Annotated in this window: 44 protein-coding genes and 3 pseudogenes (2 of these 47 cut by a window edge); 28 read left to right on the forward strand and 19 right to left on the reverse strand. The window is 70.7% G+C overall.

Annotation, left to right across the window (positions count from 1 at the left end; all coding sequences use genetic code 11):
• The 3 genes from RM555_RS08795 to RM555_RS08805 form a co-directional block, all read right to left on the reverse strand.
• Positions 1 to 728 carry the 5' portion of a hypothetical protein gene (locus RM555_RS08795; protein WP_311411265.1) on the reverse strand. It extends 274 nt beyond the left edge of the window, so only the first 728 of its 1,002 coding nucleotides appear in the window; its start codon is at positions 726 to 728; its stop codon lies beyond the left edge, outside the window.
• A 54-nt stretch (positions 729 to 782) separates the two neighbouring features.
• Positions 783 to 1,574 (reverse strand): class I SAM-dependent methyltransferase, encoded by a 792-nt coding sequence (locus RM555_RS08800; protein ID WP_311411266.1) that lies wholly within the window; start codon positions 1,572 to 1,574, stop codon positions 783 to 785.
• A gap of 179 nt (positions 1,575 to 1,753) precedes the next feature.
• Positions 1,754 to 2,626, reverse strand: coding sequence for an NAD(P)H-binding protein (locus RM555_RS08805; protein WP_311411267.1), 873 nt, complete (start codon positions 2,624 to 2,626; stop codon positions 1,754 to 1,756).
• Positions 2,627 to 2,772: 146 nt separating this feature from the next.
• Between RM555_RS08805 and RM555_RS08810 the strand changes: the two genes are divergently transcribed.
• Entirely contained in the window at positions 2,773 to 3,795 is a 1,023-nt protein-coding gene (locus tag RM555_RS08810) for an AraC family transcriptional regulator (protein ID WP_311411268.1), read from the forward strand.
• Between the two features lie 325 nt (positions 3,796 to 4,120).
• Here the strand turns inward: RM555_RS08810 and RM555_RS08815 are convergent, their stop codons facing one another.
• The 3 genes from RM555_RS08815 to RM555_RS08825 form a co-directional block, all read right to left on the reverse strand.
• Positions 4,121 to 4,795 (reverse strand): pyridoxamine 5'-phosphate oxidase family protein, encoded by a 675-nt coding sequence (locus RM555_RS08815; RefSeq protein ID WP_311411269.1) that lies wholly within the window; start codon positions 4,793 to 4,795, stop codon positions 4,121 to 4,123.
• Between the two features lie 154 nt (positions 4,796 to 4,949).
• Positions 4,950 to 5,579 carry a hypothetical protein gene (locus RM555_RS08820; RefSeq protein ID WP_311411270.1) on the reverse strand — a complete coding sequence of 210 codons (630 nt, stop codon included), beginning with the start codon at positions 5,577 to 5,579 and terminating at the stop codon, positions 4,950 to 4,952.
• A 2-nt stretch (positions 5,580 to 5,581) separates the two neighbouring features.
• The gene (locus RM555_RS08825) at positions 5,582 to 5,929 is read right to left on the reverse strand and encodes a hypothetical protein (protein WP_311411271.1); all 348 of its coding nucleotides are present in this window, start codon (positions 5,927 to 5,929) and stop codon (positions 5,582 to 5,584) included.
• A gap of 155 nt (positions 5,930 to 6,084) precedes the next feature.
• On the opposite strand from RM555_RS08825, the gene RM555_RS08830 reads away from it, so the two are divergent.
• From RM555_RS08830 to RM555_RS08850, 5 genes are all read left to right on the forward strand, one after another.
• Complete coding sequence (locus tag RM555_RS08830; protein WP_311411272.1) at positions 6,085 to 6,594, forward strand: DinB family protein; 510 nt, start codon at positions 6,085 to 6,087, stop codon at positions 6,592 to 6,594.
• Between the two features lie 430 nt (positions 6,595 to 7,024).
• Positions 7,025 to 8,167, forward strand: coding sequence for an RCC1 domain-containing protein (locus RM555_RS08835; RefSeq protein WP_449560139.1), 1,143 nt, complete (start codon positions 7,025 to 7,027; stop codon positions 8,165 to 8,167).
• Positions 8,168 to 8,437: 270 nt separating this feature from the next.
• Complete coding sequence (locus tag RM555_RS08840; protein WP_311411367.1) at positions 8,438 to 9,847, forward strand: cellulase family glycosylhydrolase; 1,410 nt, start codon at positions 8,438 to 8,440, stop codon at positions 9,845 to 9,847.
• 595 nt (positions 9,848 to 10,442) lie between these two features.
• Positions 10,443 to 11,168, forward strand: coding sequence for a hypothetical protein (locus RM555_RS08845; protein WP_311411274.1), 726 nt, complete (start codon positions 10,443 to 10,445; stop codon positions 11,166 to 11,168).
• On the forward strand, positions 11,165 to 11,512 hold the full coding sequence (locus RM555_RS08850) for a transcriptional regulator (RefSeq protein ID WP_311411275.1): 348 nt from the start codon (positions 11,165 to 11,167) through the stop codon (positions 11,510 to 11,512). Before RM555_RS08845 ends, RM555_RS08850 begins: the two co-directional genes overlap by 4 nt.
• A 134-nt stretch (positions 11,513 to 11,646) precedes the next feature.
• Here the strand turns inward: RM555_RS08850 and RM555_RS08855 are convergent, their stop codons facing one another.
• Positions 11,647 to 12,045 (reverse strand): MmcQ/YjbR family DNA-binding protein, encoded by a 399-nt coding sequence (locus tag RM555_RS08855; protein ID WP_311411277.1) that lies wholly within the window; start codon positions 12,043 to 12,045, stop codon positions 11,647 to 11,649.
• A gap of 164 nt (positions 12,046 to 12,209) precedes the next feature.
• Here RM555_RS08855 and RM555_RS08860 point away from each other — a divergent pair, with 164 nt between their 5' ends.
• Positions 12,210 to 15,359, forward strand: a complete 3,150-nt coding sequence (locus tag RM555_RS08860; RefSeq protein WP_311411278.1) for a hypothetical protein — start codon at positions 12,210 to 12,212, stop codon at positions 15,357 to 15,359.
• Here the strand turns inward: RM555_RS08860 and RM555_RS08865 are convergent.
• Positions 15,347 to 18,532, reverse strand: a complete 3,186-nt coding sequence (locus RM555_RS08865) for a penicillin acylase family protein (RefSeq protein ID WP_311411279.1) — start codon at positions 18,530 to 18,532, stop codon at positions 15,347 to 15,349. The two genes, RM555_RS08860 and RM555_RS08865, sit on opposite strands and share 13 nt — an antisense overlap.
• Positions 18,533 to 18,988: 456 nt before the next feature.
• Here RM555_RS08865 and RM555_RS08870 point away from each other — a divergent pair, with 456 nt between their 5' ends.
• The 4 genes from RM555_RS08870 to RM555_RS08885 all read left to right on the forward strand — a co-directional run bounded on the left by RM555_RS08870 (position 18,989) and on the right by RM555_RS08885 (position 23,958).
• The gene (locus tag RM555_RS08870; protein WP_311411280.1) at positions 18,989 to 19,642 is read left to right on the forward strand and encodes a hypothetical protein; all 654 of its coding nucleotides are present in this window, start codon (positions 18,989 to 18,991) and stop codon (positions 19,640 to 19,642) included.
• Positions 19,643 to 19,739: 97 nt separating this feature from the next.
• Entirely contained in the window at positions 19,740 to 21,002 is a 1,263-nt protein-coding gene (locus RM555_RS08875; protein WP_311411281.1) for a DUF6357 family protein, read from the forward strand.
• Between the two features lie 519 nt (positions 21,003 to 21,521).
• Positions 21,522 to 23,531 (forward strand): hypothetical protein, encoded by a 2,010-nt coding sequence (locus tag RM555_RS08880; RefSeq protein WP_311411282.1) that lies wholly within the window; start codon positions 21,522 to 21,524, stop codon positions 23,529 to 23,531.
• A 31-nt stretch (positions 23,532 to 23,562) separates the two neighbouring features.
• A complete protein-coding gene (locus tag RM555_RS08885; RefSeq protein ID WP_311411283.1) occupies positions 23,563 to 23,958 on the forward strand; it encodes a hypothetical protein in 396 nt (131 codons plus the stop codon).
• Positions 23,959 to 24,316: 358 nt separating this feature from the next.
• Here the strand turns inward: RM555_RS08885 and RM555_RS08890 are convergent, their stop codons facing one another.
• Complete coding sequence (locus tag RM555_RS08890) at positions 24,317 to 24,886, reverse strand: hypothetical protein (protein WP_311411284.1); 570 nt, start codon at positions 24,884 to 24,886, stop codon at positions 24,317 to 24,319.
• Between the two features lie 147 nt (positions 24,887 to 25,033).
• Here RM555_RS08890 and RM555_RS08895 point away from each other — a divergent pair, with 147 nt between their 5' ends.
• Entirely contained in the window at positions 25,034 to 26,158 is a 1,125-nt protein-coding gene (locus RM555_RS08895; protein ID WP_311411285.1) for a hypothetical protein, read from the forward strand.
• A gap of 103 nt (positions 26,159 to 26,261) precedes the next feature.
• On the opposite strand, the gene RM555_RS08900 is transcribed toward RM555_RS08895, so the two are convergent.
• Positions 26,262 to 27,512: a serine hydrolase domain-containing protein gene (locus RM555_RS08900; RefSeq protein ID WP_311411286.1), complete on the reverse strand. Its 1,251-nt coding sequence runs from the start codon at positions 27,510 to 27,512 to the stop codon at positions 26,262 to 26,264.
• A gap of 271 nt (positions 27,513 to 27,783) precedes the next feature.
• On the opposite strand from RM555_RS08900, the gene RM555_RS08905 reads away from it, so the two are divergent.
• The 4 genes from RM555_RS08905 to RM555_RS08920 all read left to right on the forward strand — a co-directional run bounded on the left by RM555_RS08905 (position 27,784) and on the right by RM555_RS08920 (position 32,385).
• Positions 27,784 to 28,098, forward strand: a complete 315-nt coding sequence (locus RM555_RS08905; protein ID WP_311411287.1) for a hypothetical protein — start codon at positions 27,784 to 27,786, stop codon at positions 28,096 to 28,098.
• A gap of 360 nt (positions 28,099 to 28,458) precedes the next feature.
• On the forward strand, positions 28,459 to 28,632 hold the full coding sequence (locus RM555_RS08910) for a thiazolylpeptide-type bacteriocin (protein ID WP_311411288.1): 174 nt from the start codon (positions 28,459 to 28,461) through the stop codon (positions 28,630 to 28,632).
• Between the two features lie 128 nt (positions 28,633 to 28,760).
• Positions 28,761 to 30,449, forward strand: a complete 1,689-nt coding sequence (locus RM555_RS08915) for a hypothetical protein (protein WP_311411289.1) — start codon at positions 28,761 to 28,763, stop codon at positions 30,447 to 30,449.
• Positions 30,439 to 32,385 carry a TOMM precursor leader peptide-binding protein gene (locus RM555_RS08920; RefSeq protein ID WP_311411290.1) on the forward strand — a complete coding sequence of 649 codons (1,947 nt, stop codon included), beginning with the start codon at positions 30,439 to 30,441 and terminating at the stop codon, positions 32,383 to 32,385. The genes RM555_RS08915 and RM555_RS08920 overlap by 11 nt, the downstream gene beginning before the upstream one ends.
• A gap of 62 nt (positions 32,386 to 32,447) precedes the next feature.
• Here the strand turns inward: RM555_RS08920 and RM555_RS08925 are convergent, their stop codons facing one another.
• Together RM555_RS08925 and RM555_RS08930 are read right to left on the reverse strand one after the other, a co-directional pair.
• Positions 32,448 to 34,148: a thiopeptide-type bacteriocin biosynthesis protein gene (locus RM555_RS08925; protein ID WP_311411291.1), complete on the reverse strand. Its 1,701-nt coding sequence runs from the start codon at positions 34,146 to 34,148 to the stop codon at positions 32,448 to 32,450.
• Positions 34,149 to 34,217: 69 nt separating this feature from the next.
• On the reverse strand, positions 34,218 to 36,848 hold the full coding sequence (locus RM555_RS08930) for a lantibiotic dehydratase (protein WP_311411292.1): 2,631 nt from the start codon (positions 36,846 to 36,848) through the stop codon (positions 34,218 to 34,220).
• 522 nt (positions 36,849 to 37,370) lie between these two features.
• On the opposite strand from RM555_RS08930, the gene RM555_RS08935 reads away from it, so the two are divergent.
• On the forward strand, positions 37,371 to 40,076 hold the full coding sequence (locus RM555_RS08935) for a helix-turn-helix transcriptional regulator (protein ID WP_311411293.1): 2,706 nt from the start codon (positions 37,371 to 37,373) through the stop codon (positions 40,074 to 40,076).
• A gap of 109 nt (positions 40,077 to 40,185) precedes the next feature.
• On the opposite strand, the gene RM555_RS08940 is transcribed toward RM555_RS08935, so the two are convergent.
• From RM555_RS08940 to RM555_RS08960, 5 genes are all read right to left on the reverse strand, one after another.
• Entirely contained in the window at positions 40,186 to 40,416 is a 231-nt protein-coding gene (locus RM555_RS08940) for a ferredoxin (protein WP_311411294.1), read from the reverse strand.
• Positions 40,413 to 41,636 (reverse strand): cytochrome P450, encoded by a 1,224-nt coding sequence (locus RM555_RS08945; protein ID WP_311411295.1) that lies wholly within the window; start codon positions 41,634 to 41,636, stop codon positions 40,413 to 40,415. The genes RM555_RS08940 and RM555_RS08945 overlap by 4 nt, the downstream gene beginning before the upstream one ends.
• 81 nt (positions 41,637 to 41,717) lie before the next feature.
• Positions 41,718 to 41,873, reverse strand: coding sequence for a hypothetical protein (locus RM555_RS08950; RefSeq protein ID WP_311411296.1), 156 nt, complete (start codon positions 41,871 to 41,873; stop codon positions 41,718 to 41,720).
• Positions 41,874 to 42,312: 439 nt separating this feature from the next.
• Positions 42,313 to 43,254 carry a cation diffusion facilitator family transporter gene (locus tag RM555_RS08955; RefSeq protein ID WP_311411368.1) on the reverse strand — a complete coding sequence of 314 codons (942 nt, stop codon included), beginning with the start codon at positions 43,252 to 43,254 and terminating at the stop codon, positions 42,313 to 42,315.
• Between the two features lie 138 nt (positions 43,255 to 43,392).
• Positions 43,393 to 43,665: a GlsB/YeaQ/YmgE family stress response membrane protein gene (locus tag RM555_RS08960; RefSeq protein ID WP_311411297.1), complete on the reverse strand. Its 273-nt coding sequence runs from the start codon at positions 43,663 to 43,665 to the stop codon at positions 43,393 to 43,395.
• 163 nt (positions 43,666 to 43,828) lie between these two features.
• Here RM555_RS08960 and RM555_RS08965 point away from each other — a divergent pair, with 163 nt between their 5' ends.
• On the forward strand, positions 43,829 to 44,209 hold the full coding sequence (locus RM555_RS08965; protein ID WP_311411298.1) for a YccF domain-containing protein: 381 nt from the start codon (positions 43,829 to 43,831) through the stop codon (positions 44,207 to 44,209).
• 623 nt (positions 44,210 to 44,832) lie between these two features.
• Positions 44,833 to 45,261, forward strand: coding sequence for a hypothetical protein (locus tag RM555_RS08970; RefSeq protein WP_311411299.1), 429 nt, complete (start codon positions 44,833 to 44,835; stop codon positions 45,259 to 45,261).
• A 96-nt stretch (positions 45,262 to 45,357) separates the two neighbouring features.
• On the opposite strand, the gene RM555_RS08975 is transcribed toward RM555_RS08970, so the two are convergent.
• Positions 45,358 to 45,813 carry an endonuclease/exonuclease/phosphatase family protein gene (locus tag RM555_RS08975; RefSeq protein WP_396888718.1) on the reverse strand — a complete coding sequence of 152 codons (456 nt, stop codon included), beginning with the start codon at positions 45,811 to 45,813 and terminating at the stop codon, positions 45,358 to 45,360.
• A gap of 204 nt (positions 45,814 to 46,017) precedes the next feature.
• A complete protein-coding gene (locus RM555_RS08980; protein WP_311411301.1) occupies positions 46,018 to 46,263 on the reverse strand; it encodes a hypothetical protein in 246 nt (81 codons plus the stop codon).
• A gap of 235 nt (positions 46,264 to 46,498) precedes the next feature.
• Here RM555_RS08980 and RM555_RS08985 point away from each other — a divergent pair.
• The 9 genes and pseudogenes from RM555_RS08985 to RM555_RS09025 form a co-directional block, all read left to right on the forward strand.
• Positions 46,499 to 47,737 (forward strand): annotated as a pseudogene (locus tag RM555_RS08985) (IS701 family transposase).
• Between the two features lie 18 nt (positions 47,738 to 47,755).
• On the forward strand, positions 47,756 to 48,004 hold the full coding sequence (locus RM555_RS08990; RefSeq protein WP_311411302.1) for a hypothetical protein: 249 nt from the start codon (positions 47,756 to 47,758) through the stop codon (positions 48,002 to 48,004).
• Between the two features lie 2,141 nt (positions 48,005 to 50,145).
• Positions 50,146 to 50,784, forward strand: a pseudogene (locus RM555_RS08995) (site-specific integrase); the annotation flags it as partial.
• 241 nt (positions 50,785 to 51,025) lie between these two features.
• Complete coding sequence (locus RM555_RS09000; protein ID WP_311411303.1) at positions 51,026 to 51,694, forward strand: AraC family transcriptional regulator; 669 nt, start codon at positions 51,026 to 51,028, stop codon at positions 51,692 to 51,694.
• 82 nt (positions 51,695 to 51,776) lie between these two features.
• Complete coding sequence (locus RM555_RS09005; protein WP_311411304.1) at positions 51,777 to 52,247, forward strand: cupin domain-containing protein; 471 nt, start codon at positions 51,777 to 51,779, stop codon at positions 52,245 to 52,247.
• On the forward strand, positions 52,244 to 52,963 hold the full coding sequence (locus RM555_RS09010) for an SGNH/GDSL hydrolase family protein (RefSeq protein ID WP_311411305.1): 720 nt from the start codon (positions 52,244 to 52,246) through the stop codon (positions 52,961 to 52,963). The genes RM555_RS09005 and RM555_RS09010 overlap by 4 nt, the downstream gene beginning before the upstream one ends.
• A 687-nt stretch (positions 52,964 to 53,650) precedes the next feature.
• Positions 53,651 to 53,956: pseudogene (locus RM555_RS30970) on the forward strand (GntR family transcriptional regulator); the annotation flags it as partial.
• 366 nt (positions 53,957 to 54,322) lie between these two features.
• Positions 54,323 to 54,742, forward strand: a complete 420-nt coding sequence (locus tag RM555_RS09020) for a hypothetical protein (RefSeq protein WP_311411306.1) — start codon at positions 54,323 to 54,325, stop codon at positions 54,740 to 54,742.
• A 1,903-nt stretch (positions 54,743 to 56,645) separates the two neighbouring features.
• Positions 56,646 to 57,671, forward strand: the 5' portion of a protein-coding gene (locus tag RM555_RS09025) for a hypothetical protein (protein WP_311411307.1). It continues 66 nt past the right edge of the window; the window shows 1,026 of its 1,092 coding nt (coding positions 1–1,026); the start codon lies at positions 56,646 to 56,648; the stop codon falls past the right edge of the window.

A 57,671-nucleotide genomic window follows, 5' to 3' on the forward strand; every position in this document is an offset into this window, starting at 1 on the left:
ACGATGACGCAGCTCGAGGAGAGGTCGTAGCGGAAGGTGGTCATCTGCGCGGAGACCCGGACGTCGATGGTGAGCAGCCCGGAGCGCTGCCGGTGCCAACAGGCGGCCAGCACGGTCGCGTAGGACTCCTTGCGGGTGCGGTCGACGGTCCACCGCTCGCCTGGCTCGTCGGGGGCGAGGCTGCGCCGGAACCGCGCGTACCGCTCGCAGACCTCCTCGTCAGTCGGGTCGATGATCTCGATGGCGAAGTGCAGGGTGGCGTTACGCCGACGGGCGTGCTCCAGGCAGTCGGGCAGGGTGACCGCCCGGGTGTAGGTGCCGGTGCCGCCCTTGAAGTTCCACCGGTCGGTGTGCCGACGGGCCTCGGCCAGGGCCTGCCCGACCTCGCTGCCGTGCAGGACGCGGACCATGGAGATGCTGTCGATCGCCTCCCGGGCCCGGTTCAGCGCCCCCTCCGGACCGGTGATCTCGCCCATCTGCGGCACCAGCTCGGCGAGCCGGTCCCGGGTGTCCCGGATGACCTGCCGCACCTCGCGCTCGGCGGTCTCCCGGCGCAGCCGGTCGCGCAGCAGCGCCTGGGCGAGCAGGCCGAGTACGAGCAGGATGGCGCTGTTCACCACGTCCTGGCTGACGCCGTTGTTGAGCCCGAGGGTCGCGACGGTCAGTGCCAGGAGCAGCCCGATGAACGCGTCGAGATTCCTGACGACCCAGGTGAGAAGGCCGGCCATGACATCTCCCGGTCGACGACGGAGCCCTCATGATAGCCCTATGTCAATGCCTGATCACGCACCGCTCCCGAGTCCCGCGCCCTGCGGCGAAGGTGGCTCGTCCAGCCGCCGGGCGGCGCAGATCAGCGAGCCGCCGAGCCCCGGCGCGAGCCGGGCGAGCAGCCGGGAGGTGACCCAGCGTCCGCCGGGCAGCCGCCACCCGACGTGGTTGGACCGCAGCGCCAGCGGTGCGAACCCGGCCCGCCGCAGCACCCGCCGCAGCAGCGACGCGGTGAACGGACGAATGTGCAACCAGAGGTAGGGGTGCAGCGGGTCCACCTGGCGGGGTGCGCGGCCGACGAGGAACGCCAGCCGGTCCTGGACGGTCGCCAGGTTCGGCGTGGTGAGCACCAGCAGCCCGCCCGGGGCGAGGACCCGGTGACACTCCCGCAGCAACGCCACCGGGTCGTAGACGTGCTCGATCAACTCACCGGTCAGCAGCCCGGAGAAGCTGCCGGTGCGGAACGGCAGAGCGCAGGTGGCGTCCAGGCAGACCGGCAGCGCCCGACCGGCGGCGGCCCGGCGGGCCGCGCCCAGCGCGGCCTCGGCCATGTCCGCCACCACGAGCGGCACGGGCAGCTCCGCCGGGTCGACCGTGCTGCACGGGCCACAGCCCAACTCGAGCACCGGCTCGCCCCCACGGATGCCGTCGACCATCAACCGGGCCGCGACCGCCCGGCGGACCCGGTGGTACGGGTCGTCGACGTACCCGTTGACCTGCACACCGTCGTGGTAGCTTCGCCGGTTGGCGCGCCGCCCGTGCGCCTGCGCGCTGCCCGACGGGGCCCCGGTCGGTGGCTCGGCCATCGCACCCTCCGCTGCGGCGCCACCTTCGGCGACGGCGACCACCTCAAGCCTCGCACCACCCGGCGTCGCGTGGCGTGACCGCCGCGACAGCGACCCGCGCCCCGCCGGCGCGGCGGCGGGGAGCGCGGGGCGGCCGAGGGCGCCGGCAGCGGCGGCGGCACGCCGTTCAGCCGCCACCGCTACCGCAGCGTGGCGGCGAACTCCTCGAACCGGGTCGCAGTCGTGTTGCCCTCATTGCGGCCTTCGACCGGGCGCAGTCGACCGGCGCTGAGCGCCTGGTTGAACTCGACGAACAGGGCGGCGAAGTCGGGCGAGAACCCGGCGGTCCCGGTGAGGATCGCCGCCATCTCCTCGTCGGGCAGCTGGACGTACCGGAGGTCCGGGCGGCCGATCGCCGTACCGATCGCGGTCGCCACCTCTGCGTACGTCAGGTCGCGGGGGCCGATCAGCTCGCGGACCACCACGCCGCTCCAGTTCCGTTCGCGCAGCGCCCCGGCGGCGGCCACCGCGACGTCGGCCGTGGCGACCATCGGCACCTTCGCGTCGGGTGCGACGGAGTCGGCGACGACTCCCTCATGGCGGATCGTCTCCAGCGCCGAGTGGAAGCCCTCGAAGAAGGCACCGGGACGCAGGAGCAGGACGTCGACACCGTCCAGCGTCCGCAGTCGCTGCTCCTGCCGGTGCAGACTGGCGATGAATCCGTTACCGCCCGTCAGCTCCGCGCCGATCGAGCTGAGCGCGACCACGCGGCGTACCCCGCTCTTCCGGATCGCCGAGACGATGGCCTCCCCGCGTCGGTCCTGGTCGGCGTGGTAGTCAGGCAGGGTCGGGTCGAAAGCGGTGAGCGTGTAGACCGCGTCGGCGCCGGCGAAGGCGCTCGCCAGGTGGTCGGCATCGCGGGCGTCACCGACGGCCGTCGCGGCCCCCAGCGCGGCCAACTCGGCGAGCCTCTCCGGCGAGCGGCCGAGCGCCCGGACCTCCTCGCCGGCTTCGAGCAGCAGTTCGGTGACCTTACGACCGGTGTTCCCGGTCGCCCCCATCACGGCGATCATGTCAGTCCCTCTCGGTCGGCGTGTCTTGCTACGCGTCCAGCATCGGCTGGGGTTCAGGGACTGGCTATGACTTCCTGTCCGTAGTACATGCTCTTTCGTCCAGATGGTCTGGATCGTCGGTGCGTTGCTCCTGGCACACTTGCGGCATGCCCGACGAACGTGCCCCCTGGCCCTCGGCCGCCGACCCGCTCGGCGAGGCGCTGCACTTCCTCGAGCTGCGGGGTGCGTTCTACTGCCGTTCGGAGTTCACCGCCCCGTTCGGGCTCGAGCTTCCGCCGCTCAAGGACCACCTCTGGTTCCACGTCATCACGCGTGGGAGCTGCTGGCTCGACGCGCCAGGGGCGCAGCCGCGACGCCTCACCGGGAGCGAACTGGCCCTCGTCCCCCATGGGCAGGGCCACCGGCTGCGCAGCGAACCCGGCGCGCCGACGCCGAGCATCTTCGAGCTGGAGCGCGAACGGCTCGGCGAGCGCTACGAGATCCTCCGGCACGGCGGCGGCGGCGAGCGCATCGACATGGTCTGCGGAGCCGTACGCTCCGACCACCCGGCGGCAGGAAGACTGCTGGCCCTGCTGCCACAGATCCTCGTCCTCGACCCGGCGACGGATCCTGCCCGACTCGACTGGATCCAGTCCACCCTGCGACTGATGGCGATCGAGGCCGAGGGCCTGCGCCCCGGCGGCGAAACGGTGATCACCCGCCTCTCCGACGTACTCGTCGTGCAGGCGCTACGCGCGTGGCTGGAGAACGACCCAGCCGCCCGGTCCGGCTGGCTCGGGGCCCTGCGGGACCCACTGATCGGCCGCGCGATCTCCCTCATCCACCGCGAACCCGGCCGGCACTGGACCGTCGCCTCGCTCGCCGACCAGATCCCGATGTCGCGCTCAGCCTTCGCCGCACGCTTCACCGAACTGGTCGGCGAAGCCGCGATCAGCTACGTGACCCGCTGGCGGATGCACCTGGCCGCGACGGCGCTACGCGACGAGGGCGCCACCGTGGCCGAACTCGCCAGCCGCTTCGGCTACCGCTCGGAGGCCGCGTTCGCCCGGGCGTTCAAGCGTGTGGTGGGCTCTCCACCCGGAGCGGCACGACGGACACTTCCCGCCCCCAGCCAGCAGACGGGAAGTATCTCGACCACCTACTCGTCGACGAGTACGGCGACTGGTTGACGTCAGCAGTCTCGACTTCCGCCCATCTGAGCACAGTTCCCCGAGGAATTTCCGCCGCCCGATGGCATCGACGCTGCCGAGCACGCAACCGAGGTCTGAATAAATCAAGGCGTACGCCGCAAGCGTCGAGGTTTAACTTCCACTCACACTCGTCGGACGGCATTGCCAGAATCGATCTTCGGAAGTGTGGGATTCCCGTCACCCGCCGATCCACAGATATGCGGCCTGCGGACTCAACGGTGGCGTGACCGAATTGCGGTTGCGGCAGATTCAGATCCGCGCGGCCACGCCGACATTGCCGCCGACAGTCGCCGCGGACCGATCCCTACCGCCGGCCAGAGGCGCGATCGAACCGCCACCGGGTCGCGGTCATCCCGTCCGCGCCGTAGCCGAAGGCCTGGACCGGGCAGATCCGGTAGAAGGCGTACTCGGGCGATCCGGGCAGGCTCCCGTCGTAGGCCCGGCCGTCCCGGATGTCGAACGACCAGCGGCACTTCGCCTCGAAGGCGGCAGCCACCCGGCGCAGCATGGCGTCGCCGGAAACCCGGTGAGCTTCGCCCTTCACCACCAGGTCGAGGTCCTCGTCGCCGACCATGAGGACACTGTGCGGGTTCCGGGCCAGGTTGCGGCCCTTGCGGGTGTTCGGACGGCTCGCGACGCACGGCACCCCGTCCACCAGCACCAGCATCACCGGCGCGGCGTGCGGATGGCCGTCGGGTCGCACCGTCGACAGCCAGCATTTGGGGGCCGACCGCAGGCACGCCAGCGCCTGACTCCAGGGCTTCAAGGTCGCCGCGTCAGTGCTGAACGGTGTCGCATCCTCCGGCTGGAAGAGCAGCTCAGCGACCGGCGCGTCGACTGTGACGACGGTCTTCCGGGTATGTCGTACTCGTCGTGCAGGCGCCAGCCCTCTGGCGAGTTCTTCCAGGTCTCCTGCCACGCGCAAGGTTTTCAGCGCGGCACGCCAGTCCTCGGTCGGCACGATCAGTGGATGGTTCACGCGGTCCTCCTTTTCGGCTTTGCGGCTGAAGTGGGGAGGGAAACAACAGCCACGTCACTTAATGACATTGACTAATGCGAAGCTAACACGCACACCTGCCTCGCGCATGGCGACCGGAACCTTCAACCGCGTCTCGACGCAGGAATTCACGGCGCTATTCGCTGCGACCCAACCCGGGCCCCGAACGAACAGCACCTGCCGCGCCGCCGGCTCGACATTGTCGTCGGGGATGTGCCGGGTCGGCACTCTTGGGGAGTGCGTCGGGCCACCGCTGGCGGTCGACGCCGGTCTCCCACGCGGCCACCGGGTCCGACCTCCCGGCACGGGCTGCGGCCCGGTCAACGGCCGGGAAGTCCGCCCCGCCCACCAGCTGATGCGTCCCACACCCCTGCTCCGTCTTCGCCGCCAGCACGTAGGTCGTGCCGGGCCGCAACGGGGGCTCACCCTCCACCCGCCAGGTGTCCTTACCGAGGGTTCCACCCAGCTGGACCACCCGCAGCGTCTTGACCGGATCGCCCTTGAGGGTCCTGTCCACGGTCACCTCGAAGACGGTGTAGGGCGTGCCGTCGCGCTCCTGCACCTCGGCGACACGGTCCACCGTCGCGACGACGACGTAGTCGGCGAATCCCGCCACCTTCGTCTCATCCTTCACGTCGAACGCGTAGGACGCGTGCACCGAGTGCGTTTCACCCGCGCGCAGCGAGTCATAGGCCAACCACCCGCCAGAGGCCACCGCGACAGCGGCGGCGCCTGCGACCAGCGGTCGAACAAGGCGGCGGCTCATGATCAGTACCCCCGTACGCTGCGATACGAGCTGATGTCCCACGACTGCAGGTCGTTGCTCATGTTCGGGTTGCAACAGGCCGGGCACGAGTCCATCACCGCGATCTCCGGCCCGTGGCCGGGCTTGAGGGAATGCCCGAACTCGTGGGTCATGACGGCGTGCTTCTGCGGCTCGTTGCAGCCGTCCATGTGGTACGCGTTCAGTGTGATGTCGTCCGCGCCCGCGCTGCAGTCGAACCAGCCCGCCCGACTGTCGCTCGAAGGGATGTAGTCGGACACGTCGACGTCCGCGTAGGTCGAAGCCGTATCCGCTTTGACGTTGATCGGGTTCAGCGGGTTCCACTGATCCACCGCGTGCGACCGGACCGACCGCCCGACCGGGTGAGCCCGGACTGTGGCGGCTGTCGGCGGCGCTGCCCGCCACGTTTTCGGGCGGTTCCTCCCCGACCGCCGCCTGGCGCCCGTGGGGGCGTGACGGCGGAAGGCAACGCCGCTAGCCTCGGCCTGTGGACCGGTGCGACGAGTGCGGCTTCGACTATGCCGGCGTCTCCGCCGACGAACTGCCGCCGATCCTGCGCACGCTCGGCGGGCGATACTCTGCCGCCCTCGCCGAGGTGCGGCAGGTGCGCCGGCGACCGGCCGAGGGGGTGTGGTCGCCACTGGAGTACGCCTGTCACGTCCGCGACGTGCTCGGCGTGCAGGTCGAACGCCTCGCGCTGGCGCTACGCGTCGAGGAGCCGGAGTTCGCCCCGATGGGACGCGACGAGCGCGCCGTGGCGGAGGCGTACAACGAGCAGGATCCCGCCACCGTGCTGGCGGCGCTGGGCGCGGCCGCCGACGACCTGGCCGCCCGGTTCGGCGTGCTCGGTCCTGCGGAACTCGCCCGCACCGGGGTCTACCCGTGGCCGCGACCGCAGGCCCGCACGCTGCTGTGGCTCGGCCGACACACCGTCCACGAGGGCGAACACCACCTGCTCGACATCCGCCGCGCCGCGCGGTCGGAGGCATCCCGCTAGGTCATCGGGACTGGAGGGCGGCCTGGCGAGCGCCGTCGAACACCGAGCAGGTGGTGGGACGACGTGCTCCCGCCGGCTCGCGGTTGCCGGCCCGACGCCAGACAGCCAGGGGGACCGATGATCCGCTCGCCCGGCTCCGGCACCCACGCGACGTCCCCGGCCGCCACCCCACCAGGGCGCCGGGCCTCCAGGAAGCGGCCGGTCAGCAGAGGCCCGAGGGAGCGACACTGACGCATGTCAATGTATGGTTTCATCGATGTGAAGTGACGGGTCTTGGCGACCTGTCGGGGCAACGCCGCCTCCACCGCACGGAACCGACGATCTCCAGGGAGCGCAGATCATGAACGAGAATCGGGTGGGGCGGCTACGGACTCGATGGCGGCGGGCAGCCCGAGCCGCCGTCGCGACAGCGGCCTCAGTCGGGATCACCGTGCTGGCCATCGGACTCACGGCGGGTGCGGCCACGGCGGGCGTCAGCGCTGCCGACCGGGGCACGCCGGACGCCTCGGTCGCCGCCGGCCCGGTCTCCCGGGTCGCCGCGGGCAATCTGCACACGTGCGTGATCCGCAATGACGGCGCACTCTGGTGCTGGGGCAACAACTTCTACGGGCAGCTCGGCGACGGGACCTCCACGGACCGGACCGCTCCGGTCCGGATCGGCGACGCCACCACCTGGGCGCGTATCGACGCCAGCATCAGCACCACCTGTGCGGTACGCACGGAGGGAACGCTGTGGTGCTGGGGCAGCAACAACAACGGGCAGCTCGGCGACGGGACGACCACGAAACGGAGCAGCCCCGTACGGATCGGCGACGCCACCACCTGGGCCAGCGTCAGCACCGCCACCAATCACACCTGCGCCGTCCAGACCACCGGCACCCTGTGGTGCTGGGGCCAGAACCGCCACGGGCAGCTCGGCACCGGCGCGACCCCCTATCAGGCGACCGCCCCGGTGCAGGTCGGCACGGCGACCACCTGGGCGAGCGTCACGACCGGGTACGCGCACACCTGCGCCACCCGTACCGACGGGACCCTGTGGTGCTGGGGCAGCAGTTCGGACGGGCAGCTCGGTCTCGGCATCCGGGACTACCGGGCGACGCCGACGCAGGTGGGCACCGCCACCACGTGGACCGGCGTGACGGCCGGCTACGTGCACACCTGCGCGGTCCGCGCCGACGGGACGCTGTGGTGCTGGGGCGAGAACGGGTACGGCCAGGTGGGCGGGGGCGTCGGCTTCCAGACCACCCCGCTCCAGGTCGGTACCGGCACCACCTGGGCGAGGGTCGAGACGAGCATCGACTCGTCGTGCGCGACGCGCACCGACGGCAGCCTGTGGTGCTGGGGCAACAACGCGTCCGGGCAGCTCGGCGACGGCACCACCACCCACCGGTCGACCCCGACCCGGGTCGGTGCCGCCACGACCTGGACGGACAGCCTCGCCACGTCCTACCACGCCTGCACGATGCGCGCCGACGGCAGCCTGTGGTGCTGGGGCGACAACTCGTTCGGGCAGCTCGGCGACGGCACCACCACCCACCGGTCGACCCCGGCGCAGGTGGCCCTGCCGGGCTGACCGCCGCTGGACGAGCGGTGCCGTCGGTCCGCGCCGCCGCGGACCGACGGCACCGCACCATCGGCCGGCCCCGGAGTCGGTCGCGGCGGCCTCGTCACCGCGCTTCAGACCCCCCGATCGGCTTACTGCTGAGCCCCGCGACCGGGACCGGGACCGCGACCAGCCGGGGTCGGCTCTCATTGCACTAATACTTAAGTATCTTTATATTTCGATGGCACCAGATTCCCTCCCCGACCACCGGAGGTGCCCGTGCGACTTCGCGGCAGAACGATCCTGGCCGCCGGCCTGCTGGCGGCGGTGGCGCTGGCACCGCTGGCCCTGACCGGCACCGCCGGCGCGGCAGCGGCACCGACCGCGAGCTTCACCAAGGTGAACGACTGGGGCTCCGGCTGGGAGGGCAGCTACCGGATCACGAACTCCGGCAGCAGCACGATCACCTCGTGGCGGCTGGAGTTCGACCTGCCCGCCGGCACCACCGTCGGAACGTACTGGGACGCGCTGCTGACCAGCAGCGGCCAGCGCCACACCTTCACCAACCGGTCCTGGAACGGCACGGTCGCCCCGGGCGCCTCCGTCACCTTCGGCTTCGTCGCCACCGGCACCGGCACCCCGACCGGCTGCACGCTCAACGGCCAGCCCTGCGCCGGCGGCACGACGCCACCCACCACCCCGCCGCCGTCCACTCCCCCGCCGCCCACCACTCCCCCGCCGACGACCGCGCCGCCCACGACCCCGCCGCCGACCGGCGTCTCGCCGGTCGCGGCCAACGGCCAGCTCCGGGTCTGCGGTCGCCAGCTCTGCAACCGCGACGGCCGGGCGATCCAGTTGCGCGGCATGAGCACGCACGGCATCCAGTGGTACGCGAACTGCGCCACCCCCGCCTCCCTGGACGTGCTCGCCAGGGAGTGGAACGCCGACGTGCTGCGCATCTCGATGTACATCCAGGAGGGCGGGTACGAGACCGACCCGCGCCGCTTCACCGACATGGTGCACCAGTACATCGAGCTGGCCACCGCCCGGGGCATGTACGCCGTCGTCGACTGGCACATGCTCAGCCCCGGCGACCCGAACCACAACCTGACCCGGGCGCGCACCTTCTTCGCCGAGATCGCCGACCGGCACAAGGACAAGGTCAACGTGCTCTACGAGATCGCCAACGAGCCCAACGGCGTGCCGTGGAGCGCCATCAAGAGCTACGCCGACCAGGTCATTCCGGTCATCCGCAGCCGAGACCCGGAGGCCGTGGTGCTGGTCGGCACCCCCGACTGGTCCTCCCTCGGCGTCTCCGGCAGCGGCGGCGGGGTGGACACGATCGCGGCGAACCCGGTCGCCGGCGGCAACCTGATGTACGTCTTCCACTTCTACGCCGCGTCGCACGGCAACGCGTACTACGACACCTTCGCCCGGGCCGCCGACCGGCTGCCGCTGTTCGTCACCGAGTTCGGCACCCAGGACTACTCCGGTGACGGCCCGAACGACTTCGCCATGGCCCAGCGCTACCTCGACCTGATGGCCAGCAAGAAGATCAGCTGGACCAACTGGAACTTCTCCGACGACTTCCGTTCCGGCGCGGTCTTCACCACCGGCACCTGCGGCAGCGGCCAGTTCGGCGGCACCAGCCGCCTCAAGCCGGCCGGCGCCTGGATCCGCGACCGCATCCGCACCCCCGACACCTTCTAGTAGTACCTGGTCAGGTCTTCGGGCGTGTCGCTTGTACGGACATCGTGGCGGTGCCTGGCTGCGGTGATTGGATGAGCGGGAACTCGCCGTGGTGCGGGCGCGGTCGAAGGACTTCGCGGCAGAGGTCTTCGCGGGGCTGCGACGGTCGGGCCAGCGGACGACCGGCCTGCGGTCTCTGCGTGGGCTGAGTGTTCCGGTTCGCCGGTTCGGCTCGGCGAGCACGTGCACGAGGATGTGGTGCAGCGTCACCGGTGTGTGGCGCCACCACCGCACCGAGCCGGGCGCCTCGACCGGGAGCGCCTCGATCGTCGCGTCCGCGCGTGCCCAGGCCCGATGCCACAGGCCGATCCTGCGGTCACCAAGGACGCCTGCCTGACCAGCCCGAGCAGCTTCGTGCCGGTCGGCACGAGCGGGCGTCGAGGTCTGTCATGGCGCCCAGGCTCTCGCCGCCACGTCCACCGCGATGCCCCCGTACGCCCGGATTCAGAGACACGGCTCTGCGACGGTGACCGATCGCGGTGGGTGATCACGCCAAGTCCTGTGCATCGCCAAGGAGGGTCTATCGCAAACAGGTTTGCTGTGGAAACATATTGCTATGACCACTGACTCGTTGTCCGCCGGCGATGACCCTCACCGCCTCCTCTCCGACGTGCGCGACCTGGCCGACCGCGTACGCCGCGACCAGCGCCTGACCTGGGTCGCACTGCTGGTGCTGGCCGCGGTGACCTTCGTGGCCGTCCCGTTCGACTGGCTCTTCATGAAGGTGCAGTGCGACGGCGACGGCTGCTCGTTCGCGCGCCGGGGCATGCTCTACTACTGGCCACCCGCGCTACTGCTCGCCTATACGGCGATCGCGGTCAGCTACGTACGGGCCGCCCGGGCACGAGGGCTGGGTGCCCGCGTGCTGCCGTACGCGATCACCGGTGCCGCGACAGCCGTCGTGCTCACGGCCGCGTACACGGCGGCGGCCGCCTATTTCCCGAGCCACCCGCCTTTCGGGGGCGGCCCGATGCCGTTCTGGTGGATCGCGCTGGACCGGCTGATCGCACCGTGGGGTCTGATCGGGATTGCGCTGCTGGTGCTGGCCCGCCTGGAACGCAACGTCGCGCTACTGCTGTTCACCCTGGGCTACCTGGCGCTGGTGCTGCTGGTGTTGCCGACGACCGAGGGCATGGGACTGCCCGATTGGATGATCCCATCGTTCCTGTCGGGGGCGGACAGCCAGCTCCGGCTGTCGATGACGTCACCCCAGCTCGTCACCGGCACCGTGCTCCTGGCGGGCGGGATCGGCTTTTCACAGGCCCGCCGGAGGCAGCGGTGACTGCCGAGGCCGACACCCCGGACCCGTCCGACCACCCGGTCACCGGCCTCAACGAGGTCGTGCACCAGCGGGTGCGGCTGGGCATCCTCGCCATCGCGCACGAGGCGCGGCGCGTCGAGTTCGGCTACCTGCGCAGCCAGCTCGACCTGACCGCCGGCAACCTTTCCAAGCACCTCACCGTGTTGGAGACGGCCGGCCTGATCGACATCGAGAAGGGTTACGAGGGCAAGCGTGGCCGCACCTGGATCACCCTCACCCCCAAAGGCAGGACCGCCCTCGCCGAGGAGATCGGCCGCCTGAAGGTGCTGATCGCCCGTGTCGAAACCACCACAGAGGGCAAATGAGCCTGACCCGCCGTAGCCGGCTCGCCGCCGGCCCGGCCGTCCCGCTCGCCACAGCTGCCGGTGCCGGCCGGGTGACGGCCGCCCCGGCCCGGCCCGGCTGCCCGCACCCACCCGGCCCGCACCCGCTCGGGTGCTCAGGGCCGTCGGGAGTCGAGCAGCGCGATCCTGCGTGCCCCGGCCGTACGTCGGTAGCTGGCGTCGAGTAGCTCGCCGACCTCATCCCAGCCGGTGTCATCGGTCAGGTCCACCCCGACCCACCCGTAGGCACCCAGGTAGGCCGGCACGAAGCAACGGTCTTCCGCCAGCAGCGCCGCGCGCTCGTCGGGGTCAACCAGCACGATCACCGACTGTTCGTGCTGTTGATGGACGCCGTCGACCTTCACCGCTCCCCCGTAGTAGGCGAAGACCTTGGTGGTGTAGAAGGCGGGACGGCCATGGGAAATCTTCTCGGCCGCGTCGGGAAAGGCCAGGGCGAGCGTCCGCAGCCGGTCCAGAAGCGGATCTGCCTCGTCGAACATGATGGGATGCGGCATGTCAGCAGGTAAGCACATCCCGGGCGGCCACGGCGCCCCCGCCGTTGCCCATCTGCCGGACGTCTCGCTTCGTGACGATCGCGCTGGCCCCACAGGTCGCCGACCACTGAGGGAGCGCTTTCCGTACGTCGAGGACGGGGCCGGTGGGCCACTACCATGCGCGCATGGCTCACGTTGCTCGGGCCCGCAGGCCGTACCCGCTGCTCGTCGCCGCGGCGGTCCTGCTGGCGCTCGGCGCGGCCACGGCCTGGGGGGTCGGCGACACGCTGGGGCTGAGCCACACCCCCGCCGCCGTGCCGCGCGAGGACGCCGTCGCCGCCCCGGTGCGGACGCCCGCACCGGTTCCGCCGTTGGCGTCCCTCGTCGTGCCCGACGAGCCGCGCGTCAGGAAGGCCGCGGCCGCCGTGGCCGACGCGGTCGTCTCCCGCGGCCTGCCCCGGCCGGTGCTCACCCCGGCCGCGCCGCGCCCGGCCAGGTCCGCGACGGCCACGCCGGGCAGCGGCGCGGCGCGGGTCGCGGCCCCGGACCTGTCGGCGGTGACCACGCTGCGGGCGGCCGTGCTGGCCGCCCTCGGCGGGGCGCCCGAGTCGTACCGGCTCGACGTGCACGGCGCCGAGCTGGCCGTCCAGGGCGGCGACGTCGCGGGCCTGGCAGCCGGGATGTACCGGCTGGCCGACCGGATCCGCTCCGGTGCCGAGGCGCTCCCCGCGGCGGACGAGGGTCGGGTGGTCGTCCCCCGGCTCGGCCTGCGGCTGACCGACGCGGGCTCGGTGGGGCGCGAGCCCGACCCGGCCGCCTTCGCCGCCGGCGACGACTACGGCCTGAACACCGACGTGGTCCGGTCGGCGGTGCTGCCCGGCGCGCCGTGGGTGGACGCCGGCGCGGTGGCCCGCATCGACGCGCAGTTCCGGCAGTTCGTCGACCACTCGGTGGCGCAGGGATTCAACGGGATCGTCGTGCCCGGCTTCCTGGAGTACGTCACGTTCGCGAAGGTCGGCGACGGGCGCGCGGTCTACCCGCCCGGCGACCCGCACGTCGACCGCGCGCGGGCGATGGTCGCGGCGTTCGGCCCCGTCTTCCGGTACGCCGAGGACATGGGCGTGCGGGTCTTCCTGCTGACCGACATGCTCGCGGTGTCGCCCCCGCTGGAGGCGTACCTGACGCGGACCGTCGGCGGCCTCGACGTGGCCGACCCTCGACTGTGGGCGGTCTACCAGGCCGGGCTGGCCGAGCTGTTCGAGAGCATGCCGTTCGTCGACGGCCTGATGGTCCGCGTCGGCGAGGGCGGCGAGGTGTACGCCGGGACCGGCTGGGACTACTCGTCGAGGCTCGCGGTCACCACGGAAACGTCCGTGCGCGCGATGCTGCGGGCGCTCCTGGACACCGCGGGCGCGGCCGGCAAGGAGATCATCTTCCGCACCTGGACGGTGGGCGTCGGCGCCGTCGGCGACCTGCACACCAACCCGGAGTCGTACGAGCGGGTGCTCGGCGGGCTCGACGACCCGCACCTGATCGTGTCCACCAAGTACACCCTGGGCGACTTCTACAGCCACCTGCCGCTGAACACCACCCTGCTGGGCGGCGGGCACCGCCGCATCGTGGAGTTCCAGGCCCGGCGCGAGTTCGAGGCGTTCGGCTCGCTGCCCAACGACCTCGGCCCGCTGCACCGCCAGGCGCTGCGCGCGTTCCTCGCCGCCAACCCGCACGTCGAGGGCGTCTGGAACTGGACCCAGGACGGCGGACCGCTGCGCGCCGGGCCCATGTCGCTGCACCTGCGCGCCGGCTTCTGGCAGCTCTACGACCTCAACACGTACGCCGTCGGCCGCCTGGCCTGGGACCCGCACGCCGACCCGGCGCAGGTCACGGCGGACTGGGCGTACCGCACGTTCTCCGGCGACCCGGCCACCGTCGCCGCGATCGGGCAGGCCATGGCGCTGTCCCGACAGGCGGTCACCAGGGGCCTCTACATCAGCCCGTACGCCGACCGGTCGGTGCGGGCGCTCGGGCTGGAACCGCCGCCCATGATGTGGATCTTCGAGTGGGACATCCCGACCGGCGACTCTGCCGCGCTCAACAGCATCTACGCGGTGACCGGCGGCCGCGTCGACGAGGCGATCGAGGAGGGCACGCAGGCCGTCGCGCTGGCCCGGCGCATGCGCGACCTGGTCGCCGCTACCGACCCGGCGACCTGGCGCGACGCCGAACTGCGCGGGCGCTTCACCGCGACGCTCGACTACCAGGTCGACCTGTTCGAGACGCTGGGCGCGTACCGGACCATGGTGCTGCGGCACGCGCAGTGGCTGGACACCGGCTCCCCCGCCGCCCGCCACGACTGGCGGCTGGCCGCAGCGGCGTACCACGACGCCCGCGACGCGCACCGGCAGCGCTACGGCGCCGACCTGGACCTGCCCGCGTACAACTTCACCGCCGCCGACCTCGGGGCGCGGCGCGCCGACCGGGACCCGGCGATGGCCTGGGCGGCCCGGGCGTTGCTCGGGTCGATCCTGCTCGTGGTGCTGCTCGGCCTGCGCGGGCGCGGGTTCGGCGGGGCCGCCGCGCGCGGGTTGCTGCTCGGCGCACTCCGGCCGTGGCGGGTCGCCGCGCTGCCGACGCCCGCGGCGCGGGCGGACCGGGTGCTGGTGTGGCTGGTCCCGGCCGTGGTGCTGGTGGCGAGCCGGCTCGTGCTGACCTGGTTCGCCGCACCGGCGCACCTGCTGGTCACCCTCGGTGGGTGGGCGCTGTTCGCCCTCGTCGTACGCCTCGTCGTCGGCCGGCGGGACCCGTTCCACCTGTGGGCCGTGGTCGGCGGCGTCGCGCTGCTGCGCAGCGTGCTGCTACTGGCCGCGCTCGCCGGGCGCGGGCCGGGCGGGTACTGGTTCGCCTTCTGGACCGCGCCGGGCCTGCGCGCGGCGTACGTCACCGTCGCGTTCGCGGCGTTCTGCTGGCTGTTCGTGGCCGCCGCCGTGATCCTGCGGGACCGGTACGGCCTGCGCCGCCGAAGCGCCGTCGGGCTGACCCTCACCGCCGCGGGCGTGCCCCTCGGCGTGTTGTCCGCCCTGGTCTCGGTGGTGGGCCTGGAACGCGCGCTGACGGTGTGGAACGACCAGCTCGCGCTGCTGCCCTGGGGCCTGTCCCGCATCCTCGGCATCACCGTCCACCTGGGCATCCCCGCCCAACTTCCCGCGTACACCGCCGCCGCCGGAGCCGCCCTCGCCGTCGCCGGTCTGCTGCTGGCACTCGGCCGGCCCGCTACTGGCACTCGGCCGGCCGGCGGGGGGCTCCCGCCGGCCGGCCGTCGGCGTCACCGGCCGTAGACCTCGAACTCGTGCAGCGAGAACCCGTACGAGGTGGCCCGCTTGAGCCCGTACACCCGCACGTAGCGGGCGGCGACCGGGGCGAACGTGGCGTTGTCGACGCCGCCGTTGCCGGTGGTGGTGGCGAACACCGGCGTCCAGGAGCTGCCGTCGCCGGAGACCTCGATCCGGTACGACGTGCCGTACGCGGACTCCCAGCGCAGCACCGCCCGGCTGACGGTGCGGGCCGCGCCGAGGTCGACCCGGAGCCACTGGTTGTCGTTGTAGCTGCTGGCCCAGCGGCTGCTCAGGCTGCCGTCGACCGCCTTGTCCGGCGTGTGGCTGGTCAGGAACTGGGTGCTCGACGCGGTGGCGGGGCGGCCCTGGGCCAGGTTGGTGACGTCGTCGCCCCGGCGCGCCGGGAACGAGACGACCTGCTGGTAGGTGGGGCGGTTCTGCCAGGCGATCACCGGGTGGGTGATGCCGCCGAGCCCGGAGTGGGCGATCGAGTCGGCGCACCACTGGTCGCCGGCGGAGCAGGACTTGTCGCCCGGGTAGACGGTGGTGGCCGGCACGGCCGCCGCCTGCCCGAGCGCGCCGAGCAGCGCCGTCCGGCACGCGGCCAGGTTGCCGCCGCCGCAGTACGCCCGCCCGAGGCCGCCGGCCACCGGGTCGCCGAGCACGGTGCGCACGTCCTTGTCGACGTAGCCCCACCAGCCGTACTGGAACGCCGAGCCCTTGTGCGCCTGACCCTGCAACGCCCAGCTCACGGCGCCGTCGCGCCCGCCGTTCTGGCCGCCCGACGGCGCCTCGTTGACCTCGATGGCGTCCACCAGCGCGGCGTAGAGGTCCGGCCCGAGGCCGGGGCGGAACTGCGCCGAGGCGAGCAGCGGCCACCACGCGTCGAAGATCCGGATGGCGTCGGCGTGCTGGTAGACCTTGGAGCCGGGCGTGGTCTCCACCCGCCGGGCGCCGGCCTGCTGCCAGGCCCGCAGCCTGCCGATCGCGTCGGCCAGCGCCGGGTCGGTGACCGGCGCGCTGTCGAGCACCCGCAGCAGGTCACCGAGGACCTGCTGGCCGCGCAGGTCGGTCACCGCCGCGTCCGCCATGATCTTGAGGACGTCGGCGCGGCCGAGCTTGCGCTGGGCGATCGCCGCGCGCACCGGACCGTCGAGCAGCTGACCCCGGTGTACGGAGCCGAAGCTGAAGTTGCCGTCCGCCGCCCCGAAGTCCCGCGCCTGCTTGTTGTTCCAGCTCACGTAGTAGTCCTGGTTGACCGACTGCGGGTGGGCCGAGAGCGGAATGTAGGTGGCGTCGTTGGTGTCCGGGTTCCAGCCGACCCACTCGTACGCCGGTTCGGCCTTCGCCGGCAGGTTCGGGTCGACGGTGGCCGGGCGGACCGGGTTCGAGCCGGAGTTGAAGTACGCCGCCTCGGTGGAGTTGACGTAGAACCAGTTGAACGCGTACCCGACGCTCGCGGCGGACGCCTGGAACGCCGCCGCGTTGCCCATCGCCGACGGGTCGTTGAAGGCCTGGAAGCCGATCGCCGAGTCGGCCTCGTGCCGGTAGGTGGAGCGCAGCTTGGTGAACGCGGTCGGCTGCCCGTTCACCAGCCCCCGGTAGGCGACCAGCCCGTACTTCGTGCGCAGCGCGCGCAGCGTGTACGACCCGGCCGGAGTGGAGTCGGCCAGCGTCGGCGACCAGGAGTTGCGCTGCTCCAGCGTCTCCATGGCGAGGCACTGCCCGTGGTAGAGGTAGCGGTTGGTGCGCAGCGTCGGCGCGCTGCCGTCGGTGGTGCACAGCGGCACCGCGTAGGTGTCGGTGAGGTCCTGCGAGGCGGAGGTGGCGCTCCACGCGTAGTCCTGGCCGCGGCCGAGCAGCACGTAGAGGTTCAGCCCGGCGAACGCGGCGCCGCGCGCGCTGATGCCCGGCCCCTGCAACTCCTGGAGCATCAGCAGTTGCGGGGCGAAGTAGCCGGTCTGCGGGCCGAACACGGCGACCGGGTTCCCGGTGGTGGTGTGCCGTCCGGAGACCACGACCGCGTTGGACATGCCGTGCGCGCGCAGGTTGGCCAGGCCGCCGACCAACTCCTGGGTGGCGGTGCTGGCGCCGGTGCGCGCGGCGGCCCCGCCGGTCTGGTCGTAGGCGAGCGGCTCGGCGACCACCGTGCCGGCGTCGGGGAGCACCGCGCTGGTCGCGCCCGGCGGCGTCGCGCCGTACGGGAAGCTCTGCCCGTCGTGCAGGGTGAGCACGGTCTCCGGGTCGTTCTGCGACCGGAACGCCGCCCACACCCGGTCGCCCTCGGTGGCGCCGTACTTGGCCCGGGCGGCCACCCGGACCAGCGCGGACTGGATCTCGCTGCCGCCGCCCCCGCCGAAGAGGCCGCCGATCACGCCGGCGGTGGCGATCAGGTCGGTCATGGTGAAGTGCTTCGGTTTGCCGGCGCCGGCGAGCACGTACTCGCCGGGGTAGTTGTCGTCGGCGATCGACTTGTCGATGTAGGCGTTGATGCCGGCGATGTAGTCGACCACGTCGGTGTAGAGCTGCTGACCCCGGGCGCCCTTGGTGCGCAGCGCGTTTACCTGGGCCTGGAGGTCCGCCTCGGTGTAGGGCGAGTTGGCCCAGACGCTCTGCTCCAGCTCCCGGTTGCCGGGGGCGCCGCCGGCGAACGAGGTGACCTTGCCGCGGCCGACGTGCCGCAGCAGGTCCATCACCCAGAGCCGGTCCTGGGCCCCGGCGTAGCCGGCGCCGAACATGGTGCCGGCGCGGGTGGTGCCGGTGATGTGCGGGACGCCGGTGGCCTTGTCCCGCACGATGGTGACGTCGGCGCGTGGCGAGACGGTGCTCTCGACCTGCGCGGCGGGGACGCCGAAGGAGGCGTCGTTGAAGAAGTGGGCGATCTGCTCGTCGGTCAGCCCGGCGTAGTTGTAGACCAGGTTCGCGTACTCGTCGAGCTGGTCGCTGGAGTGCGCGGGGCGGGTGCCGAGCGCCTGGTGGGCCAGGATGGCGGCCAGCGTGGCGTTGCCGTTCTGCCCGGGCGGCAGGATGTCGGCGCACTGGCCGAGGCAGTAGTCGTTGGCGGCGAACGTGGCGGCGGCCAGCGCCGGTGACGGCGGGGTGACGGTCAGGACGCTCGCGGTCAGGGCGGCGGCGGTGAGCGCCGCGAGCCGGGCGCGGAGTGGGAAACGGGGCATGAGTCTTCCTCCGGGGACGCGGAGTCGGGCCTTCGGTACGCCCGGCTGCCGTGCCGACGTCTCGTCCTCCGCGCCCGGGCGTTCCACCCGGAGGTGAGATTGGCTCATATCTATCTCCGGGCAATGATCGCGGCCGACCGCCGCCCGGGATAGCAGTCGTTCACCAACCGCCAATGCCGACGTTTCGCCCCGCGGCGCCGCTCCCCGGGACGTGACAGTGGAGGCGGCGCCGTCGCCACCCCCACCGCGCCTCCTCGCCGGTGCGCCGTCAGTGCCTGCGGAACGACCGGCGCACCACACCAAGGGCGCACCAGGAGGTGGCGCCGACCTTGCCGGTCGACGGCTGGTCGCTCGCGCAGGGCCAGCGCGCACCGCACGCCTGTGACCAGGGCCGCAGGCAGTTCCGCACTGATCCACTACGGTGGTGGAGCTGTCGCACGTGACCGGAGGACGCACATGGCCCGCCCCTACAAGCCCGGACCGAAGCAGTTCGTCTTCTCCGTGGGTGATGGCGACGATCAACACGTTTCGGTGGGTGACCCCCAGGAGGCCTACGTAGCGTTCTCTGCGTTCTTCCGGGGTCGCGAGTCCGACACCTACACCATCAGGGATGAACCGGCGGGGCAGAGTTTGGTACTCATGCCCCGGCTGGGGGTGATCTCCCGGACCAGGGACGCGGACCCACCTCGGTCGGAACACCTCCAGGTCGACCGGCCCAACCGCTACCTGCCGAGCGCGATGCTGTTCTTCGAGAACGGATACGCCGGTCTCGACCGCTTCGGCCAGTGGTTCTCCGACCTCTCGGACCTCGACGCGTCACCCGAGACCCGCGGTGCCGCCCGCGCCGCCACGATCACGACGGAAGCAGCGGCGATCGAAGAAGTCGCCCGGATCTGGGCAGATTCGGGCAGCGTCGACCCGAGCGACCAGTACTACGTCTTCTTCGAGTCGCATGGTGTCGACGATGACCGAGCCGAACGAGCCGAACTGCTCCAGTTGATCGATTTCCTCGGTCTCGAACGAGTCGACGCCCCGGCCGGGACCGCTGGGGGTGAAGTCTGGGTACGCACCGACCCACGCCTCGACGTCGAAGCTGCACGATGGTCGTGAACAGGCGGTGCGGGGTGGGCCGCACCATCGCCGTGACACTCGCCCTGGGCCCGAAGCGACCATGTCCAGCCGGTGCCGTTGCGGGAAGGCCTGAGCTGTGAGAGACGTCGTTTTCACGCGTAGCAGCGGCTGGATCCCGAACGTGATCCGCGAGGACGGCGAGCTGAAGCTGATGCTCGCCGCCGGGGCCGACGCCAACCATGAGCCCCGCACGTTCACGTTCCCGATCGGGGAAGCCCATCTCGCGGTGATCCGGGAGGACCTGGCCCGACACCTGCTGCTGTGGAGTGCGCTCCTTCCGCTGTGCGACGCCGCCGGGACCCGGGGCCGGCTCGACGAGGAGGCCGCCGTCGCGCTCCTCGACCCGGTCCTGCTCTCCTCGCCCGCGGACGCCGACGCGCTCTTCCGACGCATCCGGTGGGACAGGAGCCGGCTCGTCGCCCACGGCGCCGACATCGCTCTACTTGAGCGCGGTCAGGTCTGCGAGGCGATGCGCGCGGCGACGGAGGGGTCGAATGAGAAACGTGCACAGGAGTATCACGCCGACCGCCGTCGCGCCGAGCGCGGAGTAGTCCTCGGGCCACTCGACGCCGCGATCCTGCGGTACACGGGCCAGTACCTGCATGGCGCGACGATTCCAAGGCGGATACCCGATGCCGTCGACCCCGCGCTGCTCCCCCAGGTCATGCGTGTGATCGCCACCGCCGAGCAGGCATGCGCCGGGATGCGGATCGGCCTCGATTCGCGGCGGGGACACCGGGCCACGGACAAGCGCGACTGGGACCGGATGGCGGCGACGGTCGACGCGGCCGTGCGCCGCGCGTACCCCGAACTCGTCGAGGACGCCGTGCGTACGGTGAGCTTCCTGATGTGCTCGGAGGCTGCGGACCGCTCCAGGAGCACCCCGGCGGAAGACGACGAGGAGGCTACCGACGACCACGCCGGCCTCGGTGCGAGTGCGAGAAAGACGGCCCTGTCGTTCACCGATGACAAGGGCGGCGAGAAGAAGTGGCTACGGGACGGTCCCCGCACTGCCTCCGCCGAGTTCTGGGAGTTCGTCGCCGATCGCTCTGCCGCGGACAACGAGGTGTTCACCATCGAGGACGAGGAGATGGGCGAGGGGATCCAGCTGCACTTCTACGCGGACTCCACCGCCCGGATCACGACGGTGCGACACGGGGAAGCCGGATCGGATCCGCAGTACCAGGTCGAGTACAGCCTGGTCGACGGGATCGGCGGGTACCGGAACCTGGTGAACGCCTTCGTCCGCGGCGGCTGCGCCGCACTCGAACAGCACGGTCCCTGGATGTCGGATGTCGCCGAGTTCGAGCGCGCGCGTCGTCGCCGCGACGCCCGGTAGCCCCGGAGGGAACCCGTGACGACCTCAGCGTCAAGGTGCAGCGGTTCGGCCTAACCCGCCAAGAGCGGATCGCCTCGATCGTGCGTGCAATGGCGAAGTACCTACGCGACCACCAGGCCACGCTGGCTCAGCTTCGCTCGGAGCCCACCTCGAGTGCGAGGTCGTCCTCATCCCGAACGCGGGTCACCATCCCTGGCTGGAAGCACCGGACCAGTTCACCGCGGCGTTCCGCACAGCAGTCGCGACGCAAACCCGCAAGCGTTCCTGACGAACACCGAAATATCAGCGATGGCTCGGATAGTCGTTCATCCGTGCCGCTGCGGGAGCGTGTCGGGCGAGGATCTTCGCCACGGCCACGGACGCACCGTGCGGAATGTCGCCGCTCGCGCATCGGTGCACGTACGCGTTCGGGGCCGCCGCTAGCTGGCGCCCGTCTGTGACCGTGCGGACAGCCGGAAACGCGTTTCTCCGATTGGCGTTGGCTGCGTAGGATCTCCGGCGATCGAGGGGGATGAAACGGTGGGCGATTTCCAGCAGTTCGTGACGGATGTGACTTCGCGCCTGTCCACGATGTCCAGAGGTGAGTTGTACGCCGTCGGCGACGGTCTCGACCGGGACTCTCTCTGGCTCACCTTTCTCGATTCCTTCCCCGCCGGCACCAATCTGCGGTTCCGTGAGCGATCCGAGTACGACTGCTCGACCTGCCGCGGTTTCATCAAGCACTTCGGCAACGTCGTCGAGATTCACGACGGGCGGGTCCGTACCGTCTGGTCCGGGGTGTCGGCATCCGACCCGGTCTTCTCCGTCGTCGCCGCCGCTCTGGACGAGTTCGTTCTTTCGCTGCCGTTGTCCACCATCTTCCGGTCCACTCAGGCGCAGTACGGGACGAAGACCACCCGAACGCTGCGCGACGGCCAGGTCGAAGTGTGGCACCACCTGCACGGCCGGGTGGAGAAGCGGCATCGCATCGAGGACGTCGGCGCGGCACAGGGCAACTTTGACGCCGCGGTGCAGGTCTTCCAGCGTGGCCTGGCCGAGCTGACCCGGCACGCTCTGGACACCGTCGTCGACCTCGTCGACGACAACGCCCTCTACCGCGGCGCGGAGCATCGCCGGGCGGTGACCGAATTCCGCTCGCTGCAGAACCGGTGGACCCAGGCGACCGACCGACGTGCCTTCGTCTTCGCCAACGCCATGAACCCGGCGGCCCGGTTCCGCAACACGGTGATCGGCACCCTCGTCCAGGATCTCTCCGCGGGCGTCGACCTGGAGCAGGCGGTCCGGTCGTTCGAGGCGAAGGTGGCGCCGCAGAATTACCAGCGGCCCACCGCGTTGATCACCCCGGGCATGGTCAAGGCCGCCATGAGGACCATTGCCGAGCTGGGTATCGAGGAGTCGTTGCAGCGACGGTTCGCCCGGCTGTCCGACGTGTCGGTCACCAACGTGCTGTGGGTCGACAACGACGCCCAGGCACGGATGAAGGACGGCATCGAAGGGCTGCTCATGCAGGCGGCCACCACCCGGTCGTCAGGTGCGCTCCTACGCGACGCCAAGCCGGAGGAGATTCCCGTGGTCTCCTTCATGAAGGACATCCTGCCCGGCGCCGCCACCATCGACCTGTGGGTCGCCAACACCTACGAGCCGCACCTCGTCAGCCTCACCACCGGCCGGCGCCCGGCTGCTCCGCGGTTGTTCAAGTGGGACAACGATTTCGGCTGGTCGTACGGCGGCAACGTCACCGACTCGATCAGGGAGAAGGTCAAGCGGGCCGGCGGCAACGTCACCGGCAAGCTGCGGGTGAGCCTGTCCTGGTTCAACCACGACGACCTGGACCTGCACGTGTACGAACCCAACGGCGACCACATCTGGTACCAGGAGAAGCGCAACAAGCTGGACGTCGACATGAACGCCGGCGGGACGCTCTCCCGCGAGCCGGTGGAGAACGTCACCTGGACCGACCGTGTCCCCGACGGTGAGTACCGGATCGAGGTGAACCAGTACCGCAAGCGGGACAGCGCCCAGGTCGGCTTCGTGATCGAGACCGAGAGCAACGGCAAGATCGAGCATTACAGCCACGAGCGCGCGGTCGGCCACAAGGAGACCGTCGAGGTGGGCCGGATGACGGTTGCCAGCGGGGTGATCAGCGCTTTCCGGCCGGGTAAGGACGTGCAGCCGGGCAGTGCGGGCAAGGAGTTGTGGGGCATCACCACCGAACAGTTCGTACCGGTGTCCACCATCATGTACTCGCCGAACTACTTCGACGACAACGAGGTCGGCAACCGGCACTACTTCTTCATTCTGAAGGGGTGCGTGAACGACCAGCCGACGCGGGGGATCTACAACGAGTTCCTCCGCAGCGACCTGCAACCGCACCGCAAGGTGTTCGAGGTTCTCGGCGACCGCACCAAGTGCGAGCCGTCTCCGGATCAGCTTTCCGGCCTCGGCTTCAGCTCCACGGTCCGCAGCTCTGTGGTCGCCAAGGTGACCATGACCGGCGGCCGGCGCCGCCTCATCAGCATCCAGTTCTGATTCCCTACCCAGATATTCCAGAGAGGCTGCCGTGACCATTTTCGAGAAGGCCACACGGGAGAAGTTCCGCTATCCGTCGGCCAAGGGTCTGCTGACCACGGAACAGCTGTGGGAGCTTCCGCTGACCGCCAAGTCCGGCTTCAGCCTCGATGATGTGGCCAAGGCGGTCAACGCCGAGCTCAAGGCCGTCGACACCGAGTCGTTCGTGGCCACCGAGGCCAATCCGGCCAAGGCAACCTTGGAGACCAAGCTGGAGGTCGTCAAGCACGTCATCGCCGTCCGCCTCACGGAGGCCCAGGCGGCGAAGGCGGCGGCGGCCAAGAAGCTGGAGAAGGAGAAGCTGCTGGCGGTCCTGGCCCGCAAGCAGGACGCGGTCCTGGAAAACCTGACCGAGGCAGACCTACTGGCCCGAATCAACAACCTGTAGCCCGCCGACAATCAGCGTCTGCCAGCGGACCCGCACATCGCCGAGAAGTACGGTCGCCATGCAGGACCTGTGCGGCCAGGCCGGCGCTCGCGGCCACTTCTCGGCGAACTCACATCGGTACAACAGCGACCCCGACGCCCTCTCATCGGCTAGATCCGGTCCCGTCAGCTGGCGGTGCACCAGCTCTCCGAGCATCTGACTGGGAGGGCACTCGGCGTCGTTGCGATCCTCGCCCGGCCCGGAGACCGGGCGCCAGGGTCGGGCTGGACAGGTTGCGATCTCCCAGCACGGCTGCGTGCCGGGACCGATGTCGCGACGCGGAGGCAGCGCTGCGGCGGCGATGACTTGTCGTCCGGACTCAGCGGGCCGTGTGGGGCGGCTGTGCCGATCGGCTCGGGGCTGGCGCGCTGTCGAGCAGGGCGCCCAGTGCGACGGCGGACTCGTCGGTCAGGCGGTAGACGCCCTGGAGGCTGACGGAGCGTTCGAGACGGCCGTCGACGACGTACTTCAGGGTGCGCTGGTCACCGCGCCGGTTGCGCCAGGTCAGCGTGCCGAGCAGGTCGCCGGGAACGGTGATGTCGAAGCGGATCGGGGTGGCCTCGACATGCACCGGGACCGCTCCGCACCCGTCCGCACCGAGCATCGCCCAGGCGTCGTGGCCCGGGTGGGCCGGGTCCCGCCAGGTCACCGGGGCGCTGCCGCAGCAGTCGCGCCGCTGCTTGTCGACGACGCGGAGGCGGCTCACCACGTGCAGCACGCACCGGTTGACGTGCAGCGCGAAGACGGAGTCGCCGACCCCGACGCTGGTCCAACTGGGCAGGGACTGGTGCACCCCGCTGAACGCCACCGGAGGCCGCTCGCCGACCCGGTGCCTGCGCAGCTCCCGGCAGACGTCCTGGGTCCACAGCGCGGTGAAGGCAGCCGACATGGCCGTGATCGTAGGAGCCCCGACCGACAGTTCCGGCCGTGACGCCATCGGCCGCAAGCGGACCCCGCGCCCGTCCCCGCACTGTGGACAGAGTTGTCACCGTCGCCTGTTACCTTCGCACCTCCCCGACGCGGAAGGGTTGCCGCAGTGGAACGCACCACGGCCTACACCGACTCCTGGTACCGACAGCACGACCCGGTCGAGCGGGAGGATGGCCGCCGGCTGACGAACCAGCACTGGGTACGCGTGGCGGCGGTGTGGCTGCTGGCAATGTGGTCGCCGGAGCAGGCTGCCGGCTGGTCGTCGACGGTGGTGTCCGGGCGGACCAGGTCCCGCCGGGATCAGCAGTGGCCAAAGCCGCCGCCGTTGACGGAGATCGCGGACGCCGCCGACCTTCCGGAGGTCACCGGCGCGACGGTGCTGACCAGTCGGGTGTCGGTCGGGCCGGGACGGTCGTACGAGCCGGTGCGCACCGACGAGGAGGTGGCGACCGAACTCGTCAGCCTGATCTCGGCCGTGGTGGGGGCACCCGACCGGCGCGCGGAAGTGCTGGTGCGGTTCCTCGCCGACGAGCTGGCCGGCCCGTACGCTGATCTGCTCCGGCTGACCACCGACAGCGAGCGGCCGGACGAGCCGGACCGGCCGGCGCCGCTGCACCTGCTGCACCGCGACTTCGACGGCAGCACCCTGCGGGTCTCGCTGCATCCGGCTCCGGAAGTTCGACAGCCGCCGGTCAGCGACTCCGATGGCGCCGACGCCGCCCTGCGGACCCGGCTGGCCTGCATCATGACGTTGCTGAGCGACCTGCTCTGGGTCAACAACAACAGCCCGGTCACCTTCCGGTTCCGGATCGGCCGGCTCGACCCCGGGAACGGCGATCCGGTGGCCGCCGCAGCCCGCTGGTGGATCGCGAACCGCGAGGACGCGGACGAACACGACGAGGAGGCGTTCCGGCCCGTACCGGCCGCCGACCTGCGTGCCGGTCTCCGCAATCTGGTACGCATGCACCTGAGCGAGCTGTTCGACGGGAGCTGGGACGGCATCGACGAGTTCCCGGAGCTGCCGGCCGACCACCTCGCGACGTTCCTGGGCGACGACCTGATCGATCTCGTCCTGGCCCGGATGGGTGCCGGCGTCCACATCGGCTACGCCGGCCTGCTGCCGACGACCTGGCCACCCGACGACGAGGACTTCGAGGAGGATCCACAGACCACTGTGCTGCTGGTCGACCGGCACGAGGTCGCGGTCCTGGAGGTCGACATGACCTGCTGAACCGGTCACGCGGGCGAGCCGGACGCCGAGCGGGTCGGTGGGACGATCGCCCGGCAGCCGCGACCGGAGTACGGGGTCCGGTCGCGGCTGCCGGGCGACAGCGTCAGCGCTGCGGCAGTGGCCTGACCAGGGTCGGTGCGCCCGGCGCCGGGACGACCGCCGGCACCCGGGCGGCGGTGGCGGTCCGCGCCGCGACGGCGCTCTCACCGACCAGTGCCGTGTTCAGGAACCTGCCGACCGCCTCGCCGATCGGGTCCGGCGTGCCGGGCAGCGCGTAGTGCGTCACGTTCTGGGCGAGGCTCACCTGCCGCCGACCGTCCGGCGTGTGCAGTGAGATGGCGCTGTGCCCGAAGACCAGGCCGTCGTGCCCCCAGACGTCGCCGGTGGGCCAGGTCATCCGGTAGAGGCCGAGCCCGTAGCCGCCGGCCGCCGGCTGGGCCGGGTCGAACGGCACGGTGGTCTTCATCGCGGCCAGTTGAGCCGGGCGGAGCAGCCGGCCACCGAGCAGCGCCCGGAAGAAGGTGTTCAGGTCGGCCATGGTCGACACGAGCGCCCCGGCCGTCCAGGCCCAGGACATGTTGCTGACGCTGAAATCGCGCAGCTCGCCCTCGTACCACGGGACGTAGCCCCTGCTGTGCGGGCCGGCGATCCGGGGACGCACGCCGGAGAAGTACGTGTGCCGCAGCCCGAGCGGCCGGAGGATCCGCCGGTGCACCTCGTCGGTGGCGGACCGGCGGGTGACCCGCTCGATGATCAGCCCGGCCAGGATGTAGTTGGTGTTCGAGTAGGAGAAGGCCGCGCCCGGTGCCCCGGTCGACGGCTGACCGAGGCCGGCCCGGACGAGTTGACGCGGCGTGAACGTGGTGGACCGGTGCCGCTCGATGTCCTCCGGGGTGGCGAAGATGACGTGGTCGTAGTCGCTGATCCCGCTGGTGTGGTCGAGCAGCATCCGGACGGTCACCCCGGCGACCGCGAACTCCGGAAGGTACCGGCCGATCGGGGCGTCCAGCGCGATCCGGCGCTCGCCGACGAGTTGCAGCAGCGTCGCCGCCACGAAGGTCTTGGTGATGCTGCCGACCCGGTGCTGGAACCCGGGCAGCACCGGTCGACCGGTCGTCACGTCGGCCACCCCGTTGGCACCACGCCACCGGTCCCGTCCGTCGCGCGCCTCGGCGAACACACCGGGCATGCCGGCCTCGGTGATCGCGCGCAGGTCGGCGGTGAGCGCCGCGTCCGGCAGCGACCCGGCGGGCGGACGGCCGGCCGCGAGTGCCGGGCCGGCACCGGCCAGCAGGGGCGTCGCGAGCGCCGTACCGGTGGTGGCCATCAGGAAACTGCGGCGTGCCAGGTGCATGTCGCCTCCCGTGTGACGTGACTGCTGCTCATGGTGCCACCGGCCCTGAACCGGAAACGTCCGTCTGCGGGTCCATGTCGGCCTCCCCACCGGGAATGACCCGGGCTCCGACCCACGCGGGAGAATCCGTCCGACCAGCGACGGAGTGCACCGACGCCGATGCCCGACACGGTGCCGGTCCATGCGACCGCCGAAATTGTCCGTCGACAGAGCGTCCTGCTGAAGGCACAGCCGAAGTACATTCGTCCACAACCATCGATAGGATGACGCCATGACCGTTCGACGACTGCTACTGCACACGACGGCGGCCTGCCTCGCCGCGACCGCACTGACCGCCCTCGTGCCGGCCGGGACGGCGCAGGCGGCCTGCACGACGAGCAGCTTCACCGTCGTCTGGGACTACGCGGGCATGTACACCGCCCCCAACGAGTCGACCCTGTACGGCACCCGCCGCTACGGACAGGTCGTCACCGGCCCCACCGGCAACACCGCCAACGGCTGGACGCTCACCTACGACTACTGGAACGGCATGGCACTCTGGGCCTACATGAAGGACGCCGCGTTGCAGTACCGCGGCTGCGCCTGAAGCGCAACCGACGGGCCGGTCAGCACAGGCACGCAGATGGCTCGCTCGCGCGCCGGGCATCACGCCCTGCGCCCCTGCGGGTTTCCGCCCCGCATGACTTCGATACGAGCCTGATCTTGGCGTTCTCGGTGGCGGGGCAGTCCCCACCATGAAGGTCCGGGCGTCGTGCGCAGGATGACACGCCACCCACCGAGGGGTCGCCCAGGGCGGGCCCCGGCCGGGCACGCAGCGGTGGGCCCCGAGCGTGGGTAAGTAGTGATGTCGGCAAAACTACTGACGACGCCCCGCACCGGCCGCCGGAAGAATCTCTGCCATCCCGGCGTGCCCGGGCCTCATCCCACCTCGAAGGGAGGTGACCACATGCCGATCGAACGAGAAGACGACGAGTTCGAGCTCGACGATCTCGACCTCAGCGGCCTGACCGTGACGGTCATGCGCGACACCGTCGCGATCCCCGAGACCGGGGCGTCCCGGATCAGCGCGTGCCTGGCGTCCTGCTCCTGCTCCATCGTTCCGGACGAGCCGATGCTGTAGCCGCCGCGGAGCGCGAACCGCGCTGCCTGAGTGACGAGGCGACTGTCGCCGGGCCCGGCGACAGTCGCCTTTCAATCCCGGACTCCTTCCGACGACCCCAGCCGTTCCGCAACCGGTGAGGCGAGCAGATGTCGACCAGTTCCTGGCAACTCCGCCCCACCGTGCAGGCGACCCGGATCGACGGCGGGCTGCACCTGCGGTCCTGGGACACCAGCCTCACCCTGGACGGCGCGCCACAGCTGTGGCGGCTCTGGCAACTGCTCACCCGGCGCCTCGCGTCCGGCCGGACCACAGCCGACCTGCGCGACCTGTCGCCACGCCCGCCCGTCGCCCTCGCCCTGTACCGGCTGGCCGACCTGCTCCGGGAACACGACCTGCTGGTCCGGGTGCCGGAGCACTGGGCCGGCACCGGGTACGCCCGTGCCCCCGCCGACGCCTGCGGACCGGCCCCGGTGCCTCCCCCCGCCGTCGCCACCTGGCTGGCCTCGGTCGCCACCGACCCCGCCGCGTCCTGGACCGGCATCGGCCGGGAACCGGTGACCGTCACGGGAGCGGGCCCCGCTGCCACCGCCGCGATCGAGGCGTTGACCGCCGCCGGAGCCCGGGTCCGGCGGGCCGCGACCCGCATCGACCCACCGCGCGACGCCGGACGCGTCACCCTCGCCGCCAGCGACGGGCGTGCCGTGGTGACCGGGGCCAGCGCCACGATCGGCTACGTCACCCCCGTCGGACTGGGCCCGCAGCTGCGGGCCCAGTCCAGCCTGATCGCCGAGCGGCTCGGGCTTGGCAGCGCGGCGACGGCCCCTGGCGACCCGGTTTCCGTGGTGGCCGGCGCCTGCGCCGCGCACCGGCTCCTCGGCGCGCTCGCCGAGCTGACCGACCCGACCGAGCCGACGGCGCTCGTCGTGCGGAGCGACCCGCTGCGCGCCACCGCCCACCCGTGGCCGCCCGGCGTACGGTCACCGGCGGTCGACGCCCCCGACCGGCGGGACGACGCCGTCCACGCGGGCCTACCCACCTCCCTCACGGACCCGGAACTCGGTGTGTTGCCGCCGGTGGAGCTCGACGATCTGCCACAACTGCCGGTGGGACTGGCCCGGTGCCGGGTCGGCGGTGTTCCCGGCCCGGCCGGTGGGACGCTCGTCACCGGGCACGGTCCGGATACCTCCACGGCGCGGTTGCACGCCACGCTGGCAGCGGTGGAGCTGCTCAGCGTGTCCACCGGAGGGGCCGCCGTGCTGGCCTGCGGGGTGGATCGCAGCCATGCCGAGGGAGTGCTGCTGCGCCGCCTCGCCCGCCGTTCGGTGGCCTCGGCCGGCGTCACGTCAGGCGAGGCTGTCCCCCCGTCGGCGTTCGACGCGCCGGCAGCCCGCCGCTGGTGGCGTACGCTGACCCGCCGCCTCGGCGTCCCGGCGACCGTGCACGTCCGCCGGCTCGCCCCCGGGGCGCAGCTGGCCGTCGTGTGCGGCCCGGACACGACGGACCCCGGTGGGTGGATGGAGCTCGGCTGGGCGATCGAGGCTACGGCCCACGACGCGGTCGCCTTCGCCGCTCTCGCCGCGGTCGCCACGGTCGGCTGGCGTGCACACCGGCCCGGTCCGCCGTACTCGCACGGCCCCTGTGGAGCGTCGCCACGGGTGAGCCGCTCGACCGCGCCCGTGCCCGACGGGTCCGAACGGGAGGCCGCCCTCCGGCGGTCACTGCGGACCCTCGTCGGCGCCCCCGCGGAGCCGATCGTGGTGACGCCGCCGGCTCCGCTGGCCGCCGCCCTGCGTACGGTCGGGCTCGTCGTCCTGCGGGCCGGCGATGACCGGTGACCCCCGGTTGCCCGGGGACGACCTGGACGGACCCCGGCAGCCGGACCCCGACCTGGCCGGCCAGCTCGCCGAGGCGCTGAGGGGGGCGGGGTCGCCGTACCCGGTGCTGGCCGAGGACGACGGGTGGGCCGGCTCCGGCCCGGCGGTGGTGGTGTCGACCCGGTGGAGTCCGGCGCTGCTGAGCCGGCTGGCCGACCGGGGAACCGGGGCCGGCGGCACCGTCCTGCCCGTCCGGTTCGACGGCGGTACGGCGCTGGTGGGTCCGCTGGTCGGCGCGGACAGTGCCACCTGCCTGCGCTGCCTGGAGGCCGCCAGGCTGGCGGCGCCGGGCGGCCGGACGCCGCACGGTGATTCCGAGCTGCGGCTCGGCGGTCGGCCGGCGCCGGCCCTGCTGCCCGTGCTCGCCGCGGTGGTCCGGTCGGCGTTGGCCGAGCCGCAGTCCGCCGCCGCGCGGCTCTGGGTCGTTCCGCCCGACGGGAGCGTGTCCGCCCATCCGGTGGCGCCGGTGGGGGTTCGCTGCGAAGGATGCCTCAGCCGGCAGCCCCCGGCTCCACCGGGGACGCCGCTCACCGGCAGCGGTCAGCCGCCGGCCGACCCGGTGCGGCTGCGCCGGCCGAACCCGGCGACCGACCTGGCGGGACTTCGCCGGGCACTGCTGGAGCCACGGCTGGGCCACGTCGTTCAGCTGCACCGGCACGAGGGGTACGGACTGCCGGTCACCAGGGCGGTGGTCGCCGGTCCGGCGGTCACCGTGACGGGCTTCGGCCGGGCGACGACCGCCGCGGAGGCTGACCGGTTGGCGCTCTTCGAAGCGGTGGAACGGCTGGCCGGGTACGCCCCCCACGGGCCCGCCGCCCGGCAGTGGGCGTCCTTCGCGGAGCTGGGGCCGGAGCGCGCCGTCGATCCCGCGGCCCTCGGATTGCCCGACCTGCCCAGCGCCCACCACATCCCGTACGCCCCCGACGTGCCGACGTGGTGGGTGCCGGGGTGGTCGCCCAGCCGGGCGACGTCCGTGGCGGTGCCGGAGCACGCGGCGTACTGGGGTGACCTCGGGCAGCGCCCGTCGGCGACCTTCCTGTCGGAGTCCTCCAACGGCTGCGGTCTCGGCAACAGCCTGGAGGAGGCGGCCCTGCACGGCCTGTTCGAGGTGATCGAACGGGACGCCTTCCTGATGGCCTGGTACGCCCGTACCCCACTGGTGGAGGTCGCGCTCCCCGACGAACTCGACCTGGTCGGGCACCTCGCCGACACTCTGGACCTGCTCGACTACGACCTACGGTTGTTCGACGCCACCACCGACCTGGCCGTGCCGGCGGTCGTCGCGCTGGCGCACCACCGGATGCCCGCTGTGGGGGCGCCGACGGCGTTCTTCGCGGCCGGCGCCCACCTGGATCCCCTCTCAGCGATCCACTCGGCCGTGGTGGAGCTGGTCGTCAACCTCCACGAGGTGCGCGACACGTGGCAGGGGGATTCGGCGCGGGCGGACCGCGACCGGCTACTGCCGATGCTCGACGATGCCGCGTTGGTCCGCCGGATGGACGACCACATGATGCTGCACTGCCTGCCGGAAGCACGGCCGCGCTACGAGTTCCTGCTCGGGGCCGGACGGACCCGGGCCTGGCGGGAGGTGTGGCCGGGACTGCCCCGTCCCGTCGAGGATCTCGCGGCCCTGTTCGGCGCGCTCTGCGCGGACCTGCACCACCGGGCCGGGGTGGAACCGATCGTCGTCGACCAGAGCATCCCCGAGCTGCGGCAGGCCCTCGGGTTGCACGCTGCCAAGGTGGTCGTCCCCGGCACCCTGCCGATGACGTTCGGTCACCTGAACCGGCGGACGCGGGGGCTGCCCCGGCTGCTGACTGTGCCGGCGGCGCTGGGCCGCCTGCCCGGGCGGCCCCGCCACGAGGACCTGGCGCTGCATCCGCATCCCTTCCCGTGAGCGTCCCCTCCCGGGCCCGGCCAGGGGGGTCGGGCCCGACGTGCGGGCCCGACCGCCAGGGGTCACCCGGCGGGCCGGCCGACCGGGAGCAGGTAGGCGAGAACCTCGTCGACCCCGTCGAGGAGGAGCAGTTCGTGGGCGATGTCGTCGTAGAACCCACCGACCATGCCCAGCCCGAGTCCCGTCGCCGCCGCCGTGAGGGCCAGGTTCTGGGCCAGGTGACCGGCCTCGAGCAGGCCGAAGCGCAGCGCCCGGAGGCCGTAGGTGGCCCGCAGCACGGGCAGGTCGACGTAGACCCCGAGCAGCGCCGGCAGCGCCGACAGGTCGATCCGTTCCTGGCTGGCCGGGGTGTCCGCCGACTGCGTCGCCGGTCCGGCCTTGAACCACATCGACGCGGTGGCCAGCTCGGCGTCGGTGGGCACCGGGCCGGTGGGCAGCAGGAGCCGGGACTCGGCGTCCACCTCGTACTGGTGGGCCGGGACGCCGGCCACGTCCCGGGCCAGCAGGCGCAGCCGGACCGCGTACTTGGCGCCGGCGCTCGGGTAAGGTCGGCGGACCCCGGGCCTGTCGGCCCGATCACTCGCCCCGCTGGCGGTCCACAACAGAGTGGCCAGGTGCGCGGCATCCAGCGGGCCGCAGAGCGTACCGCGTCCGCTGGCCCGCGCGGTGAGCGCGTCGCCGAGCGCGGCCGTCACGGGTGCGGCGGGGGGAAGTGCCAGAGGTGGGCCGGACCGTCGCCGGTCGCGTTGCCGCGTCCGGTCCGACGTCCGCGGCCGCTGCCCCTCGATCCGGCCCGGGGCGTAGCTGCTGGCCGCCAGGTACCGCCGGTCAGGGCTGGCGGTGCCGTCGGCGAAGAAGTCGGTGGGGCCGTCCGGCGCCAGTAAGGCGGCAGCGAGGAAGTGGTAGAGGGAGCGCTCCTCGTCGGGCATGATGCCCAACCGGTTGAGCAGCATGTGCAGTTGGGACGCCCACACCCCGGCCCACTGGTCGCCGCCGCCGGCAAGGCTCTCCAGTTGGGCGCGGGCGGCGCGCACCTGGGCGGCCCACCGGTCCCGGATCCGGGAGCCGTCCGCCGCGGAGGCGGTGATCTCGTGCCAGCGCCGTACCACCGAGCGGGCCTGCGTGGTGGCTGCGGCGAGCGCCGGCCCCTGCACAGTGCCCGCGGTCAGCGTGGTGCTCTCCGGGTGCCACCGCCAGGCGGTCGCGCTGCGGCGTAGCCATCGGGCCGCGGCGAGCATGTCCAGGTCGAGGGCGATCAGGGTGGCGAGGACCAGGTCGGTGGCCGCCACCATCCGCTGGCCGGGTCCCGGCGTACGCGCGACCACCTCGGCGGCGATCCGGCTGGAGGCGCCGAACACCGTCTCCGCCACCGGCAGCGCGGCCGGGCCGCCGTACCGCTCGGTCTCCGGCTCGTAGTCGACCTGCCGGGCCTGTGCGTGCCCCGGCCAGCCCGGACGGCCGGCGGTGCTGAGGTCGAGCAGCGGATGGTCGGCGGCCCGGGCCGCGGCCACCAACTGCTCCTGCCACCGGCGGTGCCCGTGCGCCTCGGCGCCCCGGGCCCGCACCCTCAGGTGGGGACCGTCGTCGAAGTAGCGGATGAAGAACCAGTCGGCGATCGTCCCGTCCCGACGTAGTCCCTCCATGAGCGGTGTGAGTGTGCCGGTGATGAAGTCATCGACGTGTTCCGCACTCCAGTGCAGATAGCAGTGCAGGCTGTGGAAGGAGCCCCGGCCAGGGTGGACGGGGGCGGCGGTCACGGGCATGGGAACTCCTCCGGACAGGTCGGAAGCCGGCGCGGCCGGACGACGTCGGCGGCGGCCGTCGACCGGGGCTCACCCATCGGTGCCCGTTCGGTACAGCTCGATCACGACCTCCGTCGCCGGCTGCCCGGGACGGGGGGCGGGCAGTGCCTCCTCCAGGACGACACCGTCCGGGTAGCGGGCCAGGGTCCGGGACAGGCAACGCAGGTGCAGCGCGCTCGCGAGGTCGACGTACTGGGAGCGGGGCTGTTCCAGGTAGGACATGAACGCCGTCAACCCCTTCGCGCCCTCGACGGCGGCGGCGCTGACGAAGACGTGCTCGGGCAGGCCGAGCAGGTGTCGCCAGCGCACGGCGGTACGTCCCACCTCAGCGGGCCGGGCGTCCAGCTCGGCCCGCCAGGCGGCGACGATGTCCGCGGAGAGCCGCCACTCCGCCCGGGAGAGGACCACCTCCCGGTACCGCAGCCGGGGCCGGCACCAGACCGGACCGACCGGGGTGCGGCGCAGCTGTCGGGCCGCCATGGCCCCGCCCGGTCCGACCGATCCCGTGCCCACGTCGGTGAGCATGCTGGTCAGGCGCTCGGGCAGCATGAGCGGCACCAGGAACCCGAGATAGACCACGTCCAACGGTTCACCGGTGGCGGTGACCACCAGGCGGACCTGATCGGTGGCGACGTCGTGGACCAGGTGCAGGTCGTCCGGGACCAGGGTTCCGTGGCGGCGGTCGTCGGCGATCTCGTCGCCGACGAGCAGCGGATGCAGGTTGCCATTGAACCCGTTGACCGGGCGGAGCTGGGCCACCCGGGCGCCGAGGTGGCGCCGGAGCTGGGCGGCGACGGCCGTTTCGGCCTCCGGGGGGAGCTGCCGCAGGAATCGGCTGGTGAACCGGCCCCAGCCGCCGTACACGTGATTGACACAGAACGACGCGCCGTCGTGGCAGGACTGTCCGAAGACCGCGTACGAGCCGGGTCGGCTGGTGAGCCAACGGGGCAGCCTGGGGGCGACGGCGTCGGGCAGCCCGTCGGGGACGGCCAGGTTTCCATCGTCGTCGGTCGTGACGGCGGCCACCAGGTCGGCCCGGAGCCGGGCCAGTTCGCGCAGCTCGTCACCGGGGGCGAGGTCGAGCGTCGGGTCCAGGGTGCCGTCGACGCCGACCAGGTGCGTCGCCTGCCAGACCGCACCGTACTCCTCGGCGAACTCCGTCGGCGACCCGCAGCGGCCGCCCACGCCGTAGCGGGCGACGAAGCGGTCCCGGGCCAGGCGGCGGACCACCGCGTGCTGGTCGAAGAGTTCGAAGAGCGGGGTCAGCGCGGCGAGGGTGCCCCGGTGGTCCCGGCCGTGGGCCCGGCCGAGGCCCACCGGGCGGACCAGGGTCACGTCCTCGGTGAGGGGCTGCGGACGACCCGTGCGGTCCGCGCCGAGCAGGGCGAAGGCCGCGTCCCAGCGGGAGCGTAGCCCGGCCAGGGCCGCCGGCCGTCCGGTCGCGTCGAGACCGGCGAACGCGGTGGTCCGGGCATCGATCTCGCGCAGCGACACGGCCACGTCGGCCAGGCCGATCCCGGCCAGCCAGTCGGCGACCGCGGCGAGGCCGTCGACGGCCTGCGGATCCACCGGGTACGCGGGGCGGAGCACGCCCTGTTCGACGAGCGCGTGCAGGTACGCCCGAGCCGCCGCGGACGCCTGCGACGCCGGACGGGGCAGCCGGGTGGCCAGTTCCGTCGCGAGCTGGTGCGGCGTCGCCACCCCGCCGGGCTCCAGCAGATCCAGCAGGTGCCGCAGCGCCCGGCTCAGCGGCAGCGTCAGCGCCTCCTCCCGTTGCACCCCGGGTGGCGCGTCGGGGGCCGGTGTCTGCCGACGCAGCCGGATCACCGCCCCGTCCACCCGCAGGCCGGGCGCCAGCGTGTGGGGCAGATCGCCGCGACGGTCGGGGTGCCGGAGCACAGCGTGGACGAGGGCGGACAGAGTGGCCCGGTCGGCGTTGGCGACCGCCACCACCTCCGGGGAGCCGGTCGGGTCCGGCACCGGCCCGTCCCAGCGGCCCCAGCCCACCCGGGTGAACCAGGACAGCGGCACGGTCCTGGTGGCCGCCCGCAGCGCGTACCGGAGCACGGTGGCCTCCGACTTGCGGGCCCGGTCGTCGGGTGCCGGGCCCTGCTCGGCCGCCCGGCGCAGCGCCCGCAGCAGGTCCACGCTGGTCAGCGCGACGGCCCGGGACAGTTCCTCGGCGCGGCACAGCTCGGCCAGGGCGACCCGGTCGGCGGCGAGCGCCGGCGCGAGAAGGGCGTCGAGTTCCGCGGTCTGCCGGTCGATGTCGTCGCGGAGGCCAAGCCAGGACGCCAGGCCGGGCAGGTGGTCGGTCCAGCCGGCCAGCCGGGTACGCGACGCCGCCGACGGGCTGCGCCCGTTGTGCACGTCGCGGCGCAGGGCCAGCAGCACCCGACGCTGGTCGGAAGCGGCCCGGACGACCCCCTCGTGCAGCACGTCGGCGAGCGCCGCGGCCATTCGCTCGGCGCGTGCGGTCAGCTCCAGCAGGCGGGCGGCGACGCCCCGGAACTCCTCGGTCACGGCCGACGGTTCCGGGAGGGTGACACCGGCGACCCGCACCATCGCGTACGGCGCCACCGTGACCTCGGGCGCTCGGGTGACGGGCCCGACCCGGCGTACGCCCGGCGCCGGCGTCCCGCCGACCGTGGTCCCGATCATCCTGTCTCCTCTCCCCCTGACCGCTTCCTGCTGGAGGACGGTGACGGCGTGTCCGCCGACACTCGCAGCCATGGCCGTGGGAGGCGTCCGCACAACTACGGATCCGGTTACGTACTCGGTGGCAGGTGCCGGCTGCGTAGCCGGTTGCGTACTTCTCCGGATGGTGCCGGGCGGCGGACCGCGGCTCTATCGGCCTCGACCAGCTCCGGACGGCGGCGGGCACGCTCGTCGCCCGGCTGACATCGACGGCCCGCCGTCTTTCTACCCCAGTGCCAGATCGACGGCAATCCTTCCTCCGCCGGGAAACTACACCTGGACCGATCAACTCGGGATCTGGCCGGATCGAAGAGTGCGGTGGGCTGTTGACTGTGAAGCGTCCGCCTTGTGTACTCGACATCCCCAAAGAGGATCTTCCCCCTAAGGATCCCTAATGCCAGGTAAACGGCCTTTTCTGAGCACGCTGGGGTTGCGGTCGCGCACCCGCAGCCACAGCCAGCGGCCGTCGCGCCACACCGTCCGATGATGCCCAGCCCGGCCGACCGGCTCGTACGAACTCGACGGAAATCCGGTCGGACGACCGGTCACCCGCTGCCCCGGACGGAATTCGCCGCACTCCGTCGTCAGCTCGACGACCTGCACACGGGAACCGGCGCAGCCGTCGCCCTCGCCGGAGAACCGGGCATCGGCAAGACCACGTTGATCTCCGCCCTCGCGGCGCAGGGCAGGGCGCACACCCTGACGGTGGTCGCCGCCAGCGGCCGGACGGGCACCGGTCCGCCGGTCGTGGTGGGAGCGGAACCCACCCTCGTCCTGCTCGACGACGTGCACCTGCTCGACACGGCGCACCGGGACCAGATGCAGCTGCTGATCGAACTGACCACCACCGCGCCGGTGCTGCTGGTCCTCGCCTACCGGGACCGACAACTGTCCCGTGGGGCGGCGGCGGTGCTGTCCCGGGCGGCCGCACGCGGCCAGCTCACCCAGCACCGACTAGGTCCACTGGACCTCGGCCAGACCCGCGAGCTGCTCGGTGACCGGCCGGACCTGACCCGGCTGCACGCCGAGGGTGACGGCAACCCGCTCTACCTGCAACTGCTGGCCGCCGCAGACGCGCAGGCCATGACCGACGCCCACCTGATCCTGCTCGGCGAGCTGGCCGAACTCGCCGACCGCGAACTGCGGGTCGCCCAGGCAGCCGCCGTGCTGCGTACCCCCGGTCCGGTGGAACTGCTCGCCGCGGTGGCCGGACTGGACGTCACGGAGACACTGTCCGCCCTGGACACCCTCACCGAGCTGGACCTGATGCGCCCGGTGCAGTTGCTGCCGCGCTTCGCGTTCCGGCACGACGTCGTCCGTCGGTTCGTCTACGCGCAGATCGGCCCCAGCCAACGCCTCGCCGCCCACCGGCGCGTGGAGACCGAACTGCTGGCTCGCGGCGCTCCGGTCACCCAGCGCGCCCACCACATCGCGCGGGCCCTCGACACGGGCCGTCCTGAACAGTTGCCCGTTCTGATCGACGCGGCGCGGAGCACCATGCACGACGCACCGGCCGATGCCCTGGAGTGGTTGGAGGCCGCGCTGCAGGTGCTGCCCGAGGGCGACGACCGCTGGTACGAAGCGCAGGTGCTGGCCCTGCGGGCCCAGTTGCTGCGCGGCGGTCGATGCGACGTGCAGCAACTGGTGCACACCTTCCTACCCCGGGCGATCCGCATACCTGGCGGGGACTTCTCCTCGACCATGGCGGTCGCCGTCCGGGTACGCCGGATCCAGGGCCGGCACGCCGAGGCGTCGGTTCTGATCCGGGAGGGGCTGGCCGCGCTGCGGGGCACCACCCATCCCTCCACTCCCTCCACGGCCGTGGCCATGCACACGGAACTGGCGGCACTCGCCCTCGACCGGCTCGATCAGGAAGCCGCCCGCCTGAACGCCCGCGAGGCCGCCACCATCGCCCGACAGCACGGGGACCGGCTCGGGGAGGCGGCCGCCGTCGCCCAGATGGCGATGGCGCACCTGCTCGCCGCGGACAGCGACGCCGCGGACCGGGCCGCCGACGTCGCGGCCGATCTGGTGGACACCACGCCGGACAGCAGCGTCGTCACCAACCTGCCGGCCCTCTACCTGGTGGGCGCGACGGAGGACGCCCTGCACCGGTTCACCGAGGCGCAACGGCACCTGTCCCGGGGTGCCGAGGAGGCCCGCCGAACCGGACAACGGTTCATCCTTCCCGCCATCCTGACCTCGCTGGGGGCGGTGGAGTTGCAACGTGGACTACTCGACCGGGCCGGCCGCACCCTGGAGGAAGCCGCGGAACTGCTCGAACCGGAAGGCACGTCGACGGCCCGGGCTTCGGTCGCCGCGCTTCTCGCGCTCGTACGGTACTGGCAGGACTCCGACCGAGAGGCCGCCGCGATGATCGCCCTGGGTGATCAGGCCCTCGCCCTGATCCGGGACCAGGGGCCGGCCGAGGATGCGATCGTGCCCTGCCTCCTGGCGGACCTGCTGATCAAGGTGGCGGAGCCGGAACGCGGGCGTCGGCTGATGCTCGACGCTCTCGGCGGCCCGGAGATGCCACGGATCGCCCCGCCGAACCGGTCCCGGTGGTACGAGGCGCTGTCCATGGCCGCGCTCCGGATGGGTGACAAGCGTGACGCGAGCCGGTGGGTCGACCTGGCCGAGGCCTCGGTGCGCAACCTCTCCGTCAGCCGTCAGGGCTTCCTGATGCGCGCCCGCATGCGGCTGTACGCCGCACGCGGGGAAACCAGCCCGGCGCTGGCCGACGCGGAGCAGGCAGTCGAATGCTTCGCCGGTCGCGGACTGGACCTGGACCTGTGCCGGACGATGGCGGCGGCGGGAACCGTGCTGGTCGACGCCGGCCGCACCGACGATGCCCGCGCCTGGCTCGGACGGGCCGCCGCGCTCGCCGAACAGTGCGGTTCGGCCCGTCTGGTCGATCGGGTCCGCCGACAGCAGAGCCGTCTCGCCCCCGACGCGTCAACCAGGGGTGGCGACCCGCTGGCCGTGCTGACCGAGCGTGAACGGCAGATCGCCGATCTGGTGAGCCGAGGTATGACCAGCGTGGAGGTCGCACACGGGCTCTTCCTGAGCGTCCGTACGGTCGACACCCACCTGGGCCGGATCTACCGCAAGCTCGGCGTGTCGAACCGGGCGAGCCTGGCCCGGACGATGCTCCGGTCGCACACGACGACGCCGGCCGGGGAACCTCGGTGAAGTGAGCGGTGCGTCGGCCGTCAGCGCCGCCCGGCGTACGCCTGGCAAGGGTGACGGACGCCCCCGGGTCGGCGCTCCCGGAGGTCGAAGAGCGCGGGCTCCGGTGGCCTCAGCCGACCCGGATGGCCCCGGCCGGGCAGAGATCGGCGGCGCGACGGACCCGCTCGCCGCTTCCCGCCGGCGGCGCGGCGGCCCGCAGCAGCACCAGCCCGTCGGAGTCGTCCTGCGCGAAGACCTCCGGTGCGGCGAGCACGCAGTTGCCCGACCCGCAGCAGGCGTCCCGGTCGACCTCCACCCGCACCGTCGCCTCCTCGCCGACGGGCCGGCCGCCGGCGGTCACCAGGTCACCGGCAGAGCGTCGAGTCCGAAGACGACCGAGCTGTCCCGGGTGCTCAACTCCTCGGGCGCCGCCGTCACCTGAAGGCCGGGAAAGCGGCGAGCCAGCGCCACCAGCGCGATACGCAGCTCGGCCCGGGCGAGAGGCTGCCCGATGCACTGGTGCACCCCGAACCCGAAGGCCACCTGCTGGTGCGCCTGCCGGTACGGATCGAACCGGTCGGGCTCGTCGAAGACGTCGGCGTCCCGGTTGGCCAGGGAGATCAGCACGACCGCGCCCTCACCGGCCCGGATCAGCCGACCACCGATCGTGACGTCCTCGGTGGCCACCCGGAGCAGGCCGGTCCGCACGATGCTCAGGTAGCGCAGCAACTCCTCCACCAGCTCCGCCGCCCGGTCGGGCTCGTCACGCAGGATCGCGTACTGCCCCGGGTCCCGGGTCAGCCGCAGGACGCTCAGCCCGATCATGTTGGCGGTGGTCTCGTGGCCGGCGATCAGCAGCAGCAGCGCCATTCCGACCAGTTCGTCCACGTCGAGCTCCCCCGGCTCGACCCGTTCCCGGATCAGCCGGCTGAGCAGGTCGTCCGTCCCTTCGGGCCGGGCCCGCTTGGCGTCGACGAGCGCGCGGATGTAGTCACGCAGCTCCTCGAAGTCGCGCTGGACCCGCGCCGGCGGCATCTCGCGGTCGAGCAGGGTGCGGCTGCGGGTCTGGAAGAAGTCGTGGTCGGCATAGGGGACGCCGAGCAGGTGACAGATCACCATGGACGGCAGCGGCAGGGCGAAGGACGACACCAGGTCGGCCGGAGGCCCGGCGGCAGCCAGGACGTCGAGCGCCTCGTCGACGGTGCGCTGGATCAGCGGCTCGATCCGGCGGACATTTTTGATCATGAATTCGGCGGTGAGCATCCTCCGCAGGCGGGAGTGCTCGCCGCCGTCCATCTGGATGAACGAGCCCCTGCCGTCCTCGGCCGCCTGCGGCGGCAGCGGGCGCAGCAACGGAAAGCCGGGGCGGCGGAAGTCGGAGCTGAAGGCGGGGTGGCGCAGCAGTTGGCGGACGTCGGCGTGCCGGGTGACCAGCCAGGCGGGAGCCCCGGTGGGCAGCCGCACCCGCCTCACCGGGCCGACGTAGCGGTCTCGTTCGGCCTCGTCCAACGGGGTGAACGGACCTCGGGTGGGATTTACCGGCGGCCAGAGGGGCAGTTCCGCCTCCACGACACCTGTCACATGGACCACCTCCGACGACAACAGCGGGTAGCCATATCGATGCGCTACGTTACCCACCGGCGAAGGTCGACACAATCCCCGTCACCCGACCGGTGCGGCGCCCACGACCGTCCCGCCGGGCCGGCGACCCGGCTCGGGCGACCGGGCGGCCGGCGGCGTCGCGCCGGATCCGCAGCCGGCGGTACGCGTGTAGTCCTGCGTCCCGAAGTAGAGCGCCAGGTTGCCGCTGAAGCACATCTTGATGTCGCTGCCGTTCAGGCGCGGCTAGGGCGTGTGTCGAAGTCCTCGGTCGAGCCGAGGCGGAGTCCAGGCGGCGTCCGGCAAGGCGGAGATCGGTCCGGATACCGGTGTCGTATCCGGACCGATCTCCAACGCCGCCGGGCGCTGCCTGGGCCCGCCGCAGGCCGGCCAGGGACTTCGACACACGCCCTAGTAGTGCAGGTGGTGGATGAGAGGGACCGAGTGGACAAGACGGCTGACGGGCCCGGCGGCCTCATCGCCCCTCTGTCGAGGACGACGACGGCTGACGACCAACCGCCAGGCGGGCCCAGACTCCAAGTCAGCTCGCACAGGGAACGGCCACGACGGGTTGTGCGTCGTGGCCGTTCAGTCATCTCCCTGCCGCGCACTGCCCGGCCCAGGTCAGCTCTCGAAGGCGTCCTTGACCTTCTCCTGCTCAAGGGGTCAGGTGGGCATCGGTGCGGGTGGGCTGTCGGTCGATGTCGGGTTCGAGGTAGATCGTGGTGGCGGTGGGTAGGGCCAGCCGGATCCGCGCCTCGGCGTCGTCGATGGTGGCGGCGACGTCGGCTCCCGGCTCGGCGGTGCCGACGGCGATCTTCGCCACGACGAGGAGTTCTTCCGGCCCGAGGTGCAGGGTGCGCAGGTGGATGACCCGGTCGACGCCGGGGGTGGACACCAGCTCGGTGTGGATCGCGGCGACCTGTTCGGGCAGGGCGGCCTCTCCGATGAGCAGGCTCTTGGTCTCGACGGCGAGGACGACGGCGATGGCGACGAGCAGGACACCGATGCACAGGGTGGCGATGCCGTCGAAGATGGCGTTGCCGGTGAGCACGCTGACGCCGACCCCGCACAGCGCGAAGATCAGGCCGAGCAGGGCTCCGGCGTCTTCGAGCAGGATCACTGGCAGTTCGGGGGCGCGGGCGTGGCGTACGAAGGAGACCCAGCCTCGGTTGCCGCGGACCTTGTTGGCCTCCTTGACGGCGGTGTACATGGCGTAGCTCTCCAGCGCGATCGCGATGACCAGTACGGCGACGGCGATCAGCGGTGCGGTCAGCTCGTGGGGATCACTGATCTTGTGGTAGCCCTCGTAGAGCGCATACAGGCCACCGAGCGTGAACAGGATGATCGCGACGATGAAGGCGTAGACGTAGCGTTCGCGGGCGTACCCGAACGGGTGCAGCGCCGACGGGGCGCGGCGGGCGCGTCTACCGCCGACCAGCAGCAACGCCTGGTTCGTGGAGTCCGCCACCGAGTGCACGCCCTCGGCGAGCATCGACGCCGACCCGGTGACCGCTGCGGCGACGAATTTGCTCACCGCGATGCCCAGGTTCGCGACCAGCGCTGTCACCACGGCCTTGGTGCTGCCCTCCGCCGCCATCAGTTGTTCCCTCTCGTCGTACGTCATGGGTGTGGGTGGTCCTTGTGCCAGCGGCGCGGCGGGGTGGTGCCGCAGGTGCCGGCAGCACGCCGCCGGCCCGCTTTGAGGGGCGAGCCGGCGGTACGGGCGGTGTGACGGTCAGTGGACGCGGCGGCGGCCGTAGGCGCCGGCGGCGACGGCCACGCCGATCGCGGCGAAGACGACCTGGATGGCCAGTTCGATCCAGTCGACGCCGGCGGTGTCGTCGACACCGAGTGCACCGGCGACGAGGGTGCCGAGAATCGCGGCGACCACACCGATGAGCAGCGTCAACCAGATGGGGATGGTCTGTTTGCCAGGTACGACCAGCCGACCGAGTGCGCCGATGATCAGGCCGATGATGATCGCGGTGAAGAAGCCGGTGACCTCCACGAGCCATCCCTCCAGAGCTGCTGTCGTCGGCTCCGATCATTGCCCTGCCCTGCGAGTGCCGAAACCGCCGTGAGTCGCCTTGGGAACGTGGCCGCGGTCAGCCAGCGAGCGGCCCCTTCCGCAGCGCCACCCCGGGTGGCGCCCGGCAGTCATGCTCGAAGACATGATCCGGTTTGTGCTCAACGTGCTGTGGCTCGTCTTCGGCGGGGGTCTCGTGCTCGCCGCTGGCTATGGCATCGCCGCGCTGATCTGCTTCGCTCTGGTCGTCACGAGCCCGTTCGGCGTCGCATCGCTACGCCTGGCCCTCTACTCCCTGTGGCCGTTCGGCCGCACCGTCGTGCCCAAGCCCGGCGCCGGGATCGCGTCAGGGCTGGCCAACGTCCTCTGGGTGGTGCTGGCCGGGTGGTGGTTGGCGCTGTCCCACATCCTCGCCGGCATCGCCCTCTGCGTCACGGTCATCGGCATCCCGTTCGGCATCGCCAACTTCAAACTCGTCCCCGCCGCACTCTGGCCCCTCGGCCGCGAAGTCATCGACGCACCATAGGGTGGCAGCCTGCCGGCCGAACCCCGTCGCCGACCTGTGGCTGGCCGCCTCCGCCGAGTTGGCCGCAGCGAACCGGGCTGCCTACCTGTCCGGCCACCGTCATGGATTGATGGCCTCTGAGGCGCACCGGGATCGGACGCGGACGCCGGCCGACCAGACCGGCACGACGATGAGCGTCGTCGATGTTGCCGGAGCGGTCCGGGTCGTGTTGCAATGGCTCACATCGCCGCAGCGCGGGGGCAACCGCGCTGGGAACGGCAGCACGGGAGCAGCAGCGCCGGCAGCGCGCCGGTCTGACCGGCCCTCGCGCGTCGCCTCGCCGGGCCGCCTCCACGTACGACGGGCACACCCCTGGGCAACCGTCCCTGCCGTACGTGTCCCACCACAGCCGACGCCCGAGATCCGACCGGCCGGAGGCATCCGGGCCGTCTGCCATGGCACCGGAAGCGGCGACCAGACAAGAGGTGAGCATGTTCTCCCGGCAGAGTTTCGCGGGATGGTACCGAAATCGATTCGTGTGGGTGGCGGCGATCCTGACCTTGACGGCCGGCGCGGTCGTACTGGCCAACTCGGCCGGACCGGAAGCCGAGCCGACGGATCTGCGGACACGGATCATGGTCCGAATGCGGAGCACGCTCGAGCAGGTGGACCCGGGGCAACACCACCACGCTGGACATGACGCACCGCACGCCGCCATCGAGGGCAGGGCGAGACCGGCGGTGGTCTGCGGGGTCCGCGTCTACGGTCACGAGCCGGCGGAAGCCACCGCCCTCGCCGACGTGCGGACGGTCTACGGCTTCCGCCTCTGCGGGATCGCCGAGCAGAAGCGTCCGTGGGACTGGGCCGTCAAGCTCGTCGGCCCGGTGATCATGGACATGTCCATCGAGCCCCCCGGCATTCGGGTGGTCGAGGCGAGCGCCGACGTCGCGTTCGTCGACCGGCTGCGCGAGATGTTCCCGCAGAAGTACGTGGAGCAGGCGCGCGAGGAGGCGCTGACCGGGCCGGAAATGGCAGACCTGCGTCGCCGGTACGACGCCGCAGCCGGGCTCTGACCGCGCCACGAGGACCGGAACCGGCGGCCGGGCCAGGCGAGCGATCCCGGGCCGGCGGGTGCGTCCGCACGGGCCGGTACGACCGGACGCGACGCGTCAGCCGTCGCCCAGCGACACCAGCAGCTCCTGCGGACGGTGGTCGGAGACGCCGCCCGCGTCGCCGAAGCGGTAGGAGTGCACCCGCACCGCCGACGAGGCGAGCGCCCAGTCGAGCCGCCACCACCGCGGCCAGCCGGCGGACTCCGCCCAGCCCGCCGGGTAGAGCGACGGCATCGCGTGACCGGCGCCGCGCAGGCCGTCGGGCAGCTTGCGCAGGTCACCCATCGCCGGGCTGGTGTTCAGGTCCCCGGCGAGCAACACCGGATGGGGGTTGGACCCCACGTCACGGGCCAGCGCCCGCCCTGCGGTTCCCACTGGGCGTGCTGCTCGCGCAGCACCCGGTAGAAGTCGCCGTCGAACGGGCCGCGCTCGGGCGATAGCTGCACGGGCAGATGCAGGTTGTCGCCGGCCGCCGCCGAGGTCCAGGTCGGTGCGGAGGTCTTGTAGCGCCACTGGTCGCCGGCTCCCGCCACCGCCGGCGGCAGGCCGGCCGGCCGGCCGGCTCCAGCGGCACCTGCCGCAGCACCGGCAGGCGGGAGACGGTGACCAGCCAGAGCGCGCCGGCGCCGGCCAGGACCGCCACCGGCCAGCGACGCCGCCGCGCGGTGGCGGGCGGCGTCGCCTCGGTGCCGGCGGCGGTCACCGGCGCGGCCGTCGTCACGCCGATTCCCACCGGGGGGGGGTGCCTCCGACCGGGAACGAGGCGTCGTAGAGCTGCCGGAACGTGCGCGACAGCAGCCACTGCGCCGCGCCGGTCGCCACCCCGGCGGTGATCGTGACGTTGACCAGGAAGTGCAGGCCGGCGAAGCCGAGCAGGGACGGCAGGCCGCGCCGGCGCAGCACGAAGCCGTACATCCTGGCGTCGCAGGCCAGGAAGGCGGCAAGCAGCGCGGGGGGAACCACCGCCCCACGGCCCCAGCAGCAGCGGTGCGGCCAGCGCCGGCAGGGCGACGAACGCGGCGAGACTGCCCTAGTACTCCAGCAGGAGATCCGTTCTGACCTGCTGTGACGGTGTGGTTTTGTCCGTGGTCAGCAAGCAGCACCGCTGAGTCTCGTGGTTGTGTGGACCCAAGATGCGGCGGTGGCTGCCGCCTACAGAGTAGACGCTCAGCGATGGTCTGAGCTTTTCAACGAGCTGATGGAAACGATCGAGGCACGCTTCGCCCGGCCCGAACCACGACGCCGGGTCCGCGATTTCGTCGCTGGTCTCCTTGCTCCGTTGCCGGTCAAGAACTGCTGGACGATCGCTGAGCACGCCGGCGATGACGGCCCCGGTGGGATGCAGGATCTGATGGGCCGAGCCAGCTGGGACGACGCGCTTGTCCGTGCCGACGTGCGGGACTTTGTGACGGTCCGTCTCGGGCACCCGGACGGGGTGTTGCTGGTCGACGAGACGGGCGATCTGAAGAAAGGCACCCACACCGTCGGCGTGCAGCGGCAGTACTCCGGGACCGCCGGGAAGATCGAGAACTGTCAGCTCGCGGTGCACCTGTCCTATGCCTCATCGCTCGGTCACACCCTGGTCGACGTCGCCCTTTACATGCCGAAATCGTGAACCGACGATCCTGCCCGCAGGGCTGAGGCCGGTGTTCCCGATACCGTCACGTTCGCCACGAAACCACAGCTGGCACGCCGTCTGATCGAGGCCGCCGTCACCGGCGGGCTGCCGTGCCGGTGGGTCGCTGGCGACGAAGCCTACGGCGGTGACCCGCAGTTGGCAGCGGCACTGCGAGGCCACAAGCTCGGATACGTCCTCACGGTCGCCTGCTCGCACCGCGTTCCGACTGCCCTTGGCGTCCAGCGGGTCGACCAGATCACTACTGGCCTGCCGCAACGGGCATGGCAGCGGATCTCAGCCGGTGCCGGCGCGAAAGGACACCGCTACTACGACTGGGCATTCATCACCCTGCCGCTGGCCGCCGATCAGCATCAAGGCCATCACTGGTTGTTGATCCGCCGCAACCGCAGCACTGGTGAAAAGGCGTTCTACCGCTGCTGGTCACCACAACTCGTCCCGCTGCACCACCTGGTCGCCGTCGCCGGCAGGCGCTGGAGCATCGAGGAATCGTTCCAGGCCACCAAGACCGGTCTCGGCCTGGATCAGCATCAACACCGCCGCTGGAAAGCCTGGCACCGCTGGACCACCCTGGTCATCGCCGCTCACGCATTCCTCGCCGCAGCCACCGCGGTCAGCAGCGTAAGCCCCGACGACCTGATCGCGATCACCGTCAACGAACTCCGCCGCCTGTTCCACGCCCTGGTCATCGATCCTGTCCGACGCGTCGCCGACGTCATCACCTGGTCCATCTACCGACGACGGCATCAAGCAAGCGCCAGAAGCAGTCACTACGCCCGGCAGGCCCTCGCCGAACCCTGACGGGCCCACCATCATCTGATGCAGCAAGATGACGAGATGGTCGCCGAGGACGCCACCCCAGATCGCATGACCGACGCGGAGATTCACCAACTCGCCAGGCTGCGCGCACGCTACGCGGCCCAAGAGTTGGACCAGTTCGAGCATTGGTGCGTCGAATCGCCTTATGGCTCGGTGTTCATCGACATCAGCCGACGATGCGCTCCAGGCACCGAAGACGCGTACCACGTCCTCTGGCCACTACCCGATCAACCCCACGACCCGCACTAATCTCGCTTGAACCCGCGAGACCACGGCGCGCACCAGACCACCGAGCGATCTCCTGCTGGAGTACTAGGCGCGCGAGGCGGTCTCGAAGCCCTTGCCGAAGCGGCGGGCGCGTGCGTAGAGCGGAATGCGCAGCCGTTCCCGGTGGAACAGCTTGCGCAGCAGCCCGGAGAGCTCGTTCACCCCGGCAGCAGCCACCTGAAGGTGGCGGCCGAGCAGCTTGAATCAGGGCTGTTCGGGTGACGTCAGCGCCCGAAATTCAGCAGTACGGGCGTACGTGATGAATTGTGAGACGGAACAGCAAGAAGGCCCCGACTCACCGAAGTGGATCAAGGGCCTGATCTGCTGATTTACTGTCGGGACGGCCGGATTTGAACCGACGACCCCTTGACCCCCAGGACGATTCGGTAAGCGCTATCGCACACGTCACGCACGCTGCCCCCAAGATCAGGCCGTGTAGTCGACGATATACCGTCCACCATCCCGCACGACGTGTGGTCCCCTCCTGGTCCCCGGTCGCACGTCGAGGAGCTGAGCGCCGGTGACCCTCGCCAGACGCTCCATCGGCACGGAGCGGGCACGCCGCGCTCCCCTGATTTGCAACAATCAAGACTGCTGTCGGCCAACGTCGGTGGCCGTCGCTGACCTGCTCGTCGCGTCGACTCCCGTCGACCCGGGGCTACATCTGTCGGTCGGCGGCTGTACGGCCGCCTTTTAATCCGTAGCTTCGGCCGACGCAATCTCTTACGGGCACTCCCGACGTCGGACAGTTCCTGGGCGCCGTCTGCCAGCTTTTCGGCTCGGTCGGTTGCTGGCCATCGCTGCTGTACTGCTCGGCCCCGCTCCCTGGCCAGTTAGGGAGCGGGGCCGACCGGCAAGCTCGCAGGAAGTGAGCCGCCGAGGAGATTGGTGCCGTCGCTGTAAGATCTTTCGGTATCGTGAAGTATCACAACTCCATGATCGATCACCGATAGAACGTTCCCGCGACTAGCCCCTCCACGCAGGGCTAGTCACCACACCAAGCCTCACTCGGCGACGTCATCGACCGATCACCCAATCACCGGTAGTTCACGCCATACGAATTCATGTAAGCGTACTCGTGGCAACGCGCCTCCGACCGGCCATTACTGCCGGCCCAGCTACCATAAGCAGTATATTCGCTTCCGCTGTTCTCAGTGCAGCGCACGAACTGCCGGAATTGATTGAAGTCGTTGCCGCTGCAGATCGACCACCTCACACCGCCATAGGAGTTCAGCGAAGTGCCTCCCGTGGTGCACGATGCCGCACTTGCCGGAGAGGCTGGCGAGAACAGGGTCATAGGAACTGCGATTGCGAGTGCTGCCATAACAGTCCGCAGGCCTTTTGCGCGATTCAACGAACACTCCCGCTCTCTTGGATTTGCGCAGTGATTGACCCGGCTGATGGAGGCCGACACGTTCACAGTCCTCTCGCAACAGCCTCTCCAGAATGGCCATTAGCGTCAGTCAGATTGCCGTCGTCACCCCGTCAGACGAGACCGGCGGCATCTGCGCTGCCAACCGCCGCCGGATGCGCCCTACGCTACATCGACGTACCCAACTGAGTCAATGCCGACATGGCATCTCCTTCGATAGCGCCCGTTCGTAGGCGGATCCTGACCACAGGAGCGCCCTCTAATCTGGATGATCCGACTTACCTAAGCCTCGATTCGCAGACGATTCTTTGGTTGGCGGGATCCCAGAAGTAGGCAGTGTCGCTGGATTGTGGAAGGATAGGAGCAGGTGCGCGAAGTCCGGGGCTGGCTGCCCTTGGTGGACGTCAGCACCGAGATTTGTCCGACGTAGCTTCAGGGCGTCACCCACCTGAAATAGGTCCGTTTAAGCCTAACGCCTAATCCCTTACCGACCTGGACGTTCCCTCACTGCTACCGGCTGAGGAGCACAGCGGGAATGTCGGCCGCCCCAATCACCTGGCGCGGACTGATGAACCGCCGTGCGAGCTTGCCGGGCTGCTCGACGTCGACCCGTCGACCATCCGGGGCAGCGCACCGTCCCACCCTTGCAGGGCCCGCCGTTCATCCAGATTTCCGACCGCGTGGTGAAGTACGCGACGGCCGACGTAGAGCAATGGCTCTCCGCCCGCCGGGTCTACCCGAAGGCGGCATGATGGCCCCTCCCCAGCAAGCACCGATCGGCGTATACCTCGCCTCCGATGTGGAATTCCGCCCAGGCCGAGATCGCCCCTACCGGGCACGCGTCCGATGGGTCGACCCGACGACGAAGCGCCGGCTGTCCAAGTCCACGACGGTCGCCACCCCAGAAGCGGCGCAGGCCTGGATCGACGGAATGGTCAGTGCGGCGCAAGGTGGCGTCGATCCGGTCGCCGCGACAAAGCGACTGGCCGAGTACGGCGACAGCGTGTTGACGCTGGCGCTACGTGGTCTGGAGCGGAAGACGCTGGATCCATACCTCGCCGGCTGGCGGAAGCGGGTGGTGCCCGCCCTCGGTCACATCCACGTACGAATGATCACGAACGGTGCCGTTGACCGGGCCGTGCACGGCTGGATTGCCGACGAGTGCAGCCGTTCCACGGTCAAGAACAGTCTTGCCGTGCTGGCCAGGGTGATGGAGCAGGCCGTACGGGACGGCATCATCCCGCGCAATCCCGCACAGGTGACCGGATGGCAGCGCGAATACCGGCGAGCAGAAGACGAGTTGGACGACCCGCGCACGCTCGCCCTGCCCAACTGGGAATCGCTGACCACGCTCGCCGCCGCGCTGGTGGAACGGTCCGCCAACGCCTTTCCCAGCCGCAACGGCGGTGATCAGTCCTTGGATGGTGATCTTCCTGCGCTGGGCGGCTCGTACACTGACGAAAATGGAGGACCACACGGCCACCGGGATCGGTGCACGTCCGGCGCCCGCCTTGCGGGAGTACGTCGCCTCGTATGTCGGCTTCGACCTCCGCAGGCTCCCGACGGGGGTGCACTGCGGCCCGCCGAGCCGCGCGCTCACTGCGGTGATCAGCCTGTCAGATCCTCTGGAGGTGGCGGCGGGCGTTGACGACGGGTCGCCGGCCACCCGATTCGGCAGCGTGGCCGGCGGTCTGATGTGCCGGTCCGTCGCGATTCACCACGACGGACGCCAGCAAGGTGTTCAGGTATCGCTGACACCGCTCGGGGCCCGGGCCATCTACGGCATGCCCGCCGCCGAGCTCGCCCACCGACTGGTCCCACTTGACGAGCTTCTCGGAGCGCTTGCCGTCGAGCTGGTCGACCGGCTCCGATCGGCGACAACATGGGCGGCGCGGTTCACCGCGCTGGACGAATTGCTCCTCCGAGCTGTCGGCCATGGCGCTTGCGGCGGCCATGTGCGCTGGGTGCGTCCCGAGGTAGCCGAGGCATGGCGCCGCCTCGTCGCCGCGCGGGGTTGCGTCCAGGTTGGTGCGGTCGCCGCGGAACTCGGCTGGAGCCGTCGGTACCTCACCGAGCGGTTTCGCGGTGAGGTGGGCCTGTCGCCGAAGACCTTCGCCCGAGTCATGCGCTTCGAGCACGCGCACGAACTGGCGTCGGCGCAGGACCCGCTCCCGTGGGGCGATGTGGCAACCGTCTCTGGCTATGCCGACCAGGCCCATCTCGTGCGGGACTGGCGCGAGTTCACGGGCCGATCGCCGACGGCCTGGCGTCGCAGCGAAGCCCTCCTCGGAGCCGGGTAGCCGCCAACCGCCTGCCCGTCGCGTCGGCTTCTCTTCCCTTTTCTTCAAGACCGCCCGATCGCTGGCGTGGACGATCGTCGGCATGAGACTCGTCAACCACGAACGCAATGCCATGGACCTGCGGACCACCCCCGTGCACCTCGGACTGGGATCGAGAGCGAAACCCGTCGAGGGCTTCACCTGGGGCCCGGAGGTGCTCCAGGCCTACAGCGCCGCAGTCGCGGCAGACGGCGCCGAGGGCCGGATGGTGATGATCTTCGACGGCGACGGGCTCGGCGACCATTGGGAGAGCCACCCAGCAGGCGACGAACTGGTCGTTTGCCTCAGCGGGTCCGTGACGGTCACCCGCGACGTGGACGGGCTGCCCGACCGCGTTCTGCTCGGACCGGGCGAGGCCACCATCAACCCGGCCGGGGTATGGCACGTGGTTGACATGGAGGGGCCGACGTCCATCCTGGCCATCACTGCGACCCTCGGCACCGACCACCGTCCTCGGACCGACACCCGGCCGACCGAACGCGTCGGCACGCCCAGCCCGGAGGAAGCGCCGTGAGGACACGCATCGCGTGCCTCGGCGACAGCCTCACCCGCGCGCAGTTCAGCGTCGACTACCTGGATCTACTCGGACAACGCCGCCCTCCCGGTGACGTGCAGCTTGCCCGTTTCGGCGCCAACGGCGACTTCGCCTACAACCTCTTGCAGCGCCTCGATGCTGTCGTCACGAACCCACCCGATGTGATCACCGTGTTGATCGGGACCAACGACGCCCGAGCGAGCCTTGCCGGCTACCCCGTCGAGCAGGCCATGAAGCGCAAACAGCTCCCCGATCGCCCGTCGGCCGGCTGGTTCCAACAGTGCCTGGGAGCCGTCGTCGCACGGCTGCGAGCGGAGACCGACGCGACGATCGGTCTGCTGTCGCTACCGGTACTCGGCCAACAACTCGACGGAGCAGCGGCACACGCATCGGAAGCGTACAGCCGGATGATCGCCGAGGTCGCCGCCACCAACGAGGTGGCCTACCTTCCGCTCCACGAACGCCAGATCGAGGAACTGCGCCAAGCGGACCCGCCGCCGATTTCATACCGGGAGGTGACGCCCGCAGCGGTCGTCGGCGTCCTCGTCCAGCACGCAGTGCTGCGTCGCAGCCTCGACACGATCTCGCGGCGGCGAGGTCTCGTGCTCACGACCGACCACATCCACCAGAACAGCCGCGGTGCCGCCCTTATCGCTGAGGTCATCGACGCCGGTCTGCTGCCCCAGAGCGCGTAGCTGGTTCCGGCGCCCGGCCAGTCGGATGCCATCTACCGCGCGGAGGTGGCATCCGATCCAGGCGGTCAACGCCTACGCCATCCGGCTCGTCTGGCTGCGTGACCAGCGCGAGGGCACCTGGGTCACCGTCCCGTGGCGGCTGCTGTCGTTGACCGCGACCCCATTCGGCGAGCCGGTGGCTCTGTCGATGACGAGAAGCAGCGCTTCTCGGGCAGTTCGGGAGGCACTGCCCGTGCTGGATGTCGATGGCTTCGGGCAGCAGCTCGGTGTCGATCGGTAGGACGCCGTGTGCTGCTCGTCCGAGGCCCGGGACAAATGCGCTGGCTACGGGCGCAGGGTGCGGCCCGTCTCGCCGTTGCCGAGTACCGGCAGGTGCCTTCCGTTCTGGCCCCGTTCTCGTATAGCTACGGCGTCAGGGCTGCGGTGAGAGATCCCGCAGTAAGTGCCGGACTTACTGCGGCGGAGTCCCTACCGTGATCACTGCGGGGTGCGATGGCGCTGGGCGATCCGGGAAGTGAAGTCGTACGCCGGCAGCGACGCCCACCTGACGGGCGACGCGCTCGACCGCGTCAGTAGGCAGATCCAGCCGCATCCTCGGGAACCGGCCGCGCCAGAGCAGGAACTTCAGCTGAACCGTGAAGCCGACGCACCGAAGAAACCGGCCCAACCGCAGCGAAGTACCGGCGCGTCATGGCAGCGATCCGAAAAGACATCTCGGAAGGCACCTTCACGCCAGGCCAGCCTCTACCGTCCGAAGCAAAGCTGGGCACCCAGTACGCAGTCAGCGCGCCCACATCGGCCACGACTACACCCACGTCCTCGGCTTCTCCGCCGACGAGCAACGCCGCATCGACCGCGACACCAACTACACCCCCGCAACGCCCGCCGCCCCTACCACCCCCTCGCCGCGTGGGGCTGGGACCGCGCCCGCGCGCTGGACTTCCTCCGCGACACCTACCGGGTGCGGTGGCAGCGCAGCTGCTGCACCGCTGACCACCGCAGGTGGCACCGCGGAGCTCTACCGCGCACCGCGGTGACCGCCGGCGGGTCCCGCGCCGCGCTCAGCGGCCGAGGACCCGGGTGCGCAGTTCCGCCCGCCACTCGACGTACTCCACCTCGGCACCGCCGGCGTGCCGGGCGTAGAGGAACCGGCGAGCCAGCCGTAGTAGGTGGACACAGCCATGCCGATGACCCGGAGGACGGGCTCGACCCCGAAGCGGTCTTTCAGCTCGTTGACGAGCGTCACGACCGTCGCCGGGTCGGGTCGAGCTCCGAGGCGAAAAAAGCCGACGCGGCCTTCAGAATCTCGTTGGCCCGCTTCAGCTCGGCGTTCTCCCGCCGCAGCCGACGCAACCAGCCATGGAAGATACCGATGGCCTCAAGAAGTTACTGAAAGGTGAGCCGACCAGCGCCGTGGGCACCGCCTACACGCCGGTGGAGGAGCAGTACTCGCGAGAGCTCGGAGTGCACCGCCCTGGCGACAACCGCGTCATCCTGGTCAATGGGGTGTCCGGCACTGTCACCGCTCCAGACGCAACCCTGAGCCACGTGTTCGCCGCCCGGCCGGCCATCACCGACGTAGCACCGGTCCCCCCGGGTCCACTCGGCGGCGTGGCGGGCTGCGGCAGCAGCCAAAGCAAGGACGGCCTCACCAAATTCTGCACATGGGTCGACGACCACACCATCGGCATGGTCACCTTCATAGGCTTCCCTCAGTCCGACGACACGCACGATTTGTTCCGGCAGATTCGGGCAGAGTTCGAACACCGGGCACCCTGACCCGTGGCACCGGCGGGTTCTCGACCATCACCTGCCCATCCGGCCGCAGGTGCGCGACGGTCGAATCAGAACAACCGCCGGCCGCACCCATCCCGTCAAACAAATCGCCGAGCAGCTCGTCTGGGACTGCGAAGATCGAGAAGGCAACTACACGCCGACGGCATGAATCACTACGCTCGAAGGTCCGTCACCTGAGGAAGACCAGGACCAGAGCAGCCTGCGATCCTGCCGCATATCGAGGGCTCGTCGAACCGCCCGCCGTAGCGACAGCTGGCAACATCTACAGCGCTTGACGCGGGATCTAGAGACCACATGCCGCTCCGCCCGGGACGCAGACGAAGCGGCAGGCCAAAGCATTCCTAAGTCAGCGAGCCAGCGGCCAACGATCATCGCCGTTACCGCCAACAAAGATCATCCGTTACCGGATGTTACCGCCGCTACCGGAGAAGATCTTCATCTCCCCAGGTCAACCGGTCGGGACGGCCGGATTCGAACCGACGACCCCTTGACCCCCAGGACGCTTCGCCACACGTCCACGCACGTCACGCACGCTATGCCCATGATCAAGCTGTGCGGCAGACAGCGCACCGTCCATTAGCGCGGACAACGTGTGGTCCCCGCGTGGTCCCCAGCCCGGCGCATCGGTAAGCCTGCTGCCGTGGCGCGAACCAGCACGCCCGCCACCGAGCCAGCCGCTCGCTCCGCAGACCCAGCCACCAGGGCCGCAGATGAAGCCAGCCGGCAGACTTCCGGGACCTCAGTCAGTTGCAGTCTTTCGACGCCAGGGAGCTTGTGCGGCCATGGCCACCAACTCGCACTGAGAGCGTTGCAGTACGGCTACGGCCGCACCTGAGAGACCGGCCTCCGCACATCGAGCAAGAATCGCTTCCACGGCATTCAGCCAGGAAGCAACGACTTGCGCCAGCGGCACCTCTCCCACCCACTCGCTTACCGGCTCGCCAGTTCCGTCACAATTTGCCTCGATATACAAGCTCGGGGCCGAGGCAGGCAAAAGCCGGTAGTAGACGTAATACGGCCCATCGAAAAAGTAGGCGAAACCCTCACCCTCTCCACTTAACGTCTCGCGTAGAGCCGTAACCGTTGAACTGACTACGGAAGCGATTAAGTCGGACCAAGCATCACCAGGAAAGGACCGGTCAGGGAAGCGGATCCATAGCCGTCCGACGAGGGGAGCGTCGTCACCCGTCAACACTTGGATGTCCCGCAGGTCCACCCGGACGTCATACATCTACACCTGCCGTAGAGGTGCGGGGGCAACGACAGCGCGAGGGTACAGGATGCCCAAGCCGCCGCCGCAGAGGTAACAGGGGGTCACTTCGCTTCAACGGTCTCCGGTGGAGCTGCCAAACAAGGCTAAGCACCGCTCGGCCTTGCTTGACCAGCGGTCAAGATGCGCTACCGGCCCGGCGCACTTGACCGCCGTGGTCCCCAGGAAGCCAGAAGGGCCGACCCGATGTGTCGGATCAGCCCTCCTGACCTGCTGCTACACCTTGTCGGGACGGCCGGATTCGAACCGACGACCCCTTGACCCCCAGAGATCGGCAGTACGGTCCGGTTCGGCTCCCGCCGCTGGTCAACGGTCTGATTGTGGTTGCAGTCGTTTCGCAGGGTGTTGTCGGTTGCTGTACTTCACTGCTGTACGTGCGCTCAGCGGCCCCACACCGCGCGAAGTCCGGCACGCCTTGGCCGCCCTGATGCGGCGCTAGCCACGCCGACGTCCCGCGCACCGCCCGTCCAGGCACCACCCTGAAGGCACTGTTTCAGGCGCCCTACCCCCGGAACGCTACCGGCCTGTCCAAGGGACCGACCGGTCGAGGACGAGGACGAGGTACTGTGGCTCGTGCTTCCCAGCCTTCAGTTCAGCGAGTTTCACAAGTTCCTCGTGAGCGCTGGCGGCTTATCTCTAGCCTCGGCGGTTGCGCTCCCCGTACTCCTGCTGCGGTCCCAAAAGGCCGTCATGGTGACACAAAAACAGCTTGCCGATTTGAGCCCGGATTCCAAGTCCGCCGTCCTGGAACAACAGAGGCAAGCCTTGTGGGTCATTAACCATTGGCCGCACGCCTCGATCACTCTCGGGGCCATAGGCCTCTTGCTGATCCTCATCGGCGGCACTATATGGAAGACGCGACAAGACCGCCTGAACGAGCGAGAGTCCGAAGACCTGACGTCCGTGAAGCTGGAGCAGGAGAGAGTTAGACACGAAATTCGTTCATTGATCCGCCAGAACAAGGAGACCGATGACGAGACGGTCGACGCGATCGATCAGTCTTCAGAAGCGGAAGAGGTTACGTCGACAGAGGACACTTCCCAGAGCGCCACGGCCGAAGACCTGCCCAACCCTCGGAAGCCCTCGGATACGGCAAACCAGGGAACCGCCCCCACGATGTCTGGCGGCACTCGCGCAAACATCGAAGCGCTCCAGATCGTAAAGAGGAACGCGGGTACTAAAGAAATCCGCGGAATGCTCGCCTACATTCAAGCACAGGAAGAGGCCCTGCTGTACTTGGAGCGCCTATATGAGGGGAAGCTTGACTACGTCCGCGGTGTTCGGGTCGGTCGTGAGAGGGCAGATTTTATGGTGACCTCCGACACCGACGACATGCCCCATCTGGCCGTAGATGTCACCACGCTCAGCGGATTGACCACCACAGCCGTACGAAGGCGGGTTTTACAAGCGATCGAATGGGCTCGAACCGCAAGCTATTCGACGCACAAGGAGTTCAACGGACCGTTCCGCCCAGTCGTCTTCTTCGTTTCTCCCGACCTCCAGCACTCCAAGCTACGAGACCTAGCCTTTCAGGAGATCGAACAAGCACTGGGTGTACGCGACCTGGCAGATGGAGTCCCACCGATGACGATCATTCTTGTTAGATCTGACGGGTTCGACACACTGCCTTTGGACAAGAGT

The organism is Micromonospora reichwaldensis (assembly GCF_031845925.1).
GTDB lineage: Bacteria > Actinomycetota > Actinomycetes > Mycobacteriales > Micromonosporaceae > Micromonospora > Micromonospora reichwaldensis.

Excerpts from the sequence above, each read along its gene's own strand:
- RM555_RS08865 (WP_311411279.1), bottom strand. The coding sequence starts at position 18,532 with ATGCCCCGTTTCCCACTCCGCGCCCGGCTCGCGGCGCTCACCGCCGCC.
- RM555_RS08915 (WP_311411289.1), top strand. The coding sequence starts at position 28,761 with ATGTCGACCAGTTCCTGGCAACTCCGCCCCACCGTGCAGGCGACCCGG.
- RM555_RS08955 (WP_311411368.1), bottom strand. The coding sequence starts at position 43,254 with ATGGCGGCGGAGGGCAGCACCAAGGCCGTGGTGACAGCGCTGGTCGCG.
- RM555_RS08990 (WP_311411302.1), top strand. The coding sequence starts at position 47,756 with ATGCAGCAAGATGACGAGATGGTCGCCGAGGACGCCACCCCAGATCGC.
- RM555_RS08950 (WP_311411296.1), bottom strand. The coding sequence starts at position 41,873 with ATGTGCTTCAGCGGCAACCTGGCGCTCTACTTCGGGACGCAGGACTAC.
- RM555_RS08905 (WP_311411287.1), top strand. The coding sequence starts at position 27,784 with ATGACCGTTCGACGACTGCTACTGCACACGACGGCGGCCTGCCTCGCC.
- RM555_RS08890 (WP_311411284.1), bottom strand. The coding sequence starts at position 24,886 with ATGTCGGCTGCCTTCACCGCGCTGTGGACCCAGGACGTCTGCCGGGAG.
- RM555_RS09020 (WP_311411306.1), top strand. The coding sequence starts at position 54,323 with ATGGAAGATACCGATGGCCTCAAGAAGTTACTGAAAGGTGAGCCGACC.
- RM555_RS08965 (WP_311411298.1), top strand. The coding sequence starts at position 43,829 with ATGATCCGGTTTGTGCTCAACGTGCTGTGGCTCGTCTTCGGCGGGGGT.
- RM555_RS09005 (WP_311411304.1), top strand. The coding sequence starts at position 51,777 with ATGAGACTCGTCAACCACGAACGCAATGCCATGGACCTGCGGACCACC.
- RM555_RS08810 (WP_311411268.1), top strand. The coding sequence starts at position 2,773 with ATGCCCGACGAACGTGCCCCCTGGCCCTCGGCCGCCGACCCGCTCGGC.
- RM555_RS08925 (WP_311411291.1), bottom strand. The coding sequence starts at position 34,148 with ATGCCCGTGACCGCCGCCCCCGTCCACCCTGGCCGGGGCTCCTTCCAC.
- RM555_RS08845 (WP_311411274.1), top strand. The coding sequence starts at position 10,443 with ATGACCACTGACTCGTTGTCCGCCGGCGATGACCCTCACCGCCTCCTC.
- RM555_RS08870 (WP_311411280.1), top strand. The coding sequence starts at position 18,989 with ATGGCCCGCCCCTACAAGCCCGGACCGAAGCAGTTCGTCTTCTCCGTG.
- RM555_RS08860 (WP_311411278.1), top strand. The coding sequence starts at position 12,210 with ATGGCTCACGTTGCTCGGGCCCGCAGGCCGTACCCGCTGCTCGTCGCC.
- RM555_RS08910 (WP_311411288.1), top strand. The coding sequence starts at position 28,459 with ATGCCGATCGAACGAGAAGACGACGAGTTCGAGCTCGACGATCTCGAC.
- RM555_RS08970 (WP_311411299.1), top strand. The coding sequence starts at position 44,833 with ATGCGGAGCACGCTCGAGCAGGTGGACCCGGGGCAACACCACCACGCT.
- RM555_RS08935 (WP_311411293.1), top strand. The coding sequence starts at position 37,371 with ATGCCCAGCCCGGCCGACCGGCTCGTACGAACTCGACGGAAATCCGGT.
- RM555_RS08930 (WP_311411292.1), bottom strand. The coding sequence starts at position 36,848 with ATGATCGGGACCACGGTCGGCGGGACGCCGGCGCCGGGCGTACGCCGG.
- RM555_RS08805 (WP_311411267.1), bottom strand. The coding sequence starts at position 2,626 with ATGATCGCCGTGATGGGGGCGACCGGGAACACCGGTCGTAAGGTCACC.
- RM555_RS08920 (WP_311411290.1), top strand. The coding sequence starts at position 30,439 with ATGACCGGTGACCCCCGGTTGCCCGGGGACGACCTGGACGGACCCCGG.
- RM555_RS08855 (WP_311411277.1), bottom strand. The coding sequence starts at position 12,045 with ATGCCGCATCCCATCATGTTCGACGAGGCAGATCCGCTTCTGGACCGG.
- RM555_RS08900 (WP_311411286.1), bottom strand. The coding sequence starts at position 27,512 with ATGCACCTGGCACGCCGCAGTTTCCTGATGGCCACCACCGGTACGGCG.
- RM555_RS08820 (WP_311411270.1), bottom strand. The coding sequence starts at position 5,579 with ATGAGCCGCCGCCTTGTTCGACCGCTGGTCGCAGGCGCCGCCGCTGTC.
- RM555_RS08800 (WP_311411266.1), bottom strand. The coding sequence starts at position 1,574 with ATGGCCGAGCCACCGACCGGGGCCCCGTCGGGCAGCGCGCAGGCGCAC.